Origin of the sequence: Nocardia acidivorans NBRC 108247 (assembly GCF_001625085.1) — a bacterium.
Lineage (GTDB): Bacteria > Actinomycetota > Actinomycetes > Mycobacteriales > Mycobacteriaceae > Nocardia > Nocardia acidivorans.
The window spans coordinates 1-56133 of the sequence record NZ_BDAW01000058.1 but is presented as its reverse complement, the minus strand read 5'-3'; the positions used below and the strand labels follow the sequence as shown (position 1 = coordinate 56133).

Here is a 56133-nt window from a genome sequence, read left to right as displayed (position 1 = left end):
ACCAGGCGATGGTCTGCCACGCCCAGGTCGCGACCCCCGCATCCAGGGCTCGGCTCACCGGCCAATACCCGCCGTAGATACCGACATTCGCGCGCCCGAGCACCGAGGCCGCACCGTCGAGATAGGCGTTGATGGCCGTCTGCTGCTGTGGTGTGGCGTCGAAGTCCGCGGAGAAGTAGATGGGCCGATCCGGCCGCCCGCCGCAGCGCAGCACTCGCGCCAGCCCCGCGCGCGCGTCGGTGACGCCCGCGCCGTAGCCGTCGAGCATGCGGGCCGCGGTGGTCTCCCAATTCGACACGATCGAAATATTGTGTGCGCGTAGATCGTCCGCTTCGGCGGGCGTGAGTATCTTGCCCGGCAGCGCCGCCCCGCCCTCGGAGAGATACCGAATCACGAAGTCGAAACCGGCCGCCCGGATTGCGCTCGCGGCGGGGCGGCCTGCGGCGTAATCCAACCCGAAACGCATGACAGTCACTGTAATTCGCCACCCACACCGACCGCGCGGCATTCCGTAAGTCGATCGGTCCGACCTGATGAACTCCGGGAATTCTCCGGAGCGCAGTGGTTGACTGGGTGCGGCTGTGTGATAGGCGTCACTACAACCGCTATTGATTACTTTGCAGTACTTCAGAAACGGAGATGACCGATGCCTGTACGCGAGGAGGCGTGGCCCCCGGGCACGCCCTGTTGGGTCGACTGCCAGGTCGACGATCCGGCCAAGGCCGGTGACTTCTACGCGGCGCTGTTCGACTGGGACGTTCAGGGCGGCGCGGAGGACACCGGGGGATATCTGATGGCCTTTCGCGACGGGCAGCCCGTCGCGGGAATCGGCCCCAAACCCGAGGCGGGTGTGCCGTCGGTCTGGACCACCTACTTCGCGGTACTGGACGCCGATGCCAGTGCCGAGGCGGTCACCGCCGCCGGTGGCCGAATGCTGGTGCCGCCCTTCGATGTGATGGAGTTCGGCCGCATGTTCGTGGCCGCCGACGACTCGGGCGCCCCGTTCGCGGTGTGGGAGGCGCGGGCGCACAATGGCGCGGCGGTGCACAACGAACACGGCGCGTTCGCCTGGAACGATCTGCACACCGGGGCGTTCGACGCGGCAAAGACGTTCTATGCCAGCGTCTTCGGCTTCACCTTCACCGAATTCGACGATGCGACCATGCGATACGCCACCCTGGTGCCGCCGGATCGCACCGATCCGGTGGGCGGTATCAATGACGACACCCGCAATGGCGCGGCGCCGGAACAGCCGTACTGGCTGGCCTGGTTCCAGTTCGACGGCCTGGACGAGGGTCTGAAGCACGCGCGGGAGTTGGGTGCGACGGTGCTGCTGCCCGCGCAGGACGGTCCGTTCGGCCGGATGGCGATTCTGGCCGCACCGCAGGGGGAGCTGTTCGCCCTGCTCGATCCGAGCAAGCCGATGGGGGAGATGCCCGTACCGAAGGGGTGATTTGGGGCCGCGTCCGTACGCGATGCCTGGTCCGCGCGGTGGTGTGCTGCTCACCGCCGCTCGGTCAGCATCGCGCGTCTCGTCGTGTTAGCATGCGGACGCATCAAAGTTGTTGTGGTGGGGTGGGTTTCGATGAGAGTTGTTGTTCGGCAAAGCAAGTGCATCGCCTCCGGCAATTGCGTGATGCGCGCAGGCCAGGTCTTCGATCAGCGTGATGATGACGGTCTCGTCATTCTGCTCGACGAGAATCCAGTCCCCGGGCAGGCCGGCGCGGTGCGCCTGGCCGCCGAATTCTGTCCCGCGCAAGCAATTCAGATCGAGGAATGACGTATACCCATGTTCGAAGCAGCTCCCGACAGCACTTCCGACCTACCCGTTCATCCCGTACGACGCTCGTCGGGTTGCCCGTTCTCCCCGCCGCAGGCGGTGCGCGATCTGGCCGCCGCCGCACCGGTCTCCAAGGTGCAGATCTGGGACGGCCAGGAGGCGTGGCTGGTCACCGATTACACCGAGGCCCGCACCCTCTTCGGTGACGCGCGCGTCAGCGTGGACGGTGCGCTGCCCGGCTTCCCGCACCTCAACGAGGGTATGAAGGCGCTGGCGGCAATGGCCCCGCGCACCATGTTCAATACCGACGGCGAGGAGCACGCGCGTTACCGCCGCATGCTGACCAAGCCGTTCATGATCAAACGCCTGGACGCGCTCAAGCCGGTCATCCAGAAGTACATCGACGAGCACATCGACCTCATGTTCGACGGCGGCAACTCCGCGGATCTGGTGCAGGCGCTGGCGCTGCCGGTGCCGTCGCTGGCCATCTGTGAACTGCTCGGCGTCCCGTACGAGGATCACGCCTTCTTTCAGCGCGGTTCGGCGGTGGGCTTCAGCGGCGACACCTCCGCCGAGGAGCATCAGGAGGTCACCATCGGCCTGCTGCAGTATCTGATGAAGCTGCTCGACGCCAAGGCCGAGGCCCCGGCCGAGGACATGCTCTCGGATATGGCCGAACTCATTCGCGCCGGTGAGCTGCAGCCCTGGGAAGGCGCGCTGGAGGCGGTCGGCATGCTGGTGGCCGGGCATGAGACCACCGCCAATATGATTCCGCTCAGCGTGATGGCGCTGCTGGAGCGCCCCGATCAGCTGGCGCTGATCCGCGATACCGAGGACCCCAAGGTGCTCGGCAACGCGGTCGACGAGCTGATCCGCTATATGAGCATCGTGCAGACCGGTCAGCGTCGAATCGCGCTGGAGGATATCGAGATCGGCGATCTGACGGTGCGCGCGGGTGAGGGCCTCATCCTCGACATCCCGTCGGCGAACTGGGATCCGGGGACCTTCGAGAATCCGGAAGAGCTGAATCTGGAGCGCCCGAACGCCTACCTGCACTTGGGTTTCGGCTTCGGCCGCCACCAGTGCATCGGTCTGCAGCTGGCCCGCCTGGAGCTGGGACTGGTGCTGCAGACGCTGTTCCGCCGCCTGCCGGGGCTGCGCCTGGGAGTCCCGGCCGAGCAGATCGAGTTCAAGCTCGATTCGCTGGTGCACGGTGTGCGCGCGCTGCCGGTCGAATGGTGAACTGAGACAGAGCGAAACGGAAAGGGCCGGTGCCGCGGAATCCGCGGCACCGGCCCTTTCGGCTCTATGAGGTAAGTGCCGGTGTCAGCGCACCGAGGCCTTGACCCGCCCGGACTTGCGCGAGGCCACCGCCAGCGAAGAGCTGTGCGCCGTATCGGGTTCCGCGGTCGCGGGCGCCTGCCGGGCCTCACGCCGATCGGGTGCGACCAGGATCGCGGTGATCGGAATGGTCAGCGACAGCGTGCCGACGATGAAGAACGGCACGAAGAAGTTGAACAGTTCATCGCCCTCCGGAATGGCGGCCGAGCTGTTCAGGCGCACCTGCAAGCCGGTGAGCCCGGCGTAGTGCATACCGGTCACCATGACCGCGTAGGCCAGCGAGCCGACCATGAGCACCGGAACGCTCTTGGCCCACAGGCTGAACCACAGCATGAGCGCCGAGGCCACCGCCGCGATGACGTACACCGCGATGATGGAGACCAGACTGCGCTCGGTGCTGCCCTGCACCCGGATGGCGCCGAGCAGCAGCAGGTGGACGGTGCCCAGACCGCCCGCCATCACCAGCGCGCCCGCGACGAGGCGAATCCAGTTCAGGGTCTTACCGGTGATCACCAGCGAGATGAACACCGTGAGCCCGGACAGTGCGGAGAAGAGCGTGGTCAAGGTGGTGTCGTAGCGCAGCACGGTGCCTTTGACACCGAAGCCGAGCATGGAGACGAATACCGAAAGCGCCACGCCGACACCGCCGATGGAGCTGGCCGCGACGAACAGCCAGAGCAGCCGGAAGCGCGCCGTCACCGATTTGGTGGATTGGCGGATGCATGCCAGGCCGCAGGAGGCACCGGCCACCGACACGATCAGTGCCAGACCGATGACCCAGTAGCCCATCGAGAAGTAGATCAACCCAGAACCCCTGCCTGCCTTCGTAATCGCCCGCGGTATGCGCGAATGTTTACCCGCGCCGGGCGGTTTCGCGTTGTGCGGTCATCAGCCGTTCGATCGCGTACTCGGTGACCGCGGCCAAGGAGCGCCGCACCTCGCCCGGATCACGGGCGTCGATATCGACGATCGGCACGCCCTCGCGCACGCTGAGCGCCTCCCGGAGCTCGGCGACGGGGAAGCGGGGCGCGTCCGGAAACCGGTTGACCGCGATGAGGAATGGCAGCTTCTTGGCCTCGAAGAAGTCGACGGCGGCGAAGCTGTCCTCGATCCGGCGGGTGTCGACCAGCACCACCGCGCCGATGGCGCCCTTGATGAGGTCGTCCCACATGAACCAGAACCGGCGCTGACCGGGTGTGCCGAACAGGTACAGCACCAAATTGCCGGGCAGGATGATGCGCCCGAAATCCATTGCGACCGTGGTTGTTTCCTTACCGGGCGTGGCGGCGAGGTCGTCGACCCCGTCCGACACGGCCGTCACCATCGCCTCGGTGCGCAGCGGAACGATCTCCGATACCGCGCCGACGAAGGTGGTCTTGCCCGCGCCGAAACCGCCGGCCACCACGATCTTGGTGGAGGCGACGGTGCGGAACTCCTCGCCCGGGCGAGGCGGGTACTGCTGCGCTACAGCCGGATTCGCGAACTGCTGACCCGGATACTGGGGCCCGCCGTTGGGGTACTGCGGCGCACCCCCGTTGTAGCTCCCGCCGTCAAAGGGCGCGGAGTCCATGCAGGGTCCTCTCCATCAAAGAGCGGCGCTCGTCGTAGGTCGCCTGGTCGCTCAGGGTCGAATGCACGCGCAGGGTCCCGGCGACGACGAGATCGCCGATCACGACCCGGATCATGCCCAGTGGCCGCTGCAGGTGCGCCGCGATCTCGGCCACCGACAGCCGCGCGGTGCCCATCCGCAGGATCTCGGTGCGGATGTCACCGGCGGGCCAATCGAAATGGGCGGTGTAGGAAAGTGTTTCGACGACCGCCTCGAGCGGCAGATCCACTGCCGGTTCGGTGCGGCCGGAGGTCAGCGCGTAGGGGCGGACCCGACTGGTCGGACGAGTGCCGCCGACGCCCCCGTTCGAAGATGTCATCGGCGACTCATCACGCAGTACGGGCAGTGGCCTGCACCACCGACCCGACCCGGTCGACCAGCAGCGCCATCTCATAGCCGATCCGGCCGATGTCGTGCTGCTTATTGGCCAGCACCGCCAGGTGCGAACCATTGCCGACGCTCATGACGAGTAGATAGCCGCGTTGCATCTCCACGATGGACTGCATCACCTTGCCGCCGTCGAAAAGCTGTGCGGCGCCGGCGGACAGGCTGGCCAGACCCGCGGTGACGGCCGCGAGCTGCTCACCCCGATCGCTCGGCAGGTGCGGGCTGGTCGCCTGCAGCAGGCCGTCGGCGGAGACCAGGACGGCGTGCGAGACGCCCGGCACCTCCCGGGTGAAACGGGTGACCAACCAGTTCAGGTTCTCATCTGTAGTGGTGCTCTGGGAGTCGGTCATATATGCCCTCCGTCTGTGTACTGCGAGTCTGCGCGTCCCGAACGGACGCCACTGAGATGCCTGGTGAGGCTGTTGCGGATCTCGTCCGGATTGCGTGCGCCCGCCTCGTCCTCCTGCGCCACCGCACCGGGCACCAACTGGGCGCCGGGCCGGCGGATGGGCAGTCCACCCTGAGTGCGGGAACTACTGGTCGGATTGGCCGCCTCCGCGGCCGCGGCCCAACCCGCGTCCGAGGTCGAGGACCACTCCGCGGCCGAATCCTGGCCACCGCCGGCGGGTTCCACCAGCCATTCGGAGACCATGCGCTGGTAGATCGGGCTCCCGGACATGACGCTGTCGCGCTGTGCGGGGGCCGGTGCGCTGGGTTGCGGGGCCGGAGCCTGCGCGGCCGGAGCCTGCGGAGCCTGCCCACGCTGCGGCAACGCGGGAGCGGCGACGCTGCCGCTGTCCGAGCCGAAGCCGTTGTTGCCGTTGCCGTTTCCATTGCCGCGATGGTCATCGCCGCTCAGGCCGTTATCGCGACCACCCTCATGGGCGGCACCGGTGCCGAAGGCGCTGAAACCGTTCGAGAAGTAACTGCCGGTGCCGTCCGCGCCAGTGTCCGAGCCGTATCCGTAACCGCCATTGGGCGGAGCGGCCGGCTCGGGACGCTGTACTTCCGGTGGCCGCTGCACCTCGTGCCGGCCGGTATCACCCCAGAAGTCCACCGGTGGCTGGGTATTGGACCCCACCACCTCGTAGGCCTGGGTCGGCGCCCCGCCGTCGGTGAAGGCGTCCACGAAATTGTCGGTGAACGGCACGTCGCCGGTGTAGGCCGGTTGTTCGCCGGTATCCATGCCCGGTGTCTTGCGCTGCGGCAGACCGGAACTGGTGACCCCGAACCGCCCGGTGGTGACGACCTCCGGCGGATTGGGCACCGGCATCAGACGCGGCGGCGTGACCACCGGCTGCGGTGCGGACGACGGCAGCGAGGAGACCGGGGCGATCGCGCCCGGAGCCACGGGCAGGGCGGCGGTGGCCGGGTACTGCCCGGTGCCGGTATCGCCGCCGCGTTCGGGCGCGGGCGAGACCAGCGTCCCCGGCAGGTGCACGCTGGCGGTGATGCCGGGCTGCTGCACCATGGCCGAGGTGCGGCGCAGGCTCACGGTGATGTTGTGCCGCTTGGCCAGTCGGCCGACGACGAACAGGCCCATGCGGCGCGCGGTCTCGACATTGACCTCACCACCGGAGGCCAGGCGATCGTTGATGGACTGCAGGTCTTCGGCATTCATGCCGAGGCCCCGGTCGGTGATCTCGATGAGGTAGCCCCCGTCCACGGCGCGCGCCACCGAGACCGCCACCGGAGTGGACGGCGGGGAGTAGCGCAGCGCGTTGTCGATCAACTCGGCCAGCAGGTGTTCGATATCGACCGCGGGCTCACCGGCGACGATGCCGTCGGGCACGGTGCCGATCTCGGCACGCTGATAGTCCTCGACCTGCGAGACCGAGGACCACAGCATGTCGGACAGCGGCACCGGCGCGAGATGGCCTCGGCGCAGCGCGGTTCCGGCCAGCACCAGCAGGTTGTCGCCGTTACGGCGCATGCGGGTAGCGAGGTGGTCGAGGCGGAACAGCGATTGCAGTCGCTCGGAGTCGTCCTCGTCGCGCTCCAGCTCCTCGATCAGCGTCAGCTGCTGTTCGACGAGGGATTGGCTACGGCGGGAAAGGGTCTCGAACATATTGCCGATCTGCAATCGCAGCCGGGCCTGTTCGGCGGCGAGGTGCAGCGCCTGGGTGTGGATATCGTCGACGGCTCGGGCGAGCTGGCCGATCTCCTCGGTGGTGTGCACATCGACCGGGGTGATCTCGGGGGTGACGCCACCGGCGCGCACCACCTCGAGCTCCTGCGGCAGGTCGATGTGCGCGACCTGCAACGCATCTCGCCGCAGGCGGCGGACCGGAACGACCAGTGAGCGGGCCACGATGAGTGCGAGCGCCAGACCGGCCAGCAGCATGCCGATAACGACCGAGGTATCGCGCAGCACCGTATTGCGGGCATCGGTGGTGAGCTCGCCCAGCTTGGTGTCCAGCATGGCGCCGATGCCGTTGGCCTCGCGGCTGTACAGCTCCTGGCTGGTCTTGATCGACTCGGCCATGGCCGGGATCGCCATCGGATCCGGTGTGCCCTGGGACAGGATGCCGATACGCATGCCGGCGGCGTCCTTGAGTCCGCTGTAGTTCTGCGCGGCCTCGGGGACCAGGCCCTTGTACACCTCGATCATGGTGATCTCGGCGCCCATGGCGGTCAGCAGCTGCGTCTTCATCGCCTCATTGGCGCCGATTCCCGGGGTGGCCAGCATGAGGCGTTCCTGGGTGAGCAGTCGGGCGGCGGTCATGACCGTGCCCTGCTGCAGGAAGAGTTGCTGTACACGCAGATCCGAGAGCGTCTGCGAGGTGGTCAGCGCGGCCTGCACCTTGGTGGACACCGCGCCGGACTGATCCGCGATCGACTGCGGAGAGCTGGTGTGCAGACCGTTGCGCATGTTCTTGGCGGCGCTGATGGCGTCGGTCATGCCCTGGACGACGCTGGCCTCGACTTTGGCGGAGCGCAGCAGTGTCTCGAGGTCGGCCACCGACTGATCGAACGTGGCGGTGGCTTTGTCCACGATGGCGTTCGCCTCGGGGTTCCCCAGGCCCAGGATCGTCTGTACGGCGAGTTCCTCTGTGGCGGACTCGAATTTGATTGATGGGCCCATTACGGCGGCCTGTTCCGTACCGGCGCTCAGGTTGTTGATCGTTTGCAGCTCGGAGTTGATGCGCAGGACCGCGAAGGTCGAGGCGAGCAACACCGGGAGCACCAGAACGATGCCGACCTTGCGTGTGACGGGCCAGTTGGACAGGCTCAATTGCCAGGACCGGGGTGTCGCTTCCATCCCGCTTCCGTCGCCTCCGCTTTCACGAGTGACCCCCAGGTCGTATGCGGTTGTGCGGCGTAGGGGACTAACCCCGCGCGGAACCAACTAGAGGTCTTCTTTTCCGGCCTGCAACATACCGCGCGGGCTGTGTAACGGCAATTCGAGGAACTCGCCGTACACGACTCCGAATAGGATCGCGCGCAACGTATTTCGAATTCACTTACCGGGGCGTAAGTAAAACGCGCTGGTCACCAGGCGATCCCGTCCGGCGTGTCGAAGCCGCCCTTCTCAGTCGCCTCTCAGTCGCTGTGGGCAGACTGGTGTCCATGCGCATTCTGGTAGTCGACGACGACCGCGCGGTCCGGGAATCGCTGCGTCGCTCGCTGACCTTCAACGGCTACACCGTCGACCTCGCCGTCGACGGTCTCGATGCTCTCGAGAAGACCACCGGTCAGCGGCCCGATGCCCTGGTACTCGACGTGATGATGCCCCGGATGGACGGGCTCGAGGTGTGCCGGCGGCTCCGCAGCACCGGTGACGATCTGCCGATTCTGGTGCTCACGGCACGGGATTCGGTCTCCGAGCGCGTGGCCGGACTCGATGCCGGGGCCGACGACTACCTGCCCAAGCCGTTCGCGCTCGAGGAGTTGCTGGCGCGACTGCGCGCCCTGCTGCGCCGCACCACGGTCGATCAGGGCGAGGTCTCCGAGACCATGACCTTCGCCGATCTGTCACTGGATCCGGTCACCCGCGAGGTACTGCGCGCCGAACGCCCGATCAGCCTGACCCGCACCGAGTTCTCACTGCTGGAAATGCTGATGGCCAATCCGCGCCGGGTGCTCACCCGCAGCCGCATTCTCGAAGAGGTATGGGGCTACGACTTTCCCACCTCCGGTAACGCGCTCGAGGTGTACATCGGCTATCTGCGCCGCAAGACCGAGGCCGAGGGTGAGCCGCGACTCATCCACACCGTGCGCGGCGTGGGCTATGTCCTGCGCGAGACTCCCCCGTAGGGGCCGGGCTCGTGGGTAGAACTGTCCCCCGGCGACCGGTGGTCGCCGGGCTCGCCAAATCGCCGGAACCCGATATGCGCCCGCCGATGCCGCTGACGCGCTCGGTATCGCTGCGCTGGCGGGTGACGCTGCTGGCCGCCTCGGTGGTGGCGGTCGCGGTGGCCTTCACCTCCATTGCCGCCTATGCGATGGTGGCGCGCTCGCTGTACGCGGATGTGGACGCGCAATTGAAGGCGCGCGCCTCGCTGATGATCGACAACAACTTCGATTCGCTGGGTTTCCAGTCCATCGTGCTGGCGGGGCTGTATTCCAATGACGTCGGCGTCGCGCTGATCTTCCCGGACCTGTCCCCGTATGTGCCGCCGCAGACCACCAATCCGCCCGTGGGCAAACAGGAATTGGCGGTGGCGCGCGGCGAGATCGGCTTCTCGCTGCGCACCGTCGACAATCAGCGGGTGCTGGCCCGGCGCACGCATTCGGGTTCCACACTGGTGGTTTCACAGCGCCTGCAACCCACCCGCGAGGTACTCGACCGGCTGGCCTGGCTGCTGTTCGTGGTCGGCGGCTGCGGCGTCATGCTGGCGGCGGCGGCCGGAACCGCGGTGGGGCGCACCGGTTTACGGCCCATCGCGCGCTTGACCGCGGCCACCGAACGGGTGGCCCGCACCGATGACCTGACCCCCATTCCGGTGACCGGCGATGATGAACTCGCCCGGCTCACCGAGAGTTTCAACACCATGCTGCGCGCCCTCACCGAATCCCGGGAGCGGCAGCGCAGATTGGTGGCCGACGCCGGTCATGAGCTCAAGACGCCGCTGACCTCCCTGCGCACCAATATGGAATTGCTCATCGCCTCATCGCGTCCGGGCGCACCGCGCATTCCGGATGAGGATATGGCCGGACTGCGCTCCGATGTCATGGCGCAGATCGAGGAATTGTCCACACTGGTCGGCGATCTGGTGGATCTGGCGCGCGAGGACGCCCCCGAGACGGTCTACGAACAGGTCGATATCGGCGATGTGGTGGAGCGGGCGCTCGAACGCGCGCGCCGCCGCCGCACCGGCATCGAATTCGAGGCCTCGCTGCGGCCGTGGTTCGTCTACGGACATGAGGCGGGACTGGAACGCGCCATCCTCAATGTGCTCGACAATGCCGCCAAATGGAGTCCGGCGGGCGGTTCGGTGCGGGTCTCCATGCGGGAGAACGGGCGCGGACTGCTCGAATTGGCGGTGGACGATGCCGGGCCGGGCATTCCTCCCAATGAGCGCGATCTGGTGTTCGAGCGCTTCTACCGCACCACGGCCTCGCGCTCCATGCCCGGCTCCGGGCTGGGATTGGCGATCGTGAAGCAGGTGGTGACCAAGCACGGCGGCACCATCAGCATCGACACTTCCGACCGGGGCGGCGCGCTGATCCGTATCGTTCTTCCTGGCGAAGGGAATCCCTTCGCGGGTGTAGAGCAGTAGCGGGGCGGAAAACGCTCCGGAAAAAGCAAGCGCGGTCTCAGTCCGCTCTCAGTCGTCACCGCCACGCTTGGCAACGAGACTCGAGGAGAAACGAGAAACATGACCGAGGATTCGAAGCGGGACCCCGAAGCCACCTCCGGCCCCGCCGCCGCGCAGCCCGACCCCCGCGCTGCCGCGCAGTCGCCCGCCACCCCCGGCGTCCCCGCGACCCCGGCTCATGGTGAAACCCCCGCCCAGCCCGATTCGGCCGCCCCCGGCCAGCCCCACTTCGGGAACGACACTGCCGCCCCGGAAGGCTTTGCGGCTCAGCAGGGTTCGGCTCAGCAGGGTTCGGCTCAGCAGGGTTCGGCCATGCCGAGTGCCTGGGCGCGTTCGCACAGCGCGCCGCAGGGCTATCCCGTGCCGCCGCAGGGCGGTCAGCCGTACGGCGGGCAGCCGTATGGCGCTGCCACCCAACAGCTTCCGACCGGCGGGACCGAACAGGTACCGGTTGGCCCGTACGGCCAGGCGTACGCGGCGTCGGGGGCCGGGTACGCCCGGGGCACGGGCGGACATCAGCACACCGAGCCGATCTTCGGCGCACCCGGCGGTCCGGGCGGTCCGGGACAGCCGCCGCTGGGGCCCGGCTTCCAGGGTGAGCCCGGCGCACCCGCGCCCAAGCGTTCCGGCAAGACCGGCCTGGTCGCCGGTGCGGTGGTGCTGGCCCTGCTCAGCGGCGGTATCGGCGGTGCGGTGGGTGCGCTCGCCACCCGCGACGGCAATGGCGGTGCGAGCATCACCAATGCCCTCGACGCCCCGAAACCGAATGTCAGCACGGTGGCCAATGCCCCGGCCGGTTCGGTGCAGGCCGTCGCGCAGAAGGTGCTGCCGAGCGTGGTCATGATCCGCGTCGCGGGCCAGAAGGCCGAGGGTGAGGGCTCCGGTGTGGTGCTCTCCACCGACGGTCTGATCCTGACCAACAATCACGTGGTGAGCGGCGCGGGTCCGAACGCCACCATGGAGGTCGCCTTCAGTGACGGCACCACCGCGGCGGCGCAGCTCGTCGGCGCGGATCCGGTGTCGGATCTGGCGGTGGTGAAGGTGCCGAACAAGCAGGGGCTCAAGCCGATCGAACTCGGCTCCTCGGGCGGTCTCCAGGTCGGCGAGCCGGTGGTCGCGGTCGGTTCGCCGCTCGGGCTGGCGGGCACGGTGACCACGGGCATCGTCTCCTCGCTGAACCGTCCGGTGTCGACCAGCGGTGAGCCGGGCTCGCAGGGCACCGTCATCGATGCCATTCAGACCGACGCCGCCATCAATCCGGGCAATTCCGGTGGCGCACTGGTGGATATGAACGGCAAGCTGATCGGTATCAACACCGCCATCGCCACGCTCGGGGTCTCCCAGACCGCGGGCGGGCAGAGCGGTTCCATCGGCCTCGGCTTCGCCATTCCGGTGGATCAGGCCCGCCGGGTCGCCGATGAGTTGATCAAGAACGGTAAGGCCACCTACGCGCAGATCGGCGTGAAGGTGCGCGCCCAGGACGATGTCAACGGCGCGCGCGTACTCGAGGTGACCGCCGACGGTCCGGCCGCCAAGGCCGGTATCCCGAACAATGTGGTGGTCACCAAACTCGACGATCAGGTGATCGATTCGGGCAATGCCCTCATCGCCGCGGTGCGCTCGCACCGTCCGGGCGACAAGGTCAAGGTGACCTACACCGACGCCCAGGGCAAGAATGCGAAGACCGTCGAGGTGACCCTTGGCGAGGCGGCGGCGGAGGGCGGTCGATGATGCGGCACGAGAGCGGGCGAATTCCCACCCCTGCGATCCGGGTCACCCCGGACGGCGGCTGGGAGCTGTTGTCGGACAACGGCACTGTGATGTCGGGCGCAGCCGCCGGAGTGTCGGGCGCAGGCGCTACGGTTACCACCATGGAAATCGATGCCGCTGTGGCGGGCCGTGCTCTTGTCGTGGTCGTCGACGACCGAACCGCCCATGGCGGAGTGGATTCCTTCGGGCCGCTGGTGACCGAACTACTCACCGAGGCCGGCTTCCTGGTCGACGCCTCGGTCTCGGTGCAGGCCGATGAGGTCGAGATCCGCAATGCGCTCAATACCGCCGTCATCGGCGGTGTCGACCTGGTGATCTCGGTCGGCGGCACCGGTATGGCCCCGCGCGATGTCACCCCGGAGGCCACCGAGGAGGTGCTGGACCGGGTGCTGCCCGGTATCAGCGAGGCGCTGCGCGCCTCCGGCCTGGCCTCGGGTTCGCTGGACGCGGGCCTGTCCCGCGGGCTGGCGGGCGTCTCCGGTTCCACGCTGGTGGTGAACCTGCCGGGTTCGCGGGCCGCGATTCGCGACGGTATGGCCACGCTCGGCCCGCTGGCCAGCCGGGTCATCGATGAATTGTCCGGTCTCGCTGAATGACGACTGAATCCGGCGAATCCCAGGATTCGCGCCCGGATTCCCCCGGCGCACCCCGCCCGGCCTCGCGCCGGGCGGGGTCTCGTCGCATATCGGCCGCGGAAGCGGCCAGGATCGCGGCTATCTTCGGCGAGGATCTGCCCGCCACCACCGCGGACGAGCGCACCCCCGAACCGGATTCGGGGCAGTCGGGGGACGACTGGCTGCGCTCGCAGGTGCCGCCGCATCACGGCTGATCCATCGCGATTCGGCTGAGCGCGCTCACTGCTGAGTGTGCTCACCATCGCATTCCCGCGTAGTGCGCGCGGCATTCTCCCCGCTCGGCGGTGGATATCACATCCGAGGCGAATCATCACGGCATTCGCATGTTTATCAATCTGTTGCCAAATAGTTGCGGGTGTGGCTAGTGTCTCGCTCGGGTCGATAAACATACGCGTCCAAAGGGTTTGAGCAGACTGCTTGACATTTGCTCATTGGGAATTGGAATGCGTGGCCCGGAGCCAGCTTCGGTGGTCGGAGCTGCACGCGAGAGAACCTGATGAGGGAACTAATGAGCGAGAACCGCACCAGCGGTGTCCGTCGCGCCGTCCGCATTGCGGGCATCGGCGCTGCCGCCTCCGTGGCGCTCGGTCTGATGTCGACCGGCGCCGCCAATGCCGATACCTTCGTGCCGTTGCCGGACGGTCAGAAGGTGGCTCCGGGTGGAGCCGTCACCGTCACCCGCACGGGTGAGCACGCCCTGATCTCGCCGTCGCTGGCCGCCAATGGCGCGGGCCGCGTGGTGTGGGTCTCGGGCAACGCGGTCGCCGATGTCGCCGAAACTCCGGAGGGCACGGTCGGGCCGAACAACGGCGCCGCCAACCTGCCGGGTTCGAACAACTCCTCGACCCACGGCGCCTCGCACCTGGCCACCGGCTACATCGTCGGCTGCCAGGTCGATATCGCGAGCAATGCGATCTCCGCCGGCGTCTCGGGCGGCATCAACCTCAGCGGTGGCACCCTCGGCGGCTCGGTCGGTCTGAACCTCGGCCCGGGTGAGGTCAAGTTTGTCGAGATCGACAGCAAGGACATCTTGAAGGCGGGCCACTACTCGGTCGAGTACCAGGACGCTCAGATCCAGGTGAACGGCTGCGCCGGCTACGCCCAGGCGCGCGCGTACACCGTCGTCGAGGTCATCGGCGACCACTACTCCAAGACCACCCTCTACGGGCAGCCGTTCAGCCTCGGCTGACGTTCGGTCTGAACAGCTAATTCATAACTCGCTTCAGCGAATTCGACCCCAGAGGGATATACCAATGAACATCCGCAAGTCTGTGGCGCGGGCGGCCGGTATCGCCGCCGTCGCCACCGCCGCGCTCGGCCTGTTCTCCACCGGTGCCGCCAATGCCGACACCTTCGTTCCGCTGCCCGGTGGCGAACTCACCAAGACGCTGTCCGATGGCACTGTCGTGACCGTTCGCATGGTCGGCGAATCGGCCAATATCAACCCGTCCATGGGCGCCACCCCGGTGCACCGCAATGCCTGGGTCTCGGGCAGCGCGCAGGTCGAGCTGTCCGGTGCCAACGGCGCCGTCGGCGGCAAGATCTTCCCCGGTTACGTGGTGGGTTGCCAGGTCGACATCTCCGGTGGCGGCGCCACCGGCGGTGCCGAGGGCGGCGCGAACTGGGATGGCTCGAGCCCGTCGGTCGGCGCCACCAGCGGCGCCAACCTGACCCTGGGCCCCGGCCAGTCGCGCTCGTTCTACGTGCTCGATCTCGAGCAGGCCGATGACTTCGGCAGCGAGGCGCACAAGGTTCGCAATGCGTTCAAGGGCTCGAACGGCTCGGTCACCTGGGCCGACGAGACCATCGGCCTGACCGGTTGCGGCGGTTACGCCCAGGCCCGCTCCTTCGTGAGCGTCGAGGTCGAGACCGACAACGTGGTCTCCTGGGTGACCCTCTGGGGTCAGCCCTTCAGCCTCGGCTGATTCCTCCCGCTCCGCGGAAGCCCAAGGGGGCCCGGCGCTTTTAGCGCCGGGCCCCTTTTGCTATCCATGGCATTCTCGACATACATGCGGGATAGGCGCGGGACCTTGTGCGGTTGCACTGGATTCGGTTCTCTCACACCTCACAGATCACAGCGGTGATGTAAAGTGCCCAGCGTCGCTACACATTAAGAATTTGTTAGCAGTAACACAGCGGCAACAATGTGGCGACAAACTTACCCGGGGTTCCCCAAGAGCCCTTTTCAACCTCGGTGGTCGAGGTTGACCGCAAGAAACCTGATGAGGGGAAGTATGAGCGAGAACCGCACCCACGGTCTGCGTCGTGGTGCCCGCATTGCGGGTATCGGCGCGGCCGCGGCCGTGGCCATCGGCCTTTTTTCGACTGGTGCTGCTAATGCCGATACCTTCGTACCGTTGCCGGACGGTCAGAAGGCTGCGCCCAGTGGGACTGTCACCATCACCCGTACGGGTGAACACGCCATCATTTCGCCGTCGCTCTCCGCCAATGGCGCGGGTCGTGTCGTGTGGGTCAGCGGCAATGCCGTCGCCGAGGTCACCGAGACTCCCGAAGGCACCGTAGGCCCGAACAACGGACCCGCGAATGGCAACGGCTCCAACAATTCCTCCACCCACGGCACTTCTCAGCTGAACACCGGCTACATCGTCGGTTGCCAGGTGAACATCGCCGATAACGCCATCACCGCGGGACTCTCCGGCGGCATCAGCCTCAGCGATGCCTCGGTCGGCGGCTCCATCGGTGTCAACCTCGGCCCGGGCCAGGTCAAGTTCGTTCAGATCGATTCCAAGGACATCCTGAAGCCGGGTATCTACTCGGTCGAATACCAGGATGCGGAAATCCAGCTCCAGGGTTGCGCGGGTTATGCCCAGGCGCGGTCGTACACCGTCGTCGAGGTCATCGGCGATCACTACTCCAAGACCACCCTGTACGGCCAGCCGTTCAGCATCGGCTGATAGTGGTCACCACCGCCAAATCACTTCTCGCGCAAGCGAAATCAACCCTCGAGGGAAAACTGTAATGAACATCCGTAAGACTGTGGCGCGGGTGGCCGGTGTCGGCGCCGTCGCAACCGCCGCTCTTGGCCTGTTCTCCACGGGCGCCGCCAACGCTGATACGTTCGTCCCGCTGCCGGGCGGCGAAATCTCCAAGACCCTGTCCGATGGCACCGTCGTCACCATCAAGCTGGTCGGCGAATCCGCCAATATCAGCCCGTCCATGGGTTCCACTCCGCTGCATCGCAATGCGTGGGTCTCGGCCTCCGCGCAGGTTCAGCTGTCCGGCGCCCCCGGCGCCACGGGTGGCAAGATCTTCCCCGGTTACGTGGTCGGCTGCCAGGTCAACATCGCCGGTGGCGACACCAGCGGTGGCGTGACCGGCGGCGCTTCCTGGGACGAGAAGGGCAATGTCACGCCGAAGGCCGGAGCCACCGGTGGCGGCAATCTGAATCTCGGCCCCGGCCAGGCGAAGTCGTTCTATGTCCTCGATGAGGAAATGGCCGACGACTTCGGCAACGAGGTCCACAAGGTCCGCAACAAGTTCAGTGGCAACAGCGGTTCTGTCACCTGGGCGGACGAGACCATCGGCCTGAACGGCTGCGCGGGCTATGCCCAGGCGCGTGCCTTCGTCAGCGTCGAGGTCGAGACCGACACCGTGGTCACCTGGGTCACCCTGTGGGGCCAGCCGTTCTCCCTCGGCTGATCGCCATAACGTAAGACGAATGGGCCCGGCGCATTTCGCGCCGGGCCCATTCGTGTGAATCAGGTGTTTGTCGGAAACATCTGCACAGCTTCAGCTTTCGTGCTTGCCGCCGGAACTGCCATTACGACCTTCGGCGAGCAGATCTCGAATCTCAACCAGCAGTTGATTATCGGTGAGGGCGGTATCGGCGGTGCCCCAGCGCGTCTTGGCCTTGGTGGCCGGGAGCACCAGGATGAAGTAGAGCAGCGCCGCGATGATGAGGAAGTCGAGCGCGGCGGTAATGATCGGTCCGACGGCGATGAAGGTCGCCGGTTTTCCCGCCACCAATTGAAACCCGAGCCCCAGTTCACCGCTGCGGCCGAACACCGCGAGCAGCGGCGTGATGATCCCATCGGTGAAAGCGGTGACCACGGCGACGAATGCGGTGCCGATGACGACCGCGACGGCCAGATCGACCACATTGCCGCGAAGCAGAAAGTCTTTGAAACCCTTGAGCATTGCCGAGAACTCCTCTGCGTGAAGGCGGGTGGAGCCTGCGTGATGCGCTATCGGGGATGCTAGTTCACCCATCGGCCGGGTCAGTGGAACACGACCGTGAGCGCGGTGCGCAGTGAGGCCGCGGCCACCGCGGTGGCGCGCCGGGAGTCCAGGGCCACCAGCACTATTCGACCGTCGCCGGTGCGGGCGGCGTCCGCGCCGGGAGCCAGGACCACGGCCGCGTCGGCGGCGAGCAGCCGGGCGGGTCGCCCGCCGCCGGACTCCTCGGCGGCGACCACGTCCACTCGGTCGCCCGCGCGCAGGATATCGGCAACGGCATTGTCCGCCAGGCGAATCGGAACGATGCGGGCATCGGGGGAGTGCGCGGCCACGGCGGCCAGCCGGGGACCGATGACGCGCAGTTCGGTGAGGATCTCGCCCGGGGCGACCGCGCCGGTGAGGGTGGCTCCGCGCAGTGCGCCGGGTTCGCGAATCGCGCCGTCGGGCAGTGCGATGCTCTCGCGCGGTTCGACGCGCAGATCCTCTGCGGCCAGGATATGACCGGGTGGCAGTTCGCGCGTGGCGACCAGCACCGCGGTATGCCGATCGGCGGGATCGCCGCGCACCGCGAGTATCGCGGCGAAGACCAGCAGCAGTGTGGCCGAAATGCGCCGCAGCAGTACGCCGTCGGCGAGAGCGCGGCGCAGGTCGACCAGGAGGGCGGGGGAACCGCGGCCGAGATCGGACTCGGGACCGGTGGTGCGCGAACGGATCATGCCGGGCAGCCTAGGTCCGGGCAGTGCTCAGCCGACCCCCGAAAGTGCTCGGAAAGGGTCGGCTGTGGATAACTCCGGGCTGTGGATGATCAGGCGGCGGAGGTGCTGCTCGAGCTGCTCGACGTGGTCGCGGCGGTGCCGGTGCTCGGGGTCGAGGGTGCGCTCGGGGTGGTCGGGGCGGATCCGTTCGAGCTCTCCGAACCGGACGTCGACTTGGCGGGCTCGCTGGAGGTGGAACCGTTGCGGCTGTCGGTACGGTAGAAGCCGCTGCCCTTGAAGACGATGCCGACCGAGTTGAAGAGCTTGCGCAGCTTTCCATTGCACCGATCGCACACGGTGAGTGCGTCATCGGAGAAGGACTGCACGATGTCGAACTTGTTGTCGCACTCGGTGCAGGCGTACGAGTAAGTAGGCATCGGTGAAACCTCTCCACGGTATTCGTCGAGTTAGCACTCTACAGCTGGCAGTGCCAACACTGCCAATCGGGTATCAATTCCCCAGTCATTCGCCCAGCTCGCGCAGGCCACCGAACGGGGTCAGCGCCCATCCCATTCGATGGTCGTGTGGCTCTTCGGGCAAATTGCCGACAACCTCATCGTCGCGCACCACCGCGACCAATCGGGCATCGGCGCGACTTGTACCCAGACTGCGATCGTAATAACCCGCACCGCGCCCCAATCGACTACCGCGCCGATCCACCGCGAGCGCCGGAATGATAATCACCTCGGCCAGTCCCAGGGCGTCGGCGATCGGCTCGCCGTCGGGTTCGCGCAGCCCGAATCGCCCGCGCCGCAAGCGCTCCGGACCCAGATACTCCGCCCAGGACAGTGGACCCGGCTCGCCCGTCACCGGCAGCAGCACCCGCGCACCGGTCGCGCGCAGCGCGTCCAGCATGGCGATCGATCCGGGTTCACTGCCCACCGGGACGTACGCGCACACCCAGGTCGCGTCCGGCCACGGCAGTGCCGCGATCCGCTCGGCGAGCGCCGCGGCCTCCCGTTCCCGGACCTCCGGGGTCAGCGCCGCGCGCCGCGCGAGGATCTCCGCACGCCACGCCGCCTTGTCCCGGATACCAGTCACGCGCCCACGATATGCGCCGCCGCGCCCGGCCCGCGCGCACCGGTGTGTGGCGTGCGGCACTGTTCGCGACGGCGGGAGTGGGTATGAAGTGGTGGAAGGGTCGTACGGATGCCCTACGGGTATGGCATCCGGTCCACGCGGTCCGGCGTTCGGTGCGCTCGGTACGGCGCGGACGCTTAGGCTCTCGGGGACGTCGGGGCGGTGCTGAGGCCGCGCCGACGCACCGGACGGATGGATAGGGTGAGTTCATGACAGCTAATGGCGGCGGAGCCGAGTCGTGTTTCCGCACCGCGGTGGTGCCCGCGGCGGGACTCGGCACGAGGTTCCTGCCCGCGACCAAGACGGTGCCCAAGGAGCTGCTGCCGGTGGTCGACACGCCGGGCATCGAATTGGTCGCCGCCGAGGCCGCGGATTCCGGCGCCACTCGGCTGGTGATCGTGACCTCGCCCGGAAAAGACGGCGTGGTAGCGCATTTCGTCGAGGATCTGGTGCTGGAGAGCACGCTCGAGGAGCGCGGTAAGCATCATCTGCTGGCCAAGGTGCGCAAGGCCCCGGCGCTGCTCGATGTCACCTCGGTGGTGCAGGAGGAGCCGCTGGGCCTGGGACATGCGGTGGCACAGGCGGAATCGGTGCTCGACGACGACGAGGACGCCATCGCGGTCCTGCTCCCCGATGATCTGGTGCTGCCCTCCGGGGTGCTCTGCGCCATGGCGCGGGTGCGCCAGACCTACGGCGGTTCGGTGCTGTGCGCCATCGACGTGCCCGTGGAAGAGGTCAGCGCGTACGGCGTCTTCGATGTGCAGACCCTGCCCGGCGCGAGCGCGGATGTGCTGAAGGTCAACGGCATGGTGGAGAAGCCGCCGCGCGATCAGGCGCCCTCCACCTTCGCGGCGGCGGGCCGATATCTGTTGGACCGCGCCATCTTCGACGCACTGCGCCGGATCACCCCGGGCGCGGGCGGTGAGTTGCAGCTGACCGACGCCATCGCGCTGCTCATCTCCGAGGGACATCCCGTTCACGTTGTGGTGCACCGTGGGTCGCGACACGATCTGGGCAACCCGGGCGGCTATCTTCGTGCTGCGGTCGATTTCGCTTTGGAACGTGAGGAATACGGTCCCGCGCTGCGCGAGTGGCTCGAGCAGCGGCTCGGACCGGGATGGCTGGGTGATCGCACCGAGCCGCAGCTCACCTCGCACGAGTGAGAAGATGCCGCTGACGGGGTGTGGCTAGTGCGCGAGACCAGGGAAGGGCGGCATGCGCTCGGTTGAGGATCAGCAGATCAAAGTGACCGCGGCGGCTGTCGCGCCGCGGCCCGTTCGGGTCGCCATCTCCGAGGCCCAGGGACTGCTGTGTGCCGAGGATGTCGTCACCGAGCGGCCGTTGCCGGGCTTCGATCAGGCCGCCATCGACGGCTATGCCGTGCGCAGTGTGGACGTCTCCGGCGCGGGCGCGGATATTCGCGGTGAAGACGGCGAACCCGTCGAGCTGACGCTGCCGGTGGTCGGTGAGGTGGCGGCCGGTTCCCGGCAGCCGATCCGGTTGCAGCCGCGCCAGACCGTGCGGGTGGATACCGGCGCGCCGCTGCCGACGCTCGCGGATGCCGTTCTGCCGCTTGATTTCACCGACGGCGGCCGGGCCCGGGTGAAGGTGTACGAGTCGGTGCGCTCGGGCGATTACGTGCGCCGGATCGGCGATGATGTGCAGCCCGGCGATCTGGCCGTGCGCGCCGGAACCATCATCGGGCCCGCGCAGGTGGGTCTGCTCGCGGCGGTGGGCCGGGACAAGGTGCTGGTGCATCCGCGCCCGCGGCTGTCGGTGCTCTCGGTCGGCGGTGAGCTGGTCGATATCGATCGCACCCCCGGGCCGGGTCAGGTCTACGACGTGAACTCCTACGCGCTGGCGGCCGCCGCACGCGACGCGGGCGCGGATGTGAACCGGGTCGGCATTGTCAGCGCCGATCCCAAACGCCTGCGAGATGTGGTGGAGGGCCAACTGGTTCGCTCCGAGGTCGTGGTGATCGCGGGTGCGGTGGGCGGCTGGGCCTCGGAGCAGATTCGCGAGGCGCTGGAGGGTCTGGGCGAACTGGAGATCACCCGGGTCGCCATGCATCCGGGTTCGGTGCAGGGTTTCGGCCTGCTCGGCCGCGATGAGGTGCCGACCTTCCTGCTGCCGTCGAATCCCGTTGGCGCGCTGGTGGTTTTCGAGGTGATGGTACGGCCGCTGATCCGCATCGCGCTGGGCCGCCGGCATCCCATGCGGCGGGTGGTGCGGGCGCGCACGATTCTGCCGATCGCCTCCATTCCGGGTCGGCGGGGTTATCTGCGCGCACAGCTCATGCGTGATGAGCAGACCGGCGACTATCTGGTGCAGCCGCTGGGCGGGCCGAATGGCGCGTCGTCTCATCTGCTGGCGACCATGGCCGAGGCGAACAGCCTGATCGTGATCGATCCGGAGGTCACCGAGGTTCGCACCGGTGACGAGGTTCGGGTCGCCTTCCTCGCACAGCGAGGGTGAGGCATTGGACATGAACGTCTTCCGGGCCGCCCAGCACCCGGGCTGGCCCGCGCATCTGGGACCGGTGCGGGTGGCGGCCGGACAGGTGACGCTGCGGCCCATCCGATTGCGCGACGCCTCGGCGTGGAGCCGGATCCGCACCCGTGACCGGGATAATCTGGAGAAGTGGGAGCCGACAGGGCGGGGTTCCTGGGAGGCGCGCAATCACGCCGGGAATTGGCCGTCGCTGTGGTCGTCGCTGAAGGCGGAAGCCCGTCGGGGCGCGATGATTCCGCTGGTGATCGAGGTCGACGGCGCGTTCAGCGGGCAGATCACCATCGGCAATATCGTGCGCGGCGCCTTGCGCTCGGCGTGGATCGGCTACTGGGTCTCCAAGGAGGTCGGCGGTCAGGGAGTGGCGACCGCGGCGCTGGCGCTGGGCCTGGATCACTGCTTCGGCGAGGTGGGCCTGCATCGGGTGGAGGCCACGGTGCGGCCGGAAAACCTTGCCAGCCAAGCGGTGCTGCGCAATGTCGGTTTCCGCGAGGAGGGGCTGCTGCGCCGCTACCTGGATGTGGACGGCGCGTGGCGCGATCATCTGCTGGTGGGCATGACGGTCGAGGAGGTCTCGGGGACCGTGGTGGACAAGCTGATTCGCTCGGGACGCGCCGCGCGGGCGTGAAACACGGCGCGCCGCACCGACTGACCATGGCATCCATACCGGTCTTAACTTGTGTGACTACTGTGGCAGGTGTTGACGGCGCGCCTGCGGGCTATTCCTGAGGCACGGAACTAGCCTACGGACGTCGGTGGTGCGTCCTCGTGCGACCGGTAATGCTGTGGTGCACGTCGTAGGACGGTGTACGAAGGGATGCGAGCCAGGCGGGGACGGAGGTGTTGAGCGCGATGCCGAATTCGATCTTGTGGATCGGACTGGTCGTGCTCTGGGTCTTCGTGCTGTTCCCCATGCTCGCGGGTCGCCACCCCCGCATTCGCCAGCACACCGATGCCGCCCTGAACACCCGGGTGTTGCATCGCGGGGATATCGCGCGACGCACCAGAAAAGGTCCGGCCACCGGACACGACACCGACCCGGACTACGTGCCGGTTCGCAGGAAGCATCACCACGATGATCCGGAGGATCGGATGACCAGATCGGACGACAGCACTCGAGCTGAATCGGACGACGAGGATTTCGACACCGACCGCGAACGCGATACGGAGAGCGCGGATTCCGCGCGGGGGGAAGCGGTGGTGTCCGAGCCGGTCGCGACCGAGCGGGCGGACGGTGACGAGGCGGCGGACCGGGCCGAACCCGAGACCACCGGCGAATCCGAGTCCGGGACAGCGGAATCCGAGATCGCCGAGCACGCCGAGCGCATCGAGCGCGAGCACGCCGAGCGCATCGAGCATGTCGAGCGCATCGAGCATGACGAGCGCATCGAGCATGTCGGGCGCACCGGGCGCACGGAGCGCGTCGGGCGCACCGAGCGCACCGAGCGCGTCGAGCGCGTCGAGCGCGTCGAGCGCACCGAGCGCGTCGAGCCCGAGACCACCGACGCGTCGGACACCGTCCCCACGCCCTCGGTCCGAAACTGTTCACGCGAGGACGCGCCGCAGCGCACCCGGGTGCCCGCACTGCGGGATGAGGACGAATCCGATATGGACGACCCGGATTTCGTGCCCTCCCGGCGCGGTCGCGGTGGCTACGACCCCGAGGCCGACGCCATCGCGCGGGCGGCCCGCTACACCTTCCGCCAGCGCGCCGTCCTCGGCCTGGTGCTGAGCACCCTGATCTTCGCCGGTGGCGCACTGGCCATCTCGGCCGCCCTGTGGTGGCCCGCGGCCCTGGCGGGCACCGTGCTGGTGGGCTATCTGGCCTACCTGCGCCGCCAGGTGCAATTGGAGGAGGACATCCGCCGCCGCCGCACCGCCCGCCTGGCCCGGTCGCGCCGCGAGGACGCGGAGGCGGCGACCGCGGCCGAACCCGAACAGCCCCGCCCGGACCGTGAGGAGACCCGCACTCAGCTGCGCCGTGCGGTCCTGGTCGAACCCGATGACGAAGACCCGCACTTCGAACACCTCGAATTGTTCGACGCCGCCACCGCCCGCGCCGCCCGCGAGCGCGCCGCCGGACGAGTCCGCCACGCGGTAGGCGAATAACTTCGCACTGGCGGTTCACACGCACTGAAAGTCCAATGGGTGCACGGCTTATCGCCGTGCACCCATTGCCGTTCGCCATCCCCTCGTAATCCCCCCAGCCCCGCTAACCCCGGCAGCTCCTTCGTCACCCCGGCGGCCCCGGTGGTCTTGGTGGCCCCCCGGGAGTCTTGGTGGCCCCGGGTTGACTCGGCGGCCCCGGGTTGACTCGGCGGCTCCGGGTTGACTCGGCGGCCCCGGTAGTCCGGGCGGCCCCGGGTTGACTTGGCGGCTCCTTCATCATCCCGGCAGTCCCCGGTAGTTCTGGCGGTTCCTTCGTAGTCCCGGCGACCCCTTCGTCATCCCGGCAGGCTTTCGGCCGGGATCCACACCGTAAGAAGACAAGCGGGTTCGGTGGATCCCCGGCCAACAGCGCGCCGGGATGACGGGGCGACCTATACCGGGATCTGCTGTTCGATGAGTTCGGCGAGGGTGCGGAGTTTGGCCGCGAATTCCCGTGCCGCGACCGGATCTTCGGTGGAGCCCTTCACGACCTTGGAAGTCAGTGCGGCGAGCCGGGATTCGGCGGTGCTGAAGACATCGGGGGTGTGCGGGGCGTCCTCGGCGAGATCACCGCGCAGCCAGGACTGTAGGCGCTGCACCACTTCACCGCGATCGTAGGTGTTCGGGAGTACGGCGATGGCTTCGCGGAGCTTGCCCGCGGTCACCTTCACATCGGCGGCGAGGGTCGTGTACACGGTGAACGCCGCGTCCTCGCCGTGCGCGGCGACAATGGGCAGCAGTTCGCGAATCTGCCCCTCGTTGATGGACGGCGCCACCGGATGCAGCCGGGCCGCCAGCGGCCAGGCGCGAATCAGCTTGTGCGCGTATGAGCGCTGCATATCCCAGCGCTTCTCCACATAGTCGTCGAAGGTGGCGTGTTCGGCGCGATAGAGGCGACCGTCGCGCACGATCTGCAGTGCCCGCCCGGCCACCCAGAACGCGACCCGCAAAGCGTCGATGGAGGATTCGCAGAGATCGAGCTGTTCCAGCTCACTGGCATTGAGCGGTCCGTCACCCGCGGTCGGCAGCGGCATGGTGAGCACACTCGGCGAGGCCGTGGCCGCGCCCCGCAGCGTGCTCCCCACACTGCGCAGCGCGGGATCGATACCGCGCACCCGCGCCTCGGTGGCTTTCCCCTTGGGCGGCACCGGCTTTGCCTCCGGAGTCGACGAATCCCCTTCGCCCCGAGTGACTTCGCCCGCGATGGGATCGGGCGCGGGAGCCACGGGCGCATCGCCCGGGGTGCTCGGCGTGATGAATACGGCGGCGGGGGATTCGGGTGTCATGGCGGGGGGCAGCACCATCTCGGCCTTGGCGGCCGCCTTGGCCGGATGCGCCGCGACCGCCCCGGGAGTGACCGCGCCGCTGTGCCATTCGGCATCCCGGAGCGGTGAGACGGGCGGGGTGTGCTCCGCCTCGTCGGCGAGCGGGTTGCGGGTCGGGGCCGGGTGACCGCCGCCGATGGAGCTCTTGCGTCGTTGCGGGGGCATCAGGCGGGTACCTCCAGTGCTTCGGGGCTGGTGCGGGATTCGAGGTACGGGCGCAGTAGTTCCTCGCCGACCCGGTGGTATTCGCCGAGATCCGCGATGGGGTTCTCCGCGCCGTCGCCGACTTCACCGTCGGCGGCTTCGCGGTACCACTTCCACGCACTCACATAGGATTCGAAGACGTCGTATCCGGCGTCTTCGAGATTGCCGCGCTGCGAACGGTATTCGGTGGAGACATTGACCCCGTTCTTCATGGTGACCGGGACCTTGGTCATGAGAACGCGTACGCGTATCTGTTTGGTGCTTTCGGTGGCGGCTTCCTCGGCGGCCCGATAGGTGCTGGGGACGCGTTTCACCTCGGACGGGCTGACGCTGGTCACCAGGATCAATTCATCGCTCTCGGGGACGGCGGCTTTGAAGATATCGGCGGATTCGCCACCGGCGTCGACGATGATCACCTCGTATTTTCCGGCATTGTCGGTGATGCAGTCATTGACGTGCCGGGACGGAAAGGCGATGAGTTCGAAGGGGACGTCGATGTTCTCCTTGCGCAGTCGCCGGTACCAGGAGTAGCCGGTCTGGCTCAGCGGATCGGCGTCGATGACGAGTACCCGGAGCCGGTGCACGGTGGCGAAATAGGAGGCGAGGAAGAAGGCCGACGTCGTCTTGCCCACGCCGCCCTTCAAATTCCCCAGGGTGACCACCAATGGTTCGGGAAGTTCGGGTAGCGCAATGGAATTGGTCATGGAATCCTCCGTCTCATGGGGAGGGAACGTGTTCCTGACCAGTCAAACACGGCCGATTGCGCGCTTCGCGGATTGCGGTGCGTGTCCAATTGGACACAGTTTTCCGGGTGAGAAAAACCGTCGATGTTTACGAATCCGTTATGAATAACACGCGTGTCATTCTGTACGACCCCTGGCGAACAGGCGTTCTATGCAAAGTGGAACTGCTGCAGTACCGAGATATTCGAGTGTGATGACGGAAACCGGATAGCTGACGCTTGATGGAAGGACCGACGCACCATGGACAGTATCGGTGACAGACAGAGGCTTCCCTACCTGCCGCGGCTGACGTGGCGGAGCTTGACCACCGGCATTCTCGCCGCCGCCGGAATCGGTGCGGCACTGCTGTTCACAGCGGGCGAGGCCGAGGCGACGCCGGTGAATATCCCCGGTATCGGACAATTCGAGATCGCCGATGAGATCGCCACCCAGCTCGGAATCACCGCATCCGCCCCGGAATTGGGGATCGCGGAGGCGCCGGCCGCGGAGCACGCGATCATCGAGACGTACGAATTCCGTCCCGTGACTATTCCCGGCATCGGTACGACGCCGAGCCAGAGCATGACCGCGATTCCCGATCAGCTCGTCACCGCGGCCGTGGCGGAACCGCTTCCGGCCCAGCGGTCCGCCGCGCCCGCACCGGACTTCCGGCAGGTGACCATCGCGGGTCTCGGCAAGGTCGCCGTTCCGAACAGCCTGCCGCCGCTGGTCGGCATCCCGGGTGTGAGCGATGCCGCGGGACCGGTGCCCGCGCCGATGCCCGCCGCCATGCCGAAGCGGACGGTCGGTGAGCGCGCGGCGGAGGCGGCGCGCACCCGGCTCGGCGCGAGCTACAGCAGCGGCGCGGTCGGGCCCGACGCCTTCGACTGCTCGGGTCTGGTCCAGTGGTCCTATCGTCAGGCCGGTGTCGAACTGCCGCGCACCAGTTATTCACAGCTGGCCGCGGGCACCCCGGTCTCGGTGGATGAATTGGAGCCGGGCGATCTGGTCTCCTATTACGGCGGCGGGCACTCCGCGCTGTATGTCGGTGACGGACAGGTCATTCACGCCGCGAGTTATGGTTCCGGCGTGCGACTCGCACCGGTCGACAATATGCCGATCACCGGCGCCCGCCGCTTCTGATCGGGCCCGCGCGATGTCGGTGCGGCACCCGAAATCAGCGGCCTGTCACGCCGGGGAAACAATGGTCGATAAGACCATTACTCCCCGCTCTCCGCGGAGATCACTTCGTGCGGCATGGACCAAGAGGTGCGAAATGAGTAAGAAGCTGTTCCCGGCCTCGGCTCGAGCCGGCGCCGTCGCCCTGGCCACTTTCACGGTGGCGGCGCTGTCGACATTCGTCGCCGGACCCGCGAATGCCGCCCCGGTCTGTCCGAGGGCGGGTCAGCCGACCTTCGTCGTCGCGAACCCGGGTGGTTCGCTGGAGGGATTGACGGTCGACCCGGCCGGTCGTGCGTTCACCACCGATCTGCAGACCGGCCGGGTATTTCGCATCGATTTCCCGGGTGCGCCCGCGGTGCCGATCGCCACGGTGCCCAGTGGCGGCGGTGGGGCGCTGGCCTGGACGCCGGATGGAAAACTGCTGGTCGGATATGGCGCGGACGCGCGGGTGATCGCGGGTGACAGCCTTCGGCATGCGGGCATCGTCACCGTCGATCCGAATACCGGTGCGGTCGCGCCCTATGCGGCGGGATTGAGCGCGGCCAACGGTATGGCCGTCTCGCATGACGGAATCGTCTACGCCACCAATGATTTCGCGACGCTCATCGGCCGGGTGTATCCCAATGGGGTGGTGCAGCCGGATTGGGGCAGTCTGCCCAGTGCCAATGGCGCGGTACTCGGCGATGACGACCGATTCCTGTATGTGTCACGCACCTTCGTGAATCCGGGTGTGAGCCGAATTCCCACCGATGCCCCGTGGGCCCCGCAGTCGATATTGGATCTCGGCGGCGGTGACGCGCTCGACGCCCCCGACGGTCTCACCTTGGATTCGCTGAATCGTCCTGTGGTGCCGATGAATCCGTCCGGTCAGGTGGTGCGCATCGATGCGCCGAATCAATTCTGTGTCCTGGGCTTCGGCAACAATCTGACCAGCGTGGTCAGTTACGGTCGCGGTGATCAGGGCTTCTCGGCGGGCCGGTTGTTCGGTGCGACCTTCACCGGCGTGATCTACGAGATTCCGGGTGGTTTCGATCCGAACGCGCGGACCGCGGCCCCCTGATCGAATCCGTTCGCACCGTTCATGCCCTGGCGAACGCTACGTTGCGTTCGCACGCCCTGCGATCGCGAATTGCACACGAAAAGCGGTTTATGCCAGGTTGATTCGGTCTACCTCCGTTCAGTGACGTTGCAGCCTAATGCTTTCCGGTTGGCGTTGTGTTGCAATAGAAACTGATGAGGGAGGTGGGGTCGATGCCCGGAGGGCGACTCACGCCGGAGGATCGGCGACGTATTGCGATGGGTTTGGCGCAGGGTTTGGGATATGCCGAGATCGCCCGTTCGCTGGGGCGCCCAACCTCCACGGTGAGCCGGGAAGTGTCCCGCAACGGCGGCCCGGGTGACTATCGCGCGGAGCTGGCGCACGCGGCGACCGTGGTGCGGTCGCGGCGTCGGGCGGCCCGCCCCAAGAAGACCGAAAAGCCCTCGGGCGCAAATGAGTACGGCCGTCTCCCGGAGGTGGTCGGGGTCTTCGGCGCGGAGTTGGCCGAACTGTTCACGCGCACCGGTGTGCCGAAGATGGCGGCGGGCGTGCTGGCCCGGCTCTACGCCGCCGATTCCGGCAGTGCCACCGCGGGGGAGCTGGTGAGTCATCTGCGGGTGAGCCCGGCGACGGTCTCGGCGGCCGTCGGTTATCTGGAGGGGGAGCGGCTGATTCGCCGCGAGCGCGACGGCGGCACCCGCCGTGATCGCTACTTCATCGACGAGTTCGCCTGGTACCGGGCGACTCTCGCGAGCGCGCGAGCGAATGAGGAGTTGGCCGCCAAGGCGCGGGACGGCGCCAAGACGCTCGGGGTGCAGACCCCGGCGGGTCGCCGGCTGCTGGGGATGGGGGAGTACCTGGAGCAGGTCGGCCTGGATATGGCCCGTTCGGCCGAGCGCTGGCGAGTTCATTTGGCAGAGCGGTGAATATAGACATACATACGGTATGTATGTAAAAGTGGTGGGGTACCCACGGGCATTGGAGCAACGATGGCAACGAGCACATCCCTCGGCCGTACCCACGAGGTGGACCTCCCCGGCGGCCGGATCAGGTACCACGACACCGGCGAGGGGCCGCCGGTCGTCTTCATTCACGGACTACTGGTCAATGCCGATCTCTGGCGCAAGGTCGTCCCCGGGATCGCGGCGGCGGGTCACCGCTGCCTGGCCCCGGACCTGCCCCTGGGATCACACGAAATCCCCGTTCCCGCAGCCGATCTCACCCCTACCGGGGTGGCGGATCTGATCGCCGCCTTCCTGGAGCGACTGGATCTGCGCGATGTCACCCTGATCGCCAATGACACCGGCGGTGCGATCACCCAGGTGTTGCTGGCGCGCAATCGTTCTCGCATCGGGCGCGTGGTGCTGGCATCGGTCGACAATTACGAGCGCTTCCTGCCGCCACCGCTGAACGTGCTGCCCGGGCTGGCCCGCATTCCGGGTTCACTGCGCCCGCTCACCGAGGCCATGCGCTGGCGGGCGCTGCATCGGCTTCCGATCGGCTTCGGCTGGGTGGCCAAGCGGCCGGTGCCGCCGGAGATCGCGGACTCCTATCTGCTGCCCAGCCGGCGCTCGGCCGCCATCCGCAAGGACCTGCGGCGACTGCTGCGGACTCTGAAGAACGACTACACCCTGCAAGCCGCGGCACATTTCGCCGAGATCGACCTGCCGGTACTGGTGGTCTGGGCGCGCGAGGACAAGTTCTTCCCGGCTTCGTGCGCCGAGCGGCTGGCCCGCGACTTCCCGAATTCCACCCTGCGATTCATCGACGATTCGTACACCTTCCTGCCCGAAGATCAGCCCGAGTTGCTGACCACCGCGATCCTGGAGTTCACTCGGCTGCATGCCACGCCGTAGCCAGGAGGACCGTTCGCGCACCACCAGGGCCGCGCTCGAGGAAGCCGGACGCCGATTGTTCATCGAGCGCGGCTTCGCCGGTACCTCGGCGCAGGATCTGGTGGCCGCCGCCGGTGTCACGCGCGGCGCACTGCATCACCACTACGGCGATAAGCGCGGCCTGTTCCTGGTGGTCCTGGAACAGGTGGAGGTGGAGGCCTCCGCCGAGATCGAGAATGCCATCGCCGCACACGATCCCGCCGATCTGCTCGGCGGTATGGCCGTCGGCCTGGCCACCTTCCTGGAGATCTGCCGCCGCCCGGCCATGCTCCAGATCGTGCTGCTGGACGCACCGACGGTGCTGGGGTGGCAGGCTTTTCGCGAATTCGAGGCCCAGCACGGGCTGGGTTTGATCACCGCGCTGCTGGAGCGCGGTCGTGCGGAGGGGCTGATCGCCGAGGCGCCGATCCCCATGCTGGCCCAACTGCTGGTGAGCGCGCTGAGCGAGGCGGCGCTCATGGTGGCCAATGCCGCCGATCCGGATCTCGCGCGCACGCAGGCGCAGCAATCGCTCATGCTGTTGCTGGCGGGCATCCTGCGCGCCTGATCCCGGCGAAGACGGTCACATCGAGTGACTGTCACGTTTGCGGCCCGAGCTTCGTCGTAGTGGCATGGCTATTCGCACGCACCTCTCCGCCGCCCTGCTGGCCGCCGCGGTTCTCCCTGCCGCCCTGGCGATTTCGGCCCCCGGTGCCGCCGCCGCACCCGCCCCGATCGGCTACACCGCGACCGCGGACGGGCAGCGCACCATCCTCAGCACCGACTCCGGTTCGCTGGGCGTCGAGAACGGCGTCCTCCAGGTCCGGTCCACCGAAGGCCGAATCGTCGGCGGCACCGAATTGTCCTTCCGCGTCGATGATTACGTCTTTCCCATCACCGCCGAGATCAAGGACCGCACCGCGGTCCTCACCCCGCGCTTCGATACCGAGCACGCGGTCTACCGGCCGGTGGCCCTGCCCTTCGAGGAGAGCGCGCCGTGGCGCACGCCGTACGAGCGCGAACAGGCCGCGTGGACCCGGATGACCAGCACCATCGCCATGGGCGCGAGCGTGGGAACCCTGGTGGGCGGCCTCGGCGGCGCGGCCGTCGGCTGTCTCGTCGGCGGTGCGGTGGGCGCGACCCTGACCGGTGCGCTCACCGCCATGTTCGGCGCGCTCCCCGCCGGAATCGTCGGCTGCGTCGCGGGCGTGGCCGCCATCGGCGTACTCGGCACCGTGGCGGGCCAACTGCTGGTGACGGCCCCGGTCGCCATCGCCGCCGCCATCCAGTACTTCACCACCGTCAATTCACCCTTCCCGGGGAAATGATCCGACCTTCGGAAATGGTGACAAACTAGGGTGTGAGCAGCCCATTTGTCGGCGATGCCCCGAAGATCCAGCCACCCTCCAGCGTCAGCGAAGCGGATACCGTCGTCAACTCGAACAATGCGCCGCCCTCGGCGAGCCCACGGCCCGGATGGGTTAATGCGGCACCCTTGTCGGCGAAAGAGCCAGGCACACAGTGCATCACGAAGTTCACTCCGATGGAAGCGAAGCCTGTTCCCGCGCTATCGGACACCGGGTCGAGCACACTCGCGGTCACCGTCCGCACCTGGCATCGCTTGCCTCGGGATTAGGACGGCTATTCGACCTTACCTCCGCCGGCGGAGGTAAGGATGAGATGGACCATGGCCCCGGTGTCAGGTACCGAGCCGGTTCGGCCAGCCATCGGAGTGACTACCGATCCGAGATATGGTGTCGGCCGACTGCAGCAGCAACACGGCGAGTTCGGGATCCAACGCTTGCACATTGCTGCCGCCGCCGGAGACATCGACGTCTCATCGGCGCAGTCCGCGAAGCCCTGCCGCACGAGGGCGCGGGCAGTTTCCTCGGTGCGGCAGTTGCTTGGTCATCGGAACGGGCTCAGATCCACGGGTACGCACCTGTGTCAGAGGGTGATGCCGCCGTCGATGCTGATGACCGATCCGGTCATGTACTTCGAGGCGTCCGAGGCCAGATGCGAGACCATCGCCGAGATGTCCTGCGGTTCGCCGAGGTCTCCGCCGTTGAGCAGAGGAATCGTCGGGCGGGGTTGCACGAAGTTCCGGTCGATCGCGGATTTGATCGTGGCGTCGGTCAGTGGCGTCTTGATGCCGCCGGGAGCGATGGCGTTGATCCGAATATTGTTCGCGGCGTACTCGAGTGCGGCGTCGTGCACGAGACCGAGCACGGCCTTCTTCGAAGCCGAGTACACTCCGAAGCCGGTTTCCGGGCGAATACCCGAGGACGAGGCCATGATCGTGATGTTGCCTTGGGGTTGGGTCAGCATCTGCTTGATGACGTGCTTCATACCGAAGAACGTGCCCTTGACATTGGTCGATAGCACCATGTCGACATCGTCGGTGGTGGTGTCGTGGAAGAGTTTCGGTGGATAGATCACGCCCTGGTTGCCGAGGTAGTAGTCGATCTTGCCGAACGTGTCGACGGTGTGGGCCACGAGCGCGATGACATCGTCCTCGACCGTCATGTCGGTGCGGATGAAATCGGCTCGACCGCCCAGAGCTTCGATCTCGTCCACGAGTTCTTTGCCTTTGGTCTCGTTGCGTCCGGCGAGTACGAGATCGAATCCGTCCCGGGCCAACTGCAGGGCCGATGCCTTGCCGATGCCGGTGGTCGCACCGGCGATCAATGCGGTCTTGTTCATGAGGTACTCCATTTCTGGTGATGTGCTTTCGGGGTGGTTGTGGATCCTTGCTGTTCGCACGCTCGCTGATCGGGTGTGTCACCCGACACGTGCGGAGGGCTTCACCGCGAGCTCGTGGGTGTCACGGGTCTCGTTGAGTGCGAAGATCTTCTCGGCCACGTCACTGGCCACAACTCGTTCGGGAATAACGAATCCGGCCGGGATGTCGGTGCGCTTGGCCTCTTGCGCGGGATCGGAATACAGCGGCGGGTTGTCCAGTGGTAGATATCCCACGAAGACATCGACCGGGTCCAACTCATCGTGCAGGTGCTGGGCCAGCAGGCGCAGCGCCGCTTGCGGGCTGCCGATGAGTCCGGTGTGGGGGAAGGCGTTTCGGTCGGACTGCCCGCTGGTGAAGAAGATCGAGCCGTGCGAGCGCTCCAGGAACGGCAACGCCGCCTGTGCCGAGGACAGGGCGCTGACCACACGCAGCGTCAGGAAGCTCTGCAGCATCGACAATTCGATCTCGACCGCCGGCACGTAAGCGTCGCGTAGCGGGCCGGGGACGTTGTAGAACAGAACGTCGATGCCACCGAGTTCGGCCCCGAGCAGCGTCACGGCCGCCGCGATCGCGGTGGGGTCTTCGGCATCGGCGGACTCGGTCGCGACCGTGATTCCCCGCGAGGACAGCGTCGATGCGAACTCCTCCAGCGCGGTGGCGTCGCGGCGAATCAGGCCGACCGCGTACCCCGCGCGGCCGAACCGTTCCGCCGTCTCATACCCCACGCCCGGTCCGGCGCCGACGATGACAATTGATTTGGTGGACATCAGATTCCTCTCGATTCTTTGGATAAGTTCCGCTGGAACGGATTTCAGTCTCTTGGTGCGGGCAGAGCTCCGCCCCGGGAGTTTTGCGGGTGTGTGTGAGCCGGGCCGCTTCCGCCGGCTCAGTCGCCGGTGTCCCACAGGGGTAACGAGGCGGTGAGATCCCGCATGCACTCGACCACGAGATCGGCGGGCGAACCCGGCCCGAGAGCAGGGGCGTCGGTTGCCGCCCACTGCTCGATGGCCACGCGGAGCGCGGCATTGGCCGCGGCAGCGGTCAATCGGATTCGCAGCGGGTCGCTGTCCGCTCCCGTGAGGTCGGTCAGGACCCCACGCAGTGCCCGCTCGCCCTCGAGGTTCGCCAGATACCACACCGAGCGCAACGCCCGATCGGTGTCCATGGCCCGGAACAGCCCCCGCATGACCGCCAGCTCGTCACTGCCCGGCCGCGGAGTCAACGCCCGGACCGCGGCCGCACACAGTTCCTCGACCGTCGGCATCCGCGCCGGACCTGCCGCGAGATCGGCGACCCACCGAGCGGCTCCGGCCGACATGATCGGCTCGACGGCCTCTTCCTTGGTCGGGCAGTAGCGGTGAAACGTCCGTCTGGCGAGGCCCGCGGCCTCGGCGATCTCCTCCGCGGTGACCGCCGAGGTGCCGCGCTCGGCGAACAACCTGGCAGCGACTCGCGCGATCTCCCGCCGAGTCTCTTCCTTGCGGCGTTCGGCCAATGACGGCCGGATCGCACCCTCGTCACCGGATCCCACAGGGGTCGTCGAAACGTTCATACAAGATACGATAGGCCTAACTGTCACTTTGTGCCAGCAAGTCCCTTTGTGACAGTAATCATGGCCTTCACCCTGCGGTGCGGATTTGGGGCCGAGTGGATACGAGGTCGCAAGTTGATACGAGGTAGACGGCCAGGACGGATCCGGCGTAGCCCGTCCGCCGGATCTTCGATCGCTGTGAACTCGAGCTCGTCACGGACCTTTCGGCGGCTCGGCCACGACGCGACACCCCGGTTATGTCGTTGCGGCGGAGCCGGTTTCGGGACGCAGTCGCGGGTGACTTGCATTGACTGGCGCAGCCGTCCAGAAATAGGCGTCTGTCATGAGTCGCTGCATATCTCGGAGAATCGGTGCGCGCGGATTGGCGGGGGCGCATTGGTCCTCATAGGCGTTGATGGCCTGCTGCGGCAAGGCAGCCATGAAGTCGGCCTCCGCGACGCCGAGTTCGGCGAATGAGCCGGGAATCGCGACCGCCGATCGAAGCTTCTCGAGTGCGGCGGCATAGGACTCCACAGCTGCTTCGGTGGTGGCCGCCGGTAGCCCGAGGATGCGGGCGATCTGCTGAAAGCGTTGCGGTGCTTGGTAATTCTCGTATTTGGGCCAGCCGGTGAGTTTGGTTGGCGGGGTGCCGTTATACCGGACAACGTGCGGAAGCAGAACAGCGTTGGTTCGGCCGTGTGCGAGATGGAAGGTACTACCAAGGGTATGCGACATGGCGTGGACGATTCCGAGGAAGGCGTTCGAGAACGCCATGCCCGCGATCGCGGCCGCGTTGTGCATTTTTTCGCGCGCGTCCGGGTCACCGGCGACCGCACTCTCCAGATTGGTGAAGATCATTTCGATGGCCTTGAGACACAGGCCGTCGGTGAAGTCACTGGCGTGGACGGACACGAACGCCTCGGTGGCGTGTGTCAAGGCGTCGAACCCGGAGTCCGCGGCCAGCGTGGCGGGTAAATCCAGGACCAGGTCGGAATCGACCAATGCGACCGACGGGGTGAGTGCGTAGTCGCCGATCGGGTATTTACGCCCGGTGTCACGATCGGTGACGACGGCAAAAGGACTCATCTCCGACCCGCTGCCGGAGGTGGTGGGGACGCAGATCAGTTGCGCCCGGCTGCCGAGCTGCGGGAAACGGAAGGTTCGTTGCCGCATGTCGTGAAAGCGCGCTTTGGCGTGTTCGAATGCGGCGTCGGGGTGCTCGTACCACAGCCACATGATTTTGGCCGCGTCCATTACCGAGCCACCACCGATCGCGATGATCGTGTCAGGCTCGAAGCCGCGCATCACCTCCGCGCCGCGGCGGGCGGTGGTGATGCTCGGCTCCGGTTCGACGAAGTCGATGATGCTGATGGCCGGCGGCTGGGGACGACCGCGCAGCACGGTCGCGACCTTTTCGGGAAATCCGAGACGGGCCAGAGTCGGGCCGGTGACGATTACCGCGCGTTCGATGCCTGGCATATCGGTGAGATGACGCAAACAGCCAGGTTCGTAGTAGATCTCGCGGGGCACTTTGAACCATTGGATATTGTTGGTGCGCTTGGCGATTCGTCTGATATTCAGTAGGTGGACCGCGCTGACGTTCCCCGCGACGGAGTTTCCGCCCCAGCTGCCGCAACCGAGGGTCAGCGAGGGTAGGAAATCGTTGTACAGAGCGCCGATCGCACCCTGGGAAGCCGGCGCGTTCCAGACGATTCGGGCCGCGGGCAGCGCGGCCCCGTAGCGTACGGCCAACCCCTGGTCGCGAGTGTGGACCACAGCGGTATGGCCGCGCCCGTGGTGGGAGAGAACACGTTGAGCCAGTCGGATCGCGTGTTCGGTATCGCTGGCGCGGATAACCGCGAGTATCGGGCACGACTTCTCCCGGGTGAGCAGTTCCAGTTTCCCCACGGTCGTGACCTCGGCGAGTAGTAGCTGTGTGTCGACAGGCACTGTGAAGCCGGCGTGCTCGGCCAGCCAGGTCGCGGAGCGGCCGACAATGCGGGGGGTTCGTTGCGCATGTTCGGCGTCGGGGGTGCCCGATTCGGCATCGAAGATCAGTCGCTCCAATTTGGTGCGGTCCTCGTCGGTGATGACGTGCGCGTGCAGGCCTGCCATTCTCCGCAGTGTGTCATCCCAGACGGAACTGTCAATAATCGCGACTTGTTCTGCGGCACAACTCATTCCGTTGTCATAGGTTACCGATAGCAGTAGATCGTTGGCGACGCGATCCAGATCGGCGTCGGGTGCGACATAGGCGGGGGTGTTCCCGGGCCCGACCCCGATCGCGGGTTTACCGCAGGAATACGCGGCGGTGACGACCTGACTGCCGCCGGTGGCCAGAATCAGCGACACACCGGGATGAGACATGAGCGCGGTGTTCGCCGCACGCGTCGGAGTCTGGATCCACTGAATGCAGTCCGCGGGCGCGCCCGCCGCGACGGCGGCCTCACGCACCGCGGCAGCTGCGGCCGCACCCGAGCGGGGAGCCATGTGATGAAAGGCGAAGATGATCGGGTTGCGGGTCTTGAGCGCGATGAGTGCCTTGAACACGACACTGGCCGTGGGACTTGTCACCGGGGTGATCGCGGCGATCACCCCGACCGGTTCGGCGATTTCGGTGACACCACTGATCTCGTCGTGCCGCACCACCCCCACCGTCCGAAGTCCGGCAAGGCTATGGGCGATGTGTTCGCTCGCATAGACATTCTTGATCGACTTGTCCTCGACGACACCTCTGCCCGTCTCCGTCACAGCGAGTTGGGCGAGCTCCAGGTGCCGGTCCAGGGCTGCGAGCGCGGCATTCTGGACGATGTTATCGACGGCTTGCTGGGATAGTTGCGTGAATTCGGTCAGCGCGGTGCGGGCATTATCCACCAAGAGCTCGATCTCGATATCGGGCACTGTGGCATCTGTCCGGTCGGTCGGCGACGGTCGAGCCTCGGCCGGCGCGCTACTCTCCGGTTCCGGCACCGGGGCTGGACCACCCGTCGGAACACTGTCACGCGGCGGGATGCGATCGGCGAGCGCCGCCGCGAGGTCTCCCAGTGTGCGATGTTCATACAGTTCGTCGACATGCATTGCGCCGAAGTGCGTTTCCAGCTCCACCGCGACCTCGACCATGGTCATGGATGACAAGCCCAGTTCAGTGAAAGTAGTGGCGGGTGTGAGTACGGCCGGTGCCACGTTCGCTACTCGCGACAATGCCGAGCGCACGGCCTCGATCTCGCTCTCCTCGATGATTCCGGTGGAGGAGAGGGGCGTGTCCGCCCGGACGGGCTCGAGGAAGTCACGCACGGCAACGAGATCCGAGAGTTCCTCGGCGATCATGCGCAGGGTGTCGAACCGCAGTGGGTCGGTGGCCACTGCGGGGGCAGTGCTTCCCGAGGAGATGGTCGAGTATTCCATCGCGGCGGGGTCGAAGTGCGCCTGTGTAGCGGCCTCGGCCGTCAGCAGGAAGTCGGTGCCGTCCGCCACTTCGTATGGTGTCGCGATCGATGCGAGGAAGTCGCGAACGGGCTGGTTCTTCGTGGTCGGCCGGAATTGGACGCGGATCGCGCCGCACCCCGCCGCGTGTGCGAGGTGCCCCAATTCGGCGAGCATGCGGTGCTCCACGCCGCGTCCCAGGACGCGGCAGCTCAACAGGAACGTGTCGACGACGAGCTCTCCCGACCGGACCAGGGAGATGAGGACCCCGACGGTGCCATGGTCGCCGAATCGGTCCGATGCGTGTACCACGTGGCATCCGACCCCGGGTTCGGCGAGCAGTGCGCGTAGTTCGGGTTCGAGTCGGCGTCGGGTGCTGGCGTTGAACTGATTGGTGCGTTGTGTCAGTTGGGCTACGCGGCGCAGATCCTGCGGCCCCGCAGGGAGGATCCGCACCTGCAGTTCGAGGCGGTCGATGAATTCGCTGAAGCTCAACGTGCGGCGAAGTTGCAGACGTTCGTGCTCGGCCCGGTATTGCTGGGTGCGTTGGCGATCGTTCTCGGTGACGTTCCGGCGGTCCAGTGCCCAGATCCTGCGCCGAAACGCGGAGAGCTGGTCGGAATCGGTCGGGACCTGCAAGGTCAGGACGGCGGGGCACAGAGCACGCATCTGTGCCACCTCGACCGGGTTGTCATCCAAGAAGACCACGCTGTCGAGCCCGAGGTTCAAACCGGCTGTCAGGTCGATCAGGCTCTGTGGTTTCGCGCCCCAGCCGACTTCGCGGGCGGCGACCAACTCGGGGCGCAAAGGCATGTCGGGTCGGCGCGCGAATACCTCGGCAACCGTCTCGGGATCGTTCTTGCTCACCAGCGCCACCACGACACCCTGCTCGCTCAGCTCGGCGGCCCATTGTTGCAGCTCGCGATGCCCTTTCGTGAGCTGCAGGCCCTCTGGACCGTCCTCGCCCGCTACTCCGTGCCATAGGGTGTTGTCGCAGTCCAGTGCCAGGACTTTGAAGGGGGGTGCCACGGCCGAGTGCAGTGCGCGCGCCAGCCCTGTGGCCAGCGCGATGTATCCCTCTGCGGTATAAGGGATGTGCGCCATTCGAAGTCGTGCCGCATCGTGGAGATCCGACACCTCCAGTCCGCCGTGCCAGCCATCGATATCGAGTAGATCGACCCCGGCTACCGAGTCGAGCAGGACAGACAGCTCGTTGTGCACACGCTGGTCGAGGTCGCGATGCTCGGGAGGGCTCGGACAGATCTGCACCAGCAGCGGCACGCCGGCGCGGTCGGTGAAAGCACGCACTGCCGCAGCGAAATCCGCGACCATGCCGTCCACCCCGGCCTCGAGCCAATCCGCCGGACGGATCAGCACCGCCGCACAGCGCGATCGGGACAGTTCACTGCCCGGCATCAGCAGTTCCTGAAAGACCTGCCCGAACCCGGCGAAATGCGCGTCGATGGTCAGCCCGAGCCGATCCAGCCACCGCCGCAACGGATCTGAGAGTGGATCGGTGACGAAGGACGCGGCGATCATGAACTGCGGCGGTGTCTCCGGTGCGCCCGGGACATCAGCGAATTCTTGTAAGAGGACCGTAGTGGTGGAGTTTTCGACGGGCTGGCTCAACGCGCCGACGACGCGCGCGGCGACAGGTTCGACTCGCAGACCGGCCGAGTTGGTGGATCCGGCGACGTAGGCGGTATCGAGTCGCGGTGGGCGGGCGATGACCGGGGCGGCCAGCGCGTTCGCGACAGCGAAATCTCTCACCTGCTGTTCAGCCCGGCGCTTGACCGCGGCGTAGTGGTCCCAGCCCGGCGGGCAGTCGATGACGGCGGTGCTGGAAACCAGAACGATGCGCCCAGAACGTTGAGTGAGCAGCTCGGACAGAATTCCCAGGGGTGCGTCGACCATGCGGTTGGCATGCCGTTGCCATTCGGCAGCCGCCACACCTTCTTCTCCCGGCTGGAATGGTGGGCAAGCGTTCAGGACAAGCAGATCCGCGCCGCCATGCTCGGCGGCGATCTCCTCGCGAACCCTGGTGAGCGCCTCGGTGTCGGTCACGTCAGCCCGAACGACACGGACCTGCCCGGGGCCGGACTCGGCCGCAGCCGCCACCTGATGCGCGTCTTCCACGCAATCTCGATACAGCAGGTAGACCAGCGCTCCCCGTGCCGCCAGGCCGTGCACCATTGCCGCGCCAAGCCCTCGGCTGCCTCCGGCCACCACAGCGACTCGCCCGGTCAACCTCGGCCCTGCGGACAGCATCGTCGTGAGCGCGTCCAGATCGAGTGCGGCCGGCGTGCGGCGAACGAGGGCGGACACGACAACCCTGCCGACCCCGGCCAGTTCTCCGGTGATCGTGACCAGACCGTACCGGGCATCAACTGCGGTGACGATTACCCTGCCCGCCCCAACCGCTCCCGGAACAGTCTCATCGGGTACCACCACGAACCCGGTGACCAGCGCCTGACATCCGGGCACGCGCATACCGGCAACAAAACTGGCCCAGGCCAGCAGACGTGCACGCCGCCGAATAAGCGGGTCGTCGACTTCGACTCCCCACTGGGCCAGCAGCTCCGACAGGCGCGCGTCATCCCCGGCATAGGGCACCGACATCGACATCCCGGAATGCAGCTCCTCGATGGTCCATACCGCGGGCACTCGATCCGCGAAGTCTCGATCGTTCACGACCTCGTCGACCTTGCCCGTGCTCCCGGGAAAGACCGGTGGGACATCGACAAGGGAGATCTCCGCACATACGCGTCCAATGGATCTGACAACGATTCCGGTGCTCCCGTTGTCGAGGACCTCGAGTTCCTCACCCGGGAAGCAGGGAGCCAGGAATCGCACACGGATCGGCTGACCGGCAAGCCGCTCAAACGAATCAGGACGGGCCGCGAGGCCGTACAACGCGACCAGGGCGCCGTGGACGATCGGCCGACCGAACGCGGAGCCGCGCCGCGCATAGACTGGATCGACGTGCAGCGGATTGGTGTCACCGCTCGCAAACGCGAACGCTCGAACGTTGTCCACCGAAATGGTGCGACGAGCTGCCGTCACCGCCGGTGCCGATACCTCGGGAAGTCCTGCTTCGGAAGTGCTCTCAGCTGCCATCGGTCACGCCTCCTGATGTGGTTGCAGATCCGAATCCCACCCCCACGACAGCAACACATTAGCTATTTTCAAGCGAATCGGGCAGGTAACTGACTAAATCGAGCCCTACTCACGCCAAGCCCGCGCGGACAGCCTGGCCTCACGCCAGAGTGCTCAAGCAGCCAGACGACCGGTCCCGAGCTGAACTCAACGCGGCGCCCAGCCTGACCAGGGACTTACGCCATATCCGTTGTTTTTCGGCGACTATTACCAGAACCCCGGGATGGACCGGCCGCCGGCTGGTTCAAAGTCTCCTGACCGCCGGGCGGTTCGCACTTGATACGAGTAACTGCACCGGAACTCGGCCGGTCCGATCAGTGCGAGCCCAATCGAACGTTCTCGGTCGCCAGCCAGCCGGTGACACTGCCAACCGATCACTATTCGCCCCGGTCACGACCACCTTGGCCGTGACCCGGTACTTGAAGACGGCCCCGATGCCGGTAGTACCGGCCAAAAGAGCTGTGCCGGTGACGGGGCGAGCCCACCGGGGTGACCGGCCTGTGCAAAGGTCGTCGAATGTACCGTGCGCGCGGCGGAGAGCGCGTAAGCGCCTATGGCGGAATGGGATTCGGCCGCACCGGGCAGTTCGACGGCCACCGGCGATTGCTCGGCGGAGTGCTCCGCGCCCTCGAAGAATAGATCTTGCCGACGAATGGAATTTCCGGGAATTCACCAGGCGGACAGGTCGGATCGGGCGGCTGCGGCCCCGGTCGAGTCGCGGTTCGCCAGAGCATTGACAGCCCAGGCCAATTCCGGGCGGTGCGAATGGCTAGGGCGGCGGCGAACCCGAGGGGGTGCCGGGGAAGGGGTGCACGGCAATTCCCGGGAATCGGCGATGAATGCGATCCGCATAGCGATGCACCGCGGCGAGTTCGGCATCCAGGGATCGGCGGACCTCGAGTGTGGCCCCGCTGTGCAATCGTCGGACCAGCGTCACGGCGTGTTTTTCCAGCTCTGCCAGAAAGACCCGTGCCTGCGCCAACTCGGGATCCTCGGCACTGTCGTAACTATCGAACATCGGCTACTCGGATCATGCGGTTCGGGTGCGTCTTTCGGCGACGCGACCCTCTGGGCTGCATATCGCGGAAGTATTCCACGCTGTCTGCGAATGCGCTGGCCGAACGGTTTGCGATCCTGCGACATTCGTGAATCGATTCGACTGTGATCGCGGAAGTCTCGCGCAGTGTTCGCCAATTATTGCCTGACCTCGGGTATCGCCGGTCTCTCGCACTTCACCATCGCCGGGTGAGAATCTGTGGATGGCATCCGCACCGCCCTTCAGCCGTTTCGTCGCGCTCGGTGACAGTCAGACCGAGGGTGTCGGCGACCCCGACGAGCACGGTGGCCTCCGGGGCTGGGCGGACCGCTTCGCGAGCAAACTGGCCGCCGCCAATCCCGGTCTGCTCTACGCCAATCTGGCGATTCGGGGTCGGCGCACCGCGCGCATTCGCGCCGAGCAGTTGGAGGCGGCGCTGGCGCTGCGACCGGATCTGGTGGCGCTCGTCGCGGGGATGAACGACCTCATTCGGCCGCGCTTCGATCAGGCGGCCACGCTCGCCGATATCGAGGCCATGGTGGCGGCGCTGACCGAGGCGGGTGCGCGGGTCATCAGTTTCACCTTCCCCGATATCGGCAGTGTGGCTCCGATGGTGCGCCCGCTCTCCGGGCGGGTGCGCGCCATGAATGCCGAAATGCGGTTGCTGGCGGCGAAATACGATGTGACGCTGGTCGATTTCGAACCCGTCCGCACCACCTCCGATCCGCGGGCCTGGGCCGATGATCGGCTGCATCTGAGTCCGCTCGGGCATGAAATCGTGGCGCAGGCGGTGGCCGAGACCCTCGCGGTGCCCGGGGCGGATGCCTGCTGGCGCGATCCGTTGCCGCCGATCCTGACCCAGCCGCGGCCGCTGGAGCGGGTCGCCGCCGAATTGCGCTGGGTCGCCGATCATTTCGTGCCCTGGGTGGGTCGTCGGGTGCGCGGGCGCTCCTCGGGTGATTTCGTCCTGCCCAAGCGCCCGCAGCTGACGGCGGTGACACCCGAGTTCCTCGGTCTCGATACCGCGCCGCCGTCGACCTGGTAGCCGCGATGCCCTCGGTCAGTTCAGCTGTCGGCCGTCGGCATCCCAATACCGCCGGCGCAGATCGCGTTTGAGGATCTTGCCGGCACCGGAGACCGGGAGCGCGTCCACCATATCGATACTGCGCGGCGCCTGGTACCCGGCGATGCGGGTCTTGGCGTGCTCGCGAATCCGCCGCCGAACCAGGCGGCACCATCGACCTACTCGGCCCCGGCGGCGCCACGCCCCAGCATCGCCGAGCGCATCCGCTCGACTGGGCGCACCTTTTTCAATCAGTGATTGAAACGTCGATTGAATCGTGTTCTACTGGGCGCGTGGTGCGAGTGAACGACGATCTGTCCACGCGGCAGAAATTGCTGACGGTCGCGGAGCGGCTCTTCCTGGAATCCGGGTACGACGCGGTCTCCGTGCGCGCGGTCAATACGGCCGCGGGGATGAATCCGGCCTCGGTGCACTATCACTTCGGCTCGAAGCAGGCGCTGGTCTCGGCACTGCTGGAGGAGCGGCTCGGGCCGATCTGGCGGGTGCGACTGGATGCGGCGCTGGCGCGGCGGCGGGCGGGCTGGGTGCCCTCCATCGCCGAACTCATCGACGAGGTGGTGGATCCGCTCGCGGAGCTCGCCGCCGATCCGGTGGGGCGGCTGCGGCTCAATCTGCTGGCGCGCGTGGTGCTGGGCGGGCGCGAACAGGCGTGGAGCGCACAGTGGTTCGCCACGGATCCGTGGGTGGAGTTGCTGCTCGCGGTGCGCCCGGAGCTCACCGAACGCGAGGCGGCGGGACGCTGGGGCCTGGCCTTCACCCTGATTCTGGAGTACTTCGGCGATCCGCTCTCCGCCACACCGCGCGACCGGCGCATTCCGGTCCGAACCCTGAAATCCTTTGTAGCGGCAGGACTTGTGCAACCGTGACCGAAATCTTCGCCCCGGCCCGACTGGGACCGATAACGCTGCCGAATCGAATCATCAAGGCCGCCACCTTCGAAGGCGCGACGCCCAAGGCGCTGGTCACCGAGGATCTGATCGACTTCCACGTCCGGCATGCCGCCGGGGGCGTGGGCATGACCACCGTCGCGTACTGCGCGGTGCTGCCCGAGGGCCGCACCGACCGGCATCAGATCTGGATGCGCCCCGAGGCCGTCCCCGGCCTGCGCCGCCTCACCGATGCCGTGCACGCTGCGGGCGCGGCGGTCGCCGCCCAGATCGGCCATGCCGGACCGGTCGCCAATGCCGCCTCCAATCGGCTGCCCGCCGTTGCGCCGCACCGTATTCCGAGCCCGCTCGGCATGCGCATGATGCGCCGCGCCGACAAGGCCGAACTCGCTCGGGTGGTCGCCGCGCACGCGAATGCCGCCACCCTGTCCATCGAATCCGGATTCGATTCCGTGGAAATACATTTCGGCCACAACTACCTGGTCAGCTCATTCCTGAGCCCGATGCTGAACCGCCGCCGCGACGAGTACGGTGGCTCCACCCGCAAGCGCGCCCGCCTGGCCCTGGAGGTCGCCCGCGCCGTTCGCGAAGCAGTCGGCGACCGCATAGCCGTCACCGCCAAACTCAGCATGGACGATGGTGTGCCGGGCGGTTTCTGGCTCGACGAATCGGTCCAGGTGGCCCAGTGGCTAGAGGCCGAGGGCACCGTGGACGCCCTCGAACTCACCGCCGGCAGCTCCCTGCTCAACCCCATGTACCTCTTCACCGGCGACGCCCCCCGCCGTGAATTCGCCGCCGCCTTCCCGCCGCCGATGAGCTGGGGTATGCGCCTGGCGGGGCGAAAATTCTTGCGCGAGTATCCCTTCCGCGAAGCCTTCCTCCTGGATCAGGCCCGCCAGTTCCGCTCCCAGGTCGCTCTCCCGCTCATTCTGCTCGGCGGCATAACCCAGCGCGAAACCATCGAAAGCGCTCTGGCGGAAGGCTTCTCCTTCGTCGCCATGGCCCGCGCCCTACTCCGCGAACCCGACCTCCCCAACCGCATGCGCGCCGACGCCGGCACCCCCTCCCTCTGCATCCACTGCAACAAGTGCATGCCCACCATCTACTCACGCACCCGCTGCGTACTGACCACCCCCGCACCACAACCGGCCTGAGCCTTCGCGCGACTGGACCCGACAACGAAAGCGCCGCGGACCTTGTGGGTCCGCGGCGCTATCGGGGAACGACTGTCAGATGTCGAACCGGTCCAGGTTCATGACCTTGTCCCACGCCTTGACGAAGTCCTGCGCGAACTTCTCCTTGGCATCGTCGGTGGCGTAAACCTCTGCCAACGCACGCAATTGGGAGTTGGAGCCGAAGACCAGGTCGACCCGGCTGCCGGTCCACTTGGCCGCACCGGTGGCGCGGTCCTTGCCCTCGAAGGTCTCCGCGTCCGCGGAGGTGGGCTCCCACTTCGTGCCCATATCGAGCAGGTTCACGAAGAAGTCGTTGGTCAGCGTGCCCGGGTTGTCGGTGAAGACACCGAGGGTGGAGCCATTGTAATTCGCGCCCAGCGCACGCAGACCGCCGACCAGCACGGTCATCTCCGGTGCGCTCAGGGTGAGCAGGTTCGCCTTGTCCAGCAGCAGGTACTCCGCCGGCAGGCGGCTGCCCTTGGCGACATAGTTGCGGAAGCCGTCCGCACCCGGCTCGAGCGCCGAGAACGACTCCACATCGGTCTGCTCCTGGGTGGCATCGGTGCGGCCCGGGGTGAAGGGCACCTCGATATCGAACCCGGCGGCCTTGGCGGCCTGCTCGACCGCTGCCACGCCGCCCAGCACCACCAGGTCGGCGAACGAAACCTGAACGCCGCCACCGGCATTGAAGGATTCCTGCACGCCCTCGAGGGTGCGGATGACCTGGGCCAGCTCGTCCGGGTTGTTGACCTCCCAGCCGCTCTGCGGGGCCAGGCGGATACGGCCGCCGTTCGCGCCACCGCGCTTGTCACTGCCGCGGAACGACGAGGCCGCCGCCCACGCGGTCGAAACCAGCTGCGGCACGGTCAGACCCGACGCGAGAATCTGCGACTTGAGCGCCGCGATCTCGGTCGCACCGATGACCTGCGCCGGGGCCGCCGGAACCGGGTCCTGCCAGAGCAGCACCTCGGAGGGCACCTCGGGGCCGAGGTAGCGCACGATCGGTCCCATATCGCGGTGGGTCAGCTTGTACCAGGCCTTGGCGAACTCGTCGGCCAGCTCGGCCGGATTCTCCAGCCAGCGGCGGGTGATCGCCTCGTAGATCGGATCGATCCGCATGGACAGGTCGGTGGTCAGCATGGTCGGCAGCTGCTTCTTGGATGAGTCGAAGGCGTTCGGGATGATCGCCTCCGAGTCCTTGGCGACCCACTGGTTCGCGCCGGCGGGGGACTTGGTGAGCTCCCACTCGTAGCCGTACAGGGTCTCCAGGAAGCTGTTGTCCCACTTGGTCGGGGTCGGGGTCCAGGTGACCTCGAGACCGGAGGTGATGGCGTCCTTGCCGACGCCGGTGCCGAAGCTGGACTTCCAGCCCAGGCCCTGCTCCTCCAGCGGGGCGGCCTCGGGCTCGGGGCCGACGTGATCGGCCGGGCCCGCGCCGTGCGTCTTGCCGAAGGTGTGGCCGCCGACGATGAGCGCCGCGGTCTCCACATCGTTCATGGCCATGCGGCGGAAGGTCTCGCGGATATCGGCGGCCGCGGCCAGCGGATCCGGATTGCCGTTGGGGCCTTCGGGATTGACGTAGATCAGGCCCATCTGCACCGCGGCGAGCGGGTTCTCGAGATCGCGCTGGCCGGTGTAGCGGGCGTCGCCGCCGAGCCACTCGTGCTCGGGACCCCAGTACACGTCCTCCTCGGGCTCCCACTGGTCGACGCGTCCGCCGCCGAAGCCGAAGGTCTGGAAGCCCATATCCTCGAGCGCCACATTGCCCGCGTAGACGATGAGGTCGGCCCAGGAGAGCTTGCGGCCGTACTTGACCTTGACCGGCCAGAGCAGGCGGCGCGCCTTGTCCAGGCTGGCATTGTCCGGCCAGCTGTTCAGCGGCGCGAAACGCTGCATGCCCGCACCGGCTCCACCGCGGCCGTCATTGATGCGGTAGGTGCCCGCGGCATGCCAGGCCATCCGGATGAAGAACGGGCCGTAGTGCCCGAAGTCGGCGGGCCACCACTCCTGCGAGGTGTGCATGACCTCGACGATGTCGGCCTTGACCGCGGCCAGATCGAGGGTCTTGAACTCCGCGGCGTAATCGAAATCCGGGCCGAACGGATTGATCTCGGCCGGGTTCTTGGCCAGGATCTTCAGGTTCAGCTGGTTGGGCCACCAGTCACGGTTACTGCCGCCTTCGACCGGGGGCTTGAGGCGGCTGGACGCGACCGGGCAGCCGGCGGCGGGTTCGGTATTGGCCTCACCGATGGGCGGATGTTCCTGTGCCACGGGGCATTTCCTTTCGAAGGGTGGATCGGGCTGTGATCACGAGTGGGACGGCTGGGGTGCCGCCGTCTGGGCAGTCGAGCAGTCGGGGCACAGGCCCCAGTAGATGACCTCGGCCTCGTCCAGGACGAAGCCGTTGCCGTTCGAAGGAGCCAGGCAGGGTGCCTCGCCGACGGCGCAGTCGACATCGGCGATGACGCCGCAGGAGCGGCAGACCACGTGGTGGTGGTTGTCGCCGACGCGGGTCTCATAGCGCGCCACCGAGCCCATGGGCTGGATGCGGCGCAGCAGACCGGCGTCGGTCAGTGCCCGCAGCACGTCGTAGACGGCCTGGTGGGAGACGGTTCCGAGGGTCTCGCGGACGCGGCGCAGAATCGAATCGGTATCGGAGTGGGGGTGGGCGTGCACAGCGGAGAGCACCGCAACGCGCGGCGCGGTCACCCGAAGGTCGACCTCGCGCAGCATGCGCCCGAAATCAGCTGCTGTGGACACATTCCGAAGTATGACTCATTCCAGTCTTCATGGAAAGGAATTCGAGCAAAACGGGTGCTGAACGGGGGAAATTCGAGTTCGGATTCAGCCCGACGGTCGGCGCTAGGCGGTTTAGGCTAGCGCCGGGGCAGTTCCAGGGCCGCGAACGCGAACTCGGCGAAGTTCGCCGCCTGCTCGGACAGCCGCGCCACGCCCGCGGCAATGGTGCGCCGGGTACGCAAGGCCACCGCATCGGTGAACAGCACGATGCGCCCGTCGCCGGATCGCCCCGGCCGGTTCTACCGCGAATGTGGTTCGCCGAAATGCCGACGGTGCCTGGCGATTCGCCGTCCACAGCCCGCTCGGCACCCGGGAGGCCGGAAACTCTAAGCCGGTTCGGCGGGGGCGCGGCTGATCAACTCACCCACCACGACGCGGTCGCCGCCACCGGCCTTGGCCTGGTACATGGCCTCGTCGGCGCATTGGACGAGCTCCTCGGGGGTCGGCCGCGGAGTGCCGGCGCTGTCGGCCGGATCGAACACGGCGATGCCGATGCTGATGGTCACCGGAATGATGTGATCGGCGGCGACCGCCTGCCGGAACGATTCGGCCGCGGCCAGTGCCCGTTCGGTGGTGAGCTGTCCCACCACGGTGAACTCCTCACCGCCGGAGCGGGCCGTCACCAGATCGGCGGTATCGCAGGACTGGAGCAGTTGGGCGGTGCGGATCAGCACCTCATCGCCCATGGAGTGACCGAAGCGGTCGTTGACGCTCTTGAACTGGTCCAGGTCCGCGATCATGACGCAGATCTCGGCCCCGTCCCTGGCCTCGAAGAGCCGGTCGAGTTGGAACTCCAAGCCGCGCCGATTCAAGAGTTTGGTCAGCGGATCCGAGATCGATTCGGACTGCACCAGCCAGAACATGAACTGCAGTGAGGGCAGGGACAGCACCACCGCCGCGATCATGATGAGCACGATGGCCACGGCGAGATACGCGTCCCCGCCCGCGGCCACCATGCGCCAGGTCAGCACGATCACAGACAGCAGCGACCACAGTGCGTGCGCCGCAAGCACCTTCGGGCCGTGGAAGAAGGTGAGATAGCAGCCGGGGACCACCAGCAGCATTGCCCCGACCGAGCTGTAGACCCGATCCGAATCCTGTAGACAGCAGGCCGTGATCGCGATATCGGCCGCGGCGAACAATGCCAGTGATTCGACGGTGCTCGGCCACGGCAGGAACCACCAGCGCAGCGCCCACAGCAGTGCCCCGGTGATCACCACGCCGAAGACCGACAATCCGAACGTATCGGTGGGTCCGGCCGAGGACAGTGCGGTGGTGGTCCCGATGACGGCGAGCAGGATACCGCCCGCCCCCACCGTCCAGCGCTGCCAGCGCAGCACCGAATGCGAGGCCAGCACATGCGCCAGCCAGTGATGGTTACCGGTATCCCGCCACCACGATTTCAACAGATCAACGCTGCTACCCATGGGCTCCGTTCGGCATCGGCAAACGAATCGGCACACCCTCGCAACTTTCCCGACCAGTGTATGTGCGGCTTTCCCACTACCGCGACAGCCGACCCCCACTCTGCGACGCTCACCACTGTGAGCACAACGAACCGGCTGCTCGCTCGACGAGTTCTGCGGCCGGATCCGGTCCTACCGGGTAGGGAAAATTTCTCGAGGAGAGGACGCGCCCGTGACCGACCTGAAGGCCCAAGCCCAAACCCTGCGTGACCTGCACACCGGCGAAATGCTGATACTTCCCAATGTCTGGGATGCCGCCAGCGCCGCGATAGTCGCCGAAGCCGGTTTTCCGGTCATCGCCACCGCCAGCAACGCCATCGCCGCCATGCTCGGCTACCCAGACGGCGAGATAGCTCCCTGGCAGGAGATGTTCGCCGCCGCCTCCCGCATAGCCCGCGCCGTAGATCTCCCGGTAACGGTCGACGCCGAAGCCGGATACGGCCTACCCCCCACCGAATTGGTGGACCGCCTCCTGGACCTGGGCGCCGTCGGCTGCAACCTGGAAGACACCGACCACCACACCGGCACCCTCAAAGACCCTCGCGCCCACGCCGATTGGCTCGCCGCCGTCCGATCCGCCGCCGATGCCACCGGCATCCCCCTGGTAGTCAACGCCAGAATCGACGCCTTCCTCCCCGCCAGCGCTCTCCCACCCGCCGCCCGCCTCCCCGAAGCCCTCCACCGCGCCCACCTCTACGCTGCCGCCGGTGCCGACTGTCTCTACCCAATAGCCCTGCGCGACAAGCAATCCCTGGAAGCCTTCATCAAGCAAGCCCCCACCTCGGTAAACGCCAACACCGGCGATTCCCTGGATCTCGCAACCCTCCGCACCCTGGGCGCGGCCCGCGTCTCCTACGGCCCCCAGTTCTACCGAGCCGCCCTTGCCACCCTGAAATCCACCCTCCCCCAACTGAATCCGTGACTCGGCTCGAGCGAACTCGGTCGATCGCCGAGCCGCGTCGAAATCGCGCAGGTACGGCGTGGGGAATCCCGTACGAACAGCGGCGATGTCTACCTCGGGAAGGCCGATCGGTGGGTGTGCGGGACTCGGAGTGTCCCGGTGATGGCGCGCTTGTTTTTGGGGCGGATGAGTGGATTGTGTTCACCGCTGCGGTGCGGGATGGTTCCCTCGGCTGACGGGGGGTGGGCCCTGGGCCCCGCCGTCAGGTCGGGAGGTTGGTCAGGCGGCGTTGGCGTGGCGGATGATGATGTTGCCGTAGGAGTTTCGGGCGTGGACGTGGACTATGTCCTTGGTGGTGGGGGAGATCGGCTGTAGTTGGTTCTGGACGTTGCCGTGATGGGTGTTGGAATCGAGTTGGGCCGCGCTGCCGGGGGTGATGCCGACTTCTACTTCGCCCATGGAGGTTTGCAGGTCCAGGGTGCCTCTGGTGGCTTCGGCGATGCGGATATCGCCCTGGGAGGTTTTGGCGGTGACCGAACCGGTGGTGCGGCCGATTTCGATATCGCCGGAGGCGATTTGGAGGGTGCAGTCGCTCAGTTCGCCGGTGCTGGACAAACGGCCCACGGCGGCGGTGGCCTTCAGTTGGGAGCCGGTGGGCGCCTCGATGATCACCTCGATCGTCGGGTTGCCGCCGAAGGGGGCGTAGGTGCGCCAGCTCTTGGGGGTGTCGACGGTGAGATGCCCTGCGGCGTAATCGATGTGGATCTGTTCGGCGGCGCGGACATCCCCTTTCTTGGACTGGTCGGCGGGGCGGACTGTGACGACGGTGTCGGTGCGGTCGGAGGCGATGACCCTGACCTCACCGGAGGGGATGTCCGCGGTGATGGCGATCGGCCCGGGGGTCTCGAATGTGGGCATGGCTGTACTCCTTCGGCGTGAACCGGTTGATTCATGAAATCGGTGCGATCGTGCTTCCGATACCTCCGACTATATGTAGAAGTATACGTATATGCAAGGTGCTTCTTTCAAGAACACTGGTCACGGTGTGCCTAGGCAGTGCGCGGTACTTACTGCCTGGCCCGGTGGAAATCGCCGAAAGTTGGATCCGCCGGAAGGAATCCGGCTTTCCGATTCACAGGAGCACAGCACTCATGACTGTCACACTCGGCCGCACCGGTGGAGATCACCCGAATGGGCTTCGGCTCGTGGGCCGTTTCGGGCTCGGGATGGACCTTCGGGTGGGGCGCCACCGATGATGCCGAATCGGTCGCCGCCATCCGGCACGCGATCGACTCCGGCGTCAACTGGATCGACACCGCCGCGGTGTACGGCCTCGGTCACGCCGAGGAACTGGTCGGCAAGGCCATCGCAGGTCTCCCCGAGGCCGACCGCCCGTGTCCGCCAATCTGCAACTGGTAGAGGCACTTCGGCCGATCGCCGCCCGCCACCACCGCACCGTCGCCGAGATCGCCACCGCCATCGAAGTCTCCGGCGCGGGCAGCGGCCCCGCCCGGCACGCATGAACCTCGCGCCGTTGTGATCGGCGAGCGTATGGAAGCTCGCCGAGAGCGCGGAATGTGATTCGGGCGTCGCCGCCTTCGACGGGCGGCTGGATTCTGTCGACCTCGACGATAAGCACGTAACCGCGCCATCAAACGGTTGAGCCCGCCGATCAGCGGCAATGACAGAAACAGATAGAACACCAGCTCATAGGAGAGCGCCCAGGATGCGCCGACTATCTGAATGTCCCACCCGCCGATGAAGAACTGCACCATGTTGTTCGCGATGAAGTTTGAGTACGGACAGTTCCAGAAAACCGCTCGCAGACGGCTGGTAACCCTGCGAGAAGTCATCGCGCACAGTCATTCACCGTCCCGAGCACTGTGTGAGCCCGGCTGTTGAAACCTAGCTGCGCGGTGGTGATCTGCCCGAGACCGACCTGACCTGTCACACCGACTGATCTGGCCGGGTAGGCAGCACTTCCCCCGCGATGCGCTCGAAGATCGCCTCCGCCGCCGAACCATCGGAATCCGCTGTGGGCCAACGCATCACCACGTCGGTAAAACCGAGTTCGACGGCTCGGCCCAGTGTGTCCTCGAATGCTCTGACGCTGCGCACAGGAGATTCCGGCGCCGCGTCGAGGTTGAGGTAGCGGTCGATCGAATCCGGCGCACGCTCGGCACGCTCGACCTCGGAATCGAACATGGCGGTGCGGCCGCCCACACCTCGCCACCATTCGCCCTGCGTCTGCGCGGGCACGCCGGTGGTGGCCCATCCGGCCCCGTAACGGATCGCCAACCGCATTGTTCGCGAACTATTCGCCGCCACAACGAAATCCGGTCGTGGCCGGCGCAACGTTCCCGGCAGATTCCGCGAGCCACGGGCGGTGAAGAACCGGCCCGCGTGGTTGAACCCGTCGACCGTCAGCGCGCCGTCCAAAGCGGTGACGAATTCGGCGAAACGGTCGACACGCGCGTGCCGGCTCAACGGTGAGCCGCCCAGCACCTCCGCGTCATACCCGTCGTCCCCGGCGCCGAGGCCGAGAACGAAACGCCCACCGCAGATGTCGTCGAGCGTGTTCAACTCACGCATGAACGGAATCGGATGCCGGAAGTTCGGCGTCGCGACGAAGATTCCCAACGGGATCGTCGTGGTCTCCGCCGCGGCGGCGGCCAGCGTCGGCACCGCCGCAAACCAGGGCCCGTCGCTGTAGTGCCGCCAACCGAGGTGATCGTAGGTCCACGCGTGGTCGAAGCCGTACTGTTCGGCGCGCCGCCACCTGTTCCGCGCCGCCGCCCACCGGTCGTCCGGGACGATGACGACGCCGATTCTTATTGCGGCGCTGGATGTTCTGCCCATCTGTGCCTTCTGTTCTGTCTCGAGCAGGGTCGTGGACGATATAAGTGGGCAGAGTGTCCAGTTATTCCCGGCGGGGTCATCACCTTGGCTGTCTATGGACCGCGCTCTAGGTCAAACCCGTGGGCACACGGCGCGTACTTCCCTGTGAGGTCGAAGTCAGGTCCGATGCGCCCGAAGTGCTGCGCGATACTGCGGCAGCAGCCACGCGTAGAGCGCCGCTTCCACAAGCAACGGGCGTATCCGGCGATCTGTAACCTTGTGCCAGCGGGCCTGGGCGGCTTCGATGAGCTTGTAGGCCATGGCGATTCCCGCCGAGCGCGAGCCTGGCCCTCTCTCCGGATTACCTCGCGTCGTTCGCGGAACGATGCCAGCGCGGTCGGCACTCGCGGCCGCGGCGGACGAGCTGCGGATGTGGACCGGGGTCCGGGGTTCTTCGCGGCTCGTGAGATACCAAACCGCCCGCGACCTCCGAAGAGGACACGGACGGTTTTTGCTACTTGTGGAGCTCAGGGACCGGCATCCGGACCGCGCGGTGGTGGTTGACTATCCCGCTATCCCGTTCCGTTCTGTGGGTGTGCATCGAGGTCGAAGATCTGCTTGGCAGAGTCCACGACAAGGGCCAGATCAAGCCAGTGCATCAATTGATCTAGGTCCGAACAGCCCGTAACGCGTGCGCGGTCGGCCTCGCCGACCGCGAGTCCGCGGCGATCCAGAATCCGCAGGACGGACCCCGCCAGCGCTTCGGCCCGGCCTTCGGCCCGGCCGATGGCCTGGTGTTCGTGTGCGAAGTCGCTCTCCCAGTGGTAGTTCTCGATTGCCATGGCCACGAGCTCCTCCCACTCCTTTCGGTACCGGTCAGGTACGCATGTGCTGATGTAGTCATGGTAGTGGACACGCAGATCGGGCTCGAGGTGATGCATCGCCTCGAGGACCATGGTGAGGACGTTGCGGCGCTCAGGATCGCTCAGGTGCCCTGGCGCGGACAGCAGTGCGAGCTCGGGCCATCGGTCGGCCTCGGCGACGGTGGTGATCGCGGGCAGCATTCCCGGCCAGTAGGTGCGGGGTCGGAAAACGAAGTCGGGGTGCCCGGTTTCGACGGGGAGCGCGACTCTGCGGGCGGTTCGTTCGTCGGGACAGAACGCCAGCAGCACGACCGGGCAGCCCAGCCGTTGGCGTACGTGGGTGACATAGGCGGGCCAGCTCAGCGCGATGCGTTCGAGTTCTGGAGTGCGGCAGGAGTTTTGGACTTCATGAATGATCGCGAACTCAGGCTTGTCGGCGTTCGTGCCGACAAGCACGAGATCCAGATGCAGTTCTCCGGGAGACAGCAAGGTGACCGTCTCGGGACCCGGCCGCCAGCACGGCAGGTCTGGAATCGCGAGACCGAATACAGTCCGGGCAATGCGAGGTGCGACATCGGGGCGATTGCGCAACAACTGCAACGGAATCTCGTGGCGGATGGATGGCACGCCAAAAACGTAGCGACTCATTCGAACACGCGTTCTGAAACTGCGCGAACATGCCCGGTTTCTCCCTTGCTAGGCGTGTCCGGCCTGTGACTCGACGGCCGTAACGAAAGTCCCAGGACCGTCGGCCCAGGGGTTTTTATGTGTGGACCTGACGGACCAACATACGAACCGTGCGGTGCTGGTCAACGGGCTGGACATTATGATCCGGGCGGTGGATACCCGACCGCGATTGTCGGCGGTTTAATCACCCTGGAGCAAGAGCCGGAACGACGAGCGAGCGGGTGTCAGGGGCCGAACGGCGCGAAAGTCCTTCTCATCCAACGTCAATATGTCATTGGTGAGGTAACGCTCGGCGAGCACGACCGTGACCGCGTCGGCCAGGTCGAGCCGGAGCCCGCGATACTGTTCGATGATTTTCTGAGCGACCCGGAGGTCATCACGGTCTACCGGTGGCACGAGCACCGAACCCTCCTCAGCCGACGTGAGCAGATCGTCGAGTACCAGATCGGCTGTCCTGCGGTCTTTTCCGAACCGTGCAGTGAGCAAATGATCGACCTCGTCGAGCACGAGTGGCGAGATAACCGCGACAGAGGTGGCGAGGAATTCACGGGCCTGCTCGTGCAGTTCAGCGGCACGGTCGTACGCGGCGATGATGGCCGAGGTATCGGCGATGAAGAAGCTCACTCGCCGTATGCCTCGCCGAGCAATTCCTCACTGTTGGCGGCGAACCCGGGATCGCCGGAATCGAACGACGGCCACGGACGGGTGCGCTGGACCCTGTGCGACCGCAGCAACACCAGGTCGATCCCCTCACGGATCAAATCGGCTTCCGACCGCCCCGTCGCTTCAGCAGTCTCCTTGAGACGGGCAGCCTGCTCGGGATCCAGGTACACGCTCGTTTTGGCCTTCATAAACGTAGGGTACAACGTAGGGCACCTGCCAGGTTCGTGCATTGCCGGAAAAGCAACAGAGCCCCCGGTCGATGAACTGCGGCTCTGTGTTGAAGTGGGCCCGTCTACCAGCATACGAACCGCGCGATGCTGGTAGACGGGCCGGACATCGTGATCCGTGCAGTGGGTTCCCGGCCAAGCTCGTCTGGCGGTCTCGGATGATCACGACCGCGCCAGCGGGCCGGCCACAACGAATCAACTGCGGATCAAACGGCCGACTCATCATCAACGCGCAGGCTAAACGCCCGTGCAGGTGTCGGCAGGAAGCGCACGGCTGTAACGGCAGAACGCGCACACAACTTGCGGCAGAACGCGCATCAATGTTGCGGCAGAACG

57 protein-coding genes and 1 pseudogene (1 of these 58 only partly in view) are annotated in these 56133 nt (G+C 66.6%); 29 read left to right on the top strand and 29 right to left on the bottom strand.

The genetic code is table 11. The annotated features are described in order from the left end of the window. On the bottom strand, nucleotides 1-466 hold the 5' end (the start) of the coding sequence (locus NA10_RS26690) for a DUF1906 domain-containing protein (protein ID WP_067572727.1). 545 nt of this gene lie to the left of the window's left edge; 466 of the gene's 1011 nt are visible here — the first part of the coding sequence; its start codon is at nucleotides 464-466; its stop codon lies off the left edge, out of view. A gap of 180 nt (nucleotides 467-646) precedes the next feature. Between NA10_RS26690 and NA10_RS26685 the strand changes: the two genes are divergently transcribed. From NA10_RS26685 to NA10_RS26675, 3 genes are all read left to right on the top strand, one after another. After that, complete coding sequence (locus NA10_RS26685) at nucleotides 647-1453, top strand: VOC family protein (RefSeq protein ID WP_067572725.1); 807 nt, start codon at nucleotides 647-649, stop codon at nucleotides 1451-1453. Between the two features lie 132 nt (nucleotides 1454-1585). Continuing rightward, nucleotides 1586-1780: a ferredoxin gene (locus tag NA10_RS26680; protein ID WP_067572723.1), complete on the top strand. Its 195-nt coding sequence runs from the start codon at nucleotides 1586-1588 to the stop codon at nucleotides 1778-1780. A gap of 9 nt (nucleotides 1781-1789) precedes the next feature. After that, the gene (locus NA10_RS26675; protein ID WP_067572721.1) at nucleotides 1790-3022 is read left to right on the top strand and encodes a cytochrome P450; all 1233 of its coding nucleotides are present in this window, start codon (nucleotides 1790-1792) and stop codon (nucleotides 3020-3022) included. 84 nt (nucleotides 3023-3106) lie between these two features. On the opposite strand, the gene NA10_RS26670 is transcribed toward NA10_RS26675, so the two are convergent. From NA10_RS26670 to NA10_RS26650, 5 genes are read right to left on the bottom strand one after another with little or no spacing between them, the layout of a single operon-like run. Next, nucleotides 3107-3925 carry an MHYT domain-containing protein gene (locus tag NA10_RS26670; protein WP_067572719.1) on the bottom strand — a complete coding sequence of 273 codons (819 nt, stop codon included), beginning with the start codon at nucleotides 3923-3925 and terminating at the stop codon, nucleotides 3107-3109. Nucleotides 3926-3974: 49 nt separating this feature from the next. Continuing rightward, entirely contained in the window at nucleotides 3975-4691 is a 717-nt protein-coding gene (locus tag NA10_RS26665) for a GTP-binding protein (RefSeq protein ID WP_084515273.1), read from the bottom strand. Beyond that, a complete protein-coding gene (locus NA10_RS26660) occupies nucleotides 4672-5049 on the bottom strand; it encodes a DUF742 domain-containing protein (protein ID WP_067572717.1) in 378 nt (125 codons plus the stop codon). The genes NA10_RS26665 and NA10_RS26660 overlap by 20 nt, the downstream gene beginning before the upstream one ends. A gap of 10 nt (nucleotides 5050-5059) precedes the next feature. Beyond that, entirely contained in the window at nucleotides 5060-5467 is a 408-nt protein-coding gene (locus NA10_RS26655) for a roadblock/LC7 domain-containing protein (RefSeq protein WP_067572715.1), read from the bottom strand. Beyond that, a complete protein-coding gene (locus NA10_RS26650) occupies nucleotides 5464-8379 on the bottom strand; it encodes a HAMP domain-containing sensor histidine kinase (RefSeq protein ID WP_067572713.1) in 2916 nt (971 codons plus the stop codon). The genes NA10_RS26655 and NA10_RS26650 overlap by 4 nt, the downstream gene beginning before the upstream one ends. A gap of 308 nt (nucleotides 8380-8687) precedes the next feature. Between NA10_RS26650 and NA10_RS26645 the strand changes: the two genes are divergently transcribed. From NA10_RS26645 to NA10_RS26605, 9 genes are all read left to right on the top strand, one after another. Next, complete coding sequence (locus tag NA10_RS26645) at nucleotides 8688-9374, top strand: response regulator transcription factor (RefSeq protein ID WP_067572767.1); 687 nt, start codon at nucleotides 8688-8690, stop codon at nucleotides 9372-9374. Nucleotides 9375-9448: 74 nt separating this feature from the next. Further along, complete coding sequence (locus tag NA10_RS26640; RefSeq protein ID WP_084515277.1) at nucleotides 9449-10840, top strand: sensor histidine kinase; 1392 nt, start codon at nucleotides 9449-9451, stop codon at nucleotides 10838-10840. Nucleotides 10841-11191: 351 nt separating this feature from the next. Then, entirely contained in the window at nucleotides 11192-12610 is a 1419-nt protein-coding gene (locus NA10_RS26635) for a S1C family serine protease (protein WP_245677920.1), read from the top strand. A gap of 89 nt (nucleotides 12611-12699) precedes the next feature. After that, the gene (locus NA10_RS26630; protein WP_067572763.1) at nucleotides 12700-13245 is read left to right on the top strand and encodes a MogA/MoaB family molybdenum cofactor biosynthesis protein; all 546 of its coding nucleotides are present in this window, start codon (nucleotides 12700-12702) and stop codon (nucleotides 13243-13245) included. Next, nucleotides 13242-13478 carry a hypothetical protein gene (locus tag NA10_RS26625; protein WP_067572708.1) on the top strand — a complete coding sequence of 79 codons (237 nt, stop codon included), beginning with the start codon at nucleotides 13242-13244 and terminating at the stop codon, nucleotides 13476-13478. Before NA10_RS26630 ends, NA10_RS26625 begins: the two co-directional genes overlap by 4 nt. 314 nt (nucleotides 13479-13792) lie before the next feature. Next, nucleotides 13793-14473 (top strand): MspA family porin, encoded by a 681-nt coding sequence (locus tag NA10_RS26620; protein WP_067572706.1) that lies wholly within the window; start codon nucleotides 13793-13795, stop codon nucleotides 14471-14473. Between the two features lie 64 nt (nucleotides 14474-14537). Continuing rightward, nucleotides 14538-15209 carry an MspA family porin gene (locus NA10_RS26615; protein WP_067572704.1) on the top strand — a complete coding sequence of 224 codons (672 nt, stop codon included), beginning with the start codon at nucleotides 14538-14540 and terminating at the stop codon, nucleotides 15207-15209. A gap of 309 nt (nucleotides 15210-15518) precedes the next feature. Next, nucleotides 15519-16199 (top strand): MspA family porin, encoded by a 681-nt coding sequence (locus tag NA10_RS26610; protein WP_067572702.1) that lies wholly within the window; start codon nucleotides 15519-15521, stop codon nucleotides 16197-16199. Nucleotides 16200-16263: 64 nt separating this feature from the next. After that, nucleotides 16264-16944 carry an MspA family porin gene (locus NA10_RS26605; RefSeq protein ID WP_067572700.1) on the top strand — a complete coding sequence of 227 codons (681 nt, stop codon included), beginning with the start codon at nucleotides 16264-16266 and terminating at the stop codon, nucleotides 16942-16944. A gap of 90 nt (nucleotides 16945-17034) precedes the next feature. Here NA10_RS26605 and mscL read toward each other — a convergent pair whose 3' ends face one another. The 4 genes from mscL to NA10_RS26585 form a co-directional block, all read right to left on the bottom strand. Beyond that, nucleotides 17035-17442 carry a large conductance mechanosensitive channel protein MscL gene (mscL, locus tag NA10_RS26600; RefSeq protein ID WP_067572699.1) on the bottom strand — a complete coding sequence of 136 codons (408 nt, stop codon included), beginning with the start codon at nucleotides 17440-17442 and terminating at the stop codon, nucleotides 17035-17037. 80 nt (nucleotides 17443-17522) lie between these two features. Next, nucleotides 17523-18197: an SAF domain-containing protein gene (locus NA10_RS26595; RefSeq protein WP_067572697.1), complete on the bottom strand. Its 675-nt coding sequence runs from the start codon at nucleotides 18195-18197 to the stop codon at nucleotides 17523-17525. A gap of 89 nt (nucleotides 18198-18286) precedes the next feature. Beyond that, the gene (locus tag NA10_RS36010) at nucleotides 18287-18613 is read right to left on the bottom strand and encodes an FmdB family zinc ribbon protein (RefSeq protein ID WP_084515271.1); all 327 of its coding nucleotides are present in this window, start codon (nucleotides 18611-18613) and stop codon (nucleotides 18287-18289) included. Nucleotides 18614-18698: 85 nt separating this feature from the next. After that, nucleotides 18699-19277, bottom strand: coding sequence for a 5-formyltetrahydrofolate cyclo-ligase (locus tag NA10_RS26585; RefSeq protein WP_174562555.1), 579 nt, complete (start codon nucleotides 19275-19277; stop codon nucleotides 18699-18701). A gap of 248 nt (nucleotides 19278-19525) precedes the next feature. Between NA10_RS26585 and NA10_RS26580 the strand changes: the two genes are divergently transcribed. The 4 genes from NA10_RS26580 to sepX all read left to right on the top strand — a co-directional run bounded on the left by NA10_RS26580 (nucleotide 19526) and on the right by sepX (nucleotide 23933). Continuing rightward, complete coding sequence (locus tag NA10_RS26580) at nucleotides 19526-20479, top strand: UTP--glucose-1-phosphate uridylyltransferase (RefSeq protein ID WP_067572693.1); 954 nt, start codon at nucleotides 19526-19528, stop codon at nucleotides 20477-20479. A gap of 52 nt (nucleotides 20480-20531) precedes the next feature. Next, the gene (glp, locus tag NA10_RS26575) at nucleotides 20532-21791 is read left to right on the top strand and encodes a molybdotransferase-like divisome protein Glp (RefSeq protein WP_067572691.1); all 1260 of its coding nucleotides are present in this window, start codon (nucleotides 20532-20534) and stop codon (nucleotides 21789-21791) included. 10 nt (nucleotides 21792-21801) lie between these two features. Next, entirely contained in the window at nucleotides 21802-22452 is a 651-nt protein-coding gene (locus NA10_RS26570; protein ID WP_067572688.1) for a GNAT family N-acetyltransferase, read from the top strand. A gap of 224 nt (nucleotides 22453-22676) precedes the next feature. Beyond that, nucleotides 22677-23933, top strand: a complete 1257-nt coding sequence (sepX, locus tag NA10_RS26565) for a divisome protein SepX/GlpR (protein WP_067572759.1) — start codon at nucleotides 22677-22679, stop codon at nucleotides 23931-23933. Between the two features lie 431 nt (nucleotides 23934-24364). Here the strand turns inward: sepX and NA10_RS26560 are convergent, their stop codons facing one another. Beyond that, a complete protein-coding gene (locus NA10_RS26560) occupies nucleotides 24365-25462 on the bottom strand; it encodes a hypothetical protein (RefSeq protein ID WP_067572686.1) in 1098 nt (365 codons plus the stop codon). Further along, nucleotides 25462-26205 carry a ParA family protein gene (locus NA10_RS26555; RefSeq protein WP_067572685.1) on the bottom strand — a complete coding sequence of 248 codons (744 nt, stop codon included), beginning with the start codon at nucleotides 26203-26205 and terminating at the stop codon, nucleotides 25462-25464. Before NA10_RS26555 ends, NA10_RS26560 begins: the two co-directional genes overlap by 1 nt. Nucleotides 26206-26544: 339 nt before the next feature. Between NA10_RS26555 and NA10_RS36005 the strand changes: the two genes are divergently transcribed. The 6 genes from NA10_RS36005 to NA10_RS26525 all read left to right on the top strand — a co-directional run bounded on the left by NA10_RS36005 (nucleotide 26545) and on the right by NA10_RS26525 (nucleotide 31646). Beyond that, the gene (locus NA10_RS36005) at nucleotides 26545-27366 is read left to right on the top strand and encodes a C40 family peptidase (RefSeq protein WP_245677916.1); all 822 of its coding nucleotides are present in this window, start codon (nucleotides 26545-26547) and stop codon (nucleotides 27364-27366) included. A gap of 133 nt (nucleotides 27367-27499) precedes the next feature. Beyond that, a complete protein-coding gene (locus NA10_RS26545) occupies nucleotides 27500-28465 on the top strand; it encodes an SMP-30/gluconolactonase/LRE family protein (protein WP_067572683.1) in 966 nt (321 codons plus the stop codon). 191 nt (nucleotides 28466-28656) lie between these two features. After that, complete coding sequence (locus tag NA10_RS26540) at nucleotides 28657-29370, top strand: GbsR/MarR family transcriptional regulator (RefSeq protein WP_067572681.1); 714 nt, start codon at nucleotides 28657-28659, stop codon at nucleotides 29368-29370. 63 nt (nucleotides 29371-29433) lie between these two features. After that, nucleotides 29434-30300 carry an alpha/beta fold hydrolase gene (locus NA10_RS26535; protein WP_067572679.1) on the top strand — a complete coding sequence of 289 codons (867 nt, stop codon included), beginning with the start codon at nucleotides 29434-29436 and terminating at the stop codon, nucleotides 30298-30300. Continuing rightward, nucleotides 30287-30886, top strand: coding sequence for a TetR/AcrR family transcriptional regulator (locus NA10_RS26530; RefSeq protein WP_067572677.1), 600 nt, complete (start codon nucleotides 30287-30289; stop codon nucleotides 30884-30886). Before NA10_RS26535 ends, NA10_RS26530 begins: the two co-directional genes overlap by 14 nt. 64 nt (nucleotides 30887-30950) lie before the next feature. Next, nucleotides 30951-31646, top strand: coding sequence for a DUF8020 domain-containing protein (locus tag NA10_RS26525; protein WP_067572675.1), 696 nt, complete (start codon nucleotides 30951-30953; stop codon nucleotides 31644-31646). A gap of 25 nt (nucleotides 31647-31671) precedes the next feature. On the opposite strand, the gene NA10_RS26520 is transcribed toward NA10_RS26525, so the two are convergent. The 7 genes and pseudogenes from NA10_RS26520 to NA10_RS26495 all read right to left on the bottom strand — a co-directional run bounded on the left by NA10_RS26520 (nucleotide 31672) and on the right by NA10_RS26495 (nucleotide 42189). Then, on the bottom strand, nucleotides 31672-31920 hold the full coding sequence (locus tag NA10_RS26520) for a hypothetical protein (protein ID WP_157556750.1): 249 nt from the start codon (nucleotides 31918-31920) through the stop codon (nucleotides 31672-31674). A gap of 345 nt (nucleotides 31921-32265) precedes the next feature. Next, nucleotides 32266-33021: an SDR family NAD(P)-dependent oxidoreductase gene (locus tag NA10_RS26515; protein ID WP_067572756.1), complete on the bottom strand. Its 756-nt coding sequence runs from the start codon at nucleotides 33019-33021 to the stop codon at nucleotides 32266-32268. A 78-nt stretch (nucleotides 33022-33099) separates the two neighbouring features. Further along, the gene (locus NA10_RS26510; RefSeq protein WP_067572671.1) at nucleotides 33100-33828 is read right to left on the bottom strand and encodes an SDR family NAD(P)-dependent oxidoreductase; all 729 of its coding nucleotides are present in this window, start codon (nucleotides 33826-33828) and stop codon (nucleotides 33100-33102) included. A gap of 119 nt (nucleotides 33829-33947) precedes the next feature. Continuing rightward, complete coding sequence (locus tag NA10_RS26505) at nucleotides 33948-34613, bottom strand: TetR/AcrR family transcriptional regulator (protein WP_067572669.1); 666 nt, start codon at nucleotides 34611-34613, stop codon at nucleotides 33948-33950. A 234-nt stretch (nucleotides 34614-34847) separates the two neighbouring features. Continuing rightward, nucleotides 34848-40706: a bifunctional acetaldehyde-CoA/alcohol dehydrogenase gene (gene adhE / locus NA10_RS36000; RefSeq protein ID WP_245677915.1), complete on the bottom strand. Its 5859-nt coding sequence runs from the start codon at nucleotides 40704-40706 to the stop codon at nucleotides 34848-34850. 129 nt (nucleotides 40707-40835) lie between these two features. Continuing rightward, nucleotides 40836-41132 (bottom strand): annotated as a pseudogene (locus NA10_RS39620) (MaoC/PaaZ C-terminal domain-containing protein); the annotation flags it as partial. A gap of 808 nt (nucleotides 41133-41940) precedes the next feature. Continuing rightward, on the bottom strand, nucleotides 41941-42189 hold the full coding sequence (locus tag NA10_RS26495) for a hypothetical protein (RefSeq protein ID WP_067572666.1): 249 nt from the start codon (nucleotides 42187-42189) through the stop codon (nucleotides 41941-41943). A 241-nt stretch (nucleotides 42190-42430) separates the two neighbouring features. Here NA10_RS26495 and NA10_RS26490 point away from each other — a divergent pair, with 241 nt between their 5' ends. The 3 genes from NA10_RS26490 (at nucleotide 42431) to NA10_RS26480 (ending at nucleotide 45332) form a co-directional block, all read left to right on the top strand. Further along, entirely contained in the window at nucleotides 42431-43252 is an 822-nt protein-coding gene (locus NA10_RS26490; RefSeq protein WP_067572664.1) for an SGNH/GDSL hydrolase family protein, read from the top strand. A 311-nt stretch (nucleotides 43253-43563) separates the two neighbouring features. Then, entirely contained in the window at nucleotides 43564-44157 is a 594-nt protein-coding gene (locus tag NA10_RS26485; RefSeq protein WP_084515267.1) for a TetR/AcrR family transcriptional regulator, read from the top strand. Beyond that, nucleotides 44154-45332 (top strand): NADH:flavin oxidoreductase, encoded by a 1179-nt coding sequence (locus NA10_RS26480; protein WP_067572661.1) that lies wholly within the window; start codon nucleotides 44154-44156, stop codon nucleotides 45330-45332. The genes NA10_RS26485 and NA10_RS26480 overlap by 4 nt, the downstream gene beginning before the upstream one ends. A 75-nt stretch (nucleotides 45333-45407) precedes the next feature. Here NA10_RS26480 and katG read toward each other — a convergent pair whose 3' ends face one another. From katG to NA10_RS26465, 4 genes are all read right to left on the bottom strand, one after another. Beyond that, complete coding sequence (katG, locus tag NA10_RS26475; RefSeq protein WP_067572659.1) at nucleotides 45408-47624, bottom strand: catalase/peroxidase HPI; 2217 nt, start codon at nucleotides 47622-47624, stop codon at nucleotides 45408-45410. 36 nt (nucleotides 47625-47660) lie between these two features. Next, a complete protein-coding gene (locus NA10_RS26470) occupies nucleotides 47661-48113 on the bottom strand; it encodes a Fur family transcriptional regulator (protein WP_067572657.1) in 453 nt (150 codons plus the stop codon). A 116-nt stretch (nucleotides 48114-48229) separates the two neighbouring features. Then, nucleotides 48230-48358, bottom strand: coding sequence for a hypothetical protein (locus NA10_RS39260; RefSeq protein WP_281180255.1), 129 nt, complete (start codon nucleotides 48356-48358; stop codon nucleotides 48230-48232). A 120-nt stretch (nucleotides 48359-48478) separates the two neighbouring features. Beyond that, nucleotides 48479-49579 (bottom strand): GGDEF domain-containing protein, encoded by a 1101-nt coding sequence (locus NA10_RS26465; RefSeq protein WP_067572655.1) that lies wholly within the window; start codon nucleotides 49577-49579, stop codon nucleotides 48479-48481. Between the two features lie 211 nt (nucleotides 49580-49790). Here NA10_RS26465 and NA10_RS26460 point away from each other — a divergent pair, with 211 nt between their 5' ends. Beyond that, entirely contained in the window at nucleotides 49791-50540 is a 750-nt protein-coding gene (locus NA10_RS26460; RefSeq protein WP_084515266.1) for an isocitrate lyase/PEP mutase family protein, read from the top strand. After that, the gene (locus tag NA10_RS39615; protein WP_373862428.1) at nucleotides 50537-50755 is read left to right on the top strand and encodes a DUF397 domain-containing protein; all 219 of its coding nucleotides are present in this window, start codon (nucleotides 50537-50539) and stop codon (nucleotides 50753-50755) included. Before NA10_RS26460 ends, NA10_RS39615 begins: the two co-directional genes overlap by 4 nt. Nucleotides 50756-50798: 43 nt before the next feature. Here NA10_RS39615 and NA10_RS26455 read toward each other — a convergent pair whose 3' ends face one another. After that, nucleotides 50799-51437: a DUF4097 family beta strand repeat-containing protein gene (locus NA10_RS26455; protein ID WP_067572653.1), complete on the bottom strand. Its 639-nt coding sequence runs from the start codon at nucleotides 51435-51437 to the stop codon at nucleotides 50799-50801. Between the two features lie 258 nt (nucleotides 51438-51695). Between NA10_RS26455 and NA10_RS26450 the strand changes: the two genes are divergently transcribed. After that, nucleotides 51696-51938 carry an aldo/keto reductase gene (locus NA10_RS26450; protein WP_245677913.1) on the top strand — a complete coding sequence of 81 codons (243 nt, stop codon included), beginning with the start codon at nucleotides 51696-51698 and terminating at the stop codon, nucleotides 51936-51938. Further along, the gene (locus tag NA10_RS39255) at nucleotides 51914-52042 is read left to right on the top strand and encodes a hypothetical protein (protein ID WP_281180254.1); all 129 of its coding nucleotides are present in this window, start codon (nucleotides 51914-51916) and stop codon (nucleotides 52040-52042) included. The genes NA10_RS26450 and NA10_RS39255 overlap by 25 nt, the downstream gene beginning before the upstream one ends. Nucleotides 52043-52466: 424 nt before the next feature. Here NA10_RS39255 and NA10_RS26445 read toward each other — a convergent pair whose 3' ends face one another. From NA10_RS26445 to NA10_RS26430, 5 genes are all read right to left on the bottom strand, one after another. Next, nucleotides 52467-53378, bottom strand: a complete 912-nt coding sequence (locus NA10_RS26445; RefSeq protein ID WP_174562554.1) for an LLM class flavin-dependent oxidoreductase — start codon at nucleotides 53376-53378, stop codon at nucleotides 52467-52469. Nucleotides 53379-53534: 156 nt separating this feature from the next. After that, nucleotides 53535-53678, bottom strand: coding sequence for a hypothetical protein (locus NA10_RS37085; protein WP_157556749.1), 144 nt, complete (start codon nucleotides 53676-53678; stop codon nucleotides 53535-53537). A 251-nt stretch (nucleotides 53679-53929) separates the two neighbouring features. Continuing rightward, nucleotides 53930-54847: a hypothetical protein gene (locus tag NA10_RS26440; RefSeq protein WP_067572649.1), complete on the bottom strand. Its 918-nt coding sequence runs from the start codon at nucleotides 54845-54847 to the stop codon at nucleotides 53930-53932. 240 nt (nucleotides 54848-55087) lie between these two features. Continuing rightward, the gene (locus tag NA10_RS26435) at nucleotides 55088-55531 is read right to left on the bottom strand and encodes a type II toxin-antitoxin system VapC family toxin (protein WP_169812648.1); all 444 of its coding nucleotides are present in this window, start codon (nucleotides 55529-55531) and stop codon (nucleotides 55088-55090) included. Next, a complete protein-coding gene (locus tag NA10_RS26430) occupies nucleotides 55528-55758 on the bottom strand; it encodes a ribbon-helix-helix domain-containing protein (protein WP_067572747.1) in 231 nt (76 codons plus the stop codon). Before NA10_RS26430 ends, NA10_RS26435 begins: the two co-directional genes overlap by 4 nt. Nucleotides 55759-56133: the final 375 nt, after the last annotated feature.

Bases quoted from the DNA above. Each gene is read 5' to 3' on its own strand.
- NA10_RS26685 (WP_067572725.1), top strand. From the start codon at position 647: ATGCCTGTACGCGAGGAGGCGTGGCCCCCGGGCACGCCCTGTTGGGTC.
- NA10_RS26680 (WP_067572723.1), top strand. From the start codon at position 1,586: ATGAGAGTTGTTGTTCGGCAAAGCAAGTGCATCGCCTCCGGCAATTGC.
- NA10_RS26675 (WP_067572721.1), top strand. From the start codon at position 1,790: ATGTTCGAAGCAGCTCCCGACAGCACTTCCGACCTACCCGTTCATCCC.
- NA10_RS26665 (WP_084515273.1), bottom strand. From the start codon at position 4,691: ATGGACTCCGCGCCCTTTGACGGCGGGAGCTACAACGGGGGTGCGCCG.
- NA10_RS26660 (WP_067572717.1), bottom strand. From the start codon at position 5,049: ATGACATCTTCGAACGGGGGCGTCGGCGGCACTCGTCCGACCAGTCGG.
- NA10_RS26655 (WP_067572715.1), bottom strand. From the start codon at position 5,467: ATGACCGACTCCCAGAGCACCACTACAGATGAGAACCTGAACTGGTTG.
- NA10_RS26650 (WP_067572713.1), bottom strand. From the start codon at position 8,379: ATGGAAGCGACACCCCGGTCCTGGCAATTGAGCCTGTCCAACTGGCCC.
- NA10_RS26645 (WP_067572767.1), top strand. From the start codon at position 8,688: ATGCGCATTCTGGTAGTCGACGACGACCGCGCGGTCCGGGAATCGCTG.
- NA10_RS26640 (WP_084515277.1), top strand. From the start codon at position 9,449: ATGCGCCCGCCGATGCCGCTGACGCGCTCGGTATCGCTGCGCTGGCGG.
- NA10_RS26635 (WP_245677920.1), top strand. From the start codon at position 11,192: ATGCCGAGTGCCTGGGCGCGTTCGCACAGCGCGCCGCAGGGCTATCCC.
- NA10_RS26630 (WP_067572763.1), top strand. From the start codon at position 12,700: ATGTCGGGCGCAGCCGCCGGAGTGTCGGGCGCAGGCGCTACGGTTACC.
- NA10_RS26625 (WP_067572708.1), top strand. From the start codon at position 13,242: ATGACGACTGAATCCGGCGAATCCCAGGATTCGCGCCCGGATTCCCCC.
- NA10_RS26620 (WP_067572706.1), top strand. From the start codon at position 13,793: ATGAGCGAGAACCGCACCAGCGGTGTCCGTCGCGCCGTCCGCATTGCG.
- NA10_RS26615 (WP_067572704.1), top strand. From the start codon at position 14,538: ATGAACATCCGCAAGTCTGTGGCGCGGGCGGCCGGTATCGCCGCCGTC.
- NA10_RS26610 (WP_067572702.1), top strand. From the start codon at position 15,519: ATGAGCGAGAACCGCACCCACGGTCTGCGTCGTGGTGCCCGCATTGCG.
- NA10_RS26605 (WP_067572700.1), top strand. From the start codon at position 16,264: ATGAACATCCGTAAGACTGTGGCGCGGGTGGCCGGTGTCGGCGCCGTC.
- mscL (WP_067572699.1), bottom strand. From the start codon at position 17,442: ATGCTCAAGGGTTTCAAAGACTTTCTGCTTCGCGGCAATGTGGTCGAT.
- NA10_RS26595 (WP_067572697.1), bottom strand. From the start codon at position 18,197: ATGATCCGTTCGCGCACCACCGGTCCCGAGTCCGATCTCGGCCGCGGT.
- NA10_RS36010 (WP_084515271.1), bottom strand. From the start codon at position 18,613: ATGCCTACTTACTCGTACGCCTGCACCGAGTGCGACAACAAGTTCGAC.
- NA10_RS26580 (WP_067572693.1), top strand. From the start codon at position 19,526: ATGACAGCTAATGGCGGCGGAGCCGAGTCGTGTTTCCGCACCGCGGTG.
- glp (WP_067572691.1), top strand. From the start codon at position 20,532: ATGCGCTCGGTTGAGGATCAGCAGATCAAAGTGACCGCGGCGGCTGTC.
- NA10_RS26570 (WP_067572688.1), top strand. From the start codon at position 21,802: ATGAACGTCTTCCGGGCCGCCCAGCACCCGGGCTGGCCCGCGCATCTG.
- sepX (WP_067572759.1), top strand. From the start codon at position 22,677: ATGCCGAATTCGATCTTGTGGATCGGACTGGTCGTGCTCTGGGTCTTC.
- NA10_RS26560 (WP_067572686.1), bottom strand. From the start codon at position 25,462: ATGCCCCCGCAACGACGCAAGAGCTCCATCGGCGGCGGTCACCCGGCC.
- NA10_RS26555 (WP_067572685.1), bottom strand. From the start codon at position 26,205: ATGACCAATTCCATTGCGCTACCCGAACTTCCCGAACCATTGGTGGTC.
- NA10_RS26545 (WP_067572683.1), top strand. From the start codon at position 27,500: ATGAGTAAGAAGCTGTTCCCGGCCTCGGCTCGAGCCGGCGCCGTCGCC.
- NA10_RS26540 (WP_067572681.1), top strand. From the start codon at position 28,657: ATGCCCGGAGGGCGACTCACGCCGGAGGATCGGCGACGTATTGCGATG.
- NA10_RS26535 (WP_067572679.1), top strand. From the start codon at position 29,434: ATGGCAACGAGCACATCCCTCGGCCGTACCCACGAGGTGGACCTCCCC.
- NA10_RS26530 (WP_067572677.1), top strand. From the start codon at position 30,287: ATGCCACGCCGTAGCCAGGAGGACCGTTCGCGCACCACCAGGGCCGCG.
- NA10_RS26525 (WP_067572675.1), top strand. From the start codon at position 30,951: ATGGCTATTCGCACGCACCTCTCCGCCGCCCTGCTGGCCGCCGCGGTT.
- NA10_RS26515 (WP_067572756.1), bottom strand. From the start codon at position 33,021: ATGAACAAGACCGCATTGATCGCCGGTGCGACCACCGGCATCGGCAAG.
- NA10_RS26510 (WP_067572671.1), bottom strand. From the start codon at position 33,828: ATGTCCACCAAATCAATTGTCATCGTCGGCGCCGGACCGGGCGTGGGG.
- NA10_RS26505 (WP_067572669.1), bottom strand. From the start codon at position 34,613: ATGAACGTTTCGACGACCCCTGTGGGATCCGGTGACGAGGGTGCGATC.
- NA10_RS26495 (WP_067572666.1), bottom strand. From the start codon at position 42,189: ATGTTCGATAGTTACGACAGTGCCGAGGATCCCGAGTTGGCGCAGGCA.
- NA10_RS26490 (WP_067572664.1), top strand. From the start codon at position 42,431: ATGGCATCCGCACCGCCCTTCAGCCGTTTCGTCGCGCTCGGTGACAGT.
- NA10_RS26465 (WP_067572655.1), bottom strand. From the start codon at position 49,579: ATGGGTAGCAGCGTTGATCTGTTGAAATCGTGGTGGCGGGATACCGGT.
- NA10_RS26455 (WP_067572653.1), bottom strand. From the start codon at position 51,437: ATGCCCACATTCGAGACCCCCGGGCCGATCGCCATCACCGCGGACATC.
- NA10_RS26445 (WP_174562554.1), bottom strand. From the start codon at position 53,378: ATGGGCAGAACATCCAGCGCCGCAATAAGAATCGGCGTCGTCATCGTC.
- NA10_RS37085 (WP_157556749.1), bottom strand. From the start codon at position 53,678: ATGGCCTACAAGCTCATCGAAGCCGCCCAGGCCCGCTGGCACAAGGTT.
- NA10_RS26430 (WP_067572747.1), bottom strand. From the start codon at position 55,758: ATGAAGGCCAAAACGAGCGTGTACCTGGATCCCGAGCAGGCTGCCCGT.